Origin of the sequence: Anabaena azotica FACHB-119 (assembly GCF_014697625.1) — a bacterium.
In the GTDB taxonomy this organism is placed as follows: Bacteria; Cyanobacteriota; Cyanobacteriia; order Cyanobacteriales; family Nostocaceae; genus Trichormus; species Trichormus azoticus_A.
Genome location: NZ_JACJSG010000043.1, coordinates 1 through 57671 on the forward strand (window position 1 = coordinate 1; position 57671 = coordinate 57671).

Sequence of the window (57671 nt, forward strand, 5' to 3'; positions counted from 1 at the left end):
CGGTACGCCGGAGGTTATCAAAAACGCCTGTGGAGAACTTGTAAGTCCTGAAGTAATTCCGGCAGAGATCGTTGAAGCAGGAATCACGCGACTTCAAGTCCTGTGAGGTTCAATAACTAGCCTCAGCCAATTTGCTTTCTACATCTGATAGTTGTATACCACCAGAGAAGGTTTTACTATTCATCACAAAGAAAGGTGTACCAGCAACACCCAATGTTTGAGCTAGTTGGATATCTTGAGTAATTGCGGCATCCGCAAGAGGGCGATCGCTGTTAAACTTTTCTAAATCGAGGTCGAGTTTTTTGGCAATATCTAAATACAAAGCTTCACCAAGTTGCTTTTGATTGCTAAACAAAGCATCATGATATTCCCAGAACTTACCTTGCTGATTTGCCGCCCAAGCCGCCCTTGCTGCTGGCAAAGCTTGCTCATGAATGGATATCAAAGGTAAATGCTTGTAAACTAGCTTTACTTCACCCGGATGCTTTGCTAGAATTCCTTTCAAAGTTTTATGCGCCTCAGCACAATAGGGACATTGAAAATCAGAAAATTCTACTAATACAGCCTTTGACTCAGCCGCACTCGTAGTAGGAGAATCACCAATCACAGCTTGAGTGTTTGTTTTTAATTCTTGTAAAAATTCTTCCCTTGCTTGGTTTACTTTTTGTTGCTGTTGCTGCTGATAGGCTTGAACAGATTCGATAATTACTTCCGGGTGTTCGCGCAGAATCTGTATAACTTGTTGTTCTAGTTGAGAACTAGCGCGGCTAGCTGCTTGTGCAGGAAAAGACCAACTGAAAACTAAGCATAGTAAGCTGAATATCACCCAATTACGTAGACGCTGAAATAACTGACCCATAGGAACATATAAGAGTAAACAACATCTCCCTAGTATTCCCTGGAATTTGTGAAATTGACAGACTTGTTGCAAAAATCCAAAATCCCTGGTATTTAAGAATTACATTTTATATTTTTTATATACTTAGGTACTTCCAGATAAAAAATATCCAAAATTTAGGGTGCGTTAGTAGAAGAAACCCCAGCCATACCAAGAAAATACTCATACTAACGCACCCTACTGGCGTGGCAAGCCTAAACTTGTGCATTAGCGAAAAATCTATCATCTTGTTCATCTGCGTTCATCTGCGTTCATCTGCGTTCAAATTTATCCAAACCTATTGCCACATTTTAGCCTTGCCAGTCCACTACTAACTAAATTATTGGGTGTATTTAACAACATAAAAAAGCGGGCTAACCGCTATGACTTGGTTAACCCGTGCAGCTTTGGGAACGCGCAGAGAAATTGTTATTGCAATACTAATTTCACGTTGGCGTTTTGCAGACCGCGCTGTTTTACTTCAGCCAAGGTTTTGTTAACAGCGTATTTTTGGTTGATGGAGTTGATTAACTCGGTTTGGTTGTGCTTTTTAGCAACGCCCCACAGGTCAGCGATGAGGTCGAAGGAACCATCGCTATTGCGAGACCAACCTAAATCGTATTCGCCTTCCAAAACTGCAACGATGTCTGAACGAACGCGCTGACCATTGTAACCACGAACATCAGCTTCAGTTTTTACTGAGATGCCCAGGTCGCGCAAAGAAGCTTTGAGGATTTCGGCATCGGTGATTTTGGTGCGAAGAGTGCTAAAGTGAGACATTTGGGTTTCCTCCAGTGAGAAGATTGAGAAAAAGGACAACGTTTGTTTTCAGGGAAGCCGCGCATATTTGGGAACGGCTTTTTTCTCGTAACTGCTAGCTTTGGGGGCTAGCCTTTCCCCTTGGGTAGCAAGGGAAAGCTTTTAGAACTCCATACGCTGGTATTCAGCAACGGAGGCTGCGGCGGGTCTTGCCCTCTGTCTAGCCCAGTCTCTGAGGGCTGTTACCTGTTCTTGCATCGTGCGAGACAGTGGCAATGTAGCTTTGAGCGCAGCAATAATATCTAGTTGGGTGAACTCGCGGTCTTGGGCAAATGCTTCGTACATTGCCGCAACCAGTGCTTGTTCAATTTCTGCCCCGGAAAATCCGTCAGACATCTTGGCGAGTTGCTCCAAATCAAACCTAGATATCTCTTCCCGACGTTTATTCAGGTGGATCTTGAATATATCACTCCTTTCTTCGGGTGTGGGCAGATCCACAAAGAAAATTTCATCAAAACGACCCTTCCTCAAAAATTCTCCAGGTAAGCGTTCTACGCGGTTGGCTGTCGCCATGACAAAAACTGGAGATTTTTTCTCCTGCATCCATGTGAGGAAAGACCCAAATATTCTGCTGGATGTGCCACCATCGGAGTCACCAGACCCAGCGCTACCAGCAAAAGATTTATCTAATTCGTCAATGAACAGAATCGCAGGTGAGATAGATTCTGCTGTTTTGAGGGCGTTACGCAGATTAGCTTCACTTCGCCCTACCATTGAGCCGTCGTAAACTCGCCCCATATCCAAACGCAACAGGGGTAAACCCCACAGGCGGGATGTTGTTTTGGCGATTAATGACTTACCACAACCAGGAACACCTAAAATTAACATCCCTTTTGGTTGGGGTAGACCATATTCTCTAGCTCTTTCGGTAAACGCATTCGAGCGTTGTTTGAGCCATTTCTTTAATTCTTCTAAGCCACCTACAGCGTCTATGGTTTCATCTTCTTCGATGTATTCTAGGATGCCATTACGCCGGATGAGTTGCTTTTTCTCAGATAGAACTATATCTACTTCTTCTTCTGTCAAACGCCCTGTAGTGACCTGGGCTTTGCGATATACTTTCTCAGCTTCATCTTTAGTTAAGCCTAAAGCTGCTCTGAGCAGTTTTTCCCGCGCTTCTGTGGTTAAGCGTCTACCACGATTTTGGTCTAGGTGTTGAGTTAAAACTTTGTTTAACTCAGACATATCTGGTAATTGGAAATCTAAGACGACTACTTCTTTTTCCAGTTCTATTGGTACTTGCTGCATCGGTGACATCAAAATGATGTTCTTTTGCGTACCTTTGAAGCTGGCGATCGCATCTCTTAATGACCTTGTAGTCGCAGCAGCATCAATAAATGGATGTAAATCTTTAAAAATAAATATACCAGGTTCTTTTTGCCGCATCACCCAATCAATCGCCGCCTCCGGTGAAACGGTATTATGTGGGTTAGCACGGGGTTGACCATACTCCACGATGCCATGAGTTACTGTCCAAACATACACTCGGCGTTGGGGCCTTAACACTTGGGCGATTGTGGAAATTGCCTGCTCTGCCCGCTCTTCCTCGGAGGTCACAAGGTAGATTAGTGGGTATTGAGCTTGGATGAGAATATTGAGCTCTTCTTTCATAAATCGACCTGCTTGAGACCCTAGTACAGTAAAGACATCGTTTTGTTTGTGACAACAACCGAATTATGATTTCCTTATCTAATTCGTACCTAGCAAGGAACCAATTCTTCCTCACCCTTGGGATGGGTTTCCGCTTCAGCCATTTCATCAATAGGAAGATGATCTTGACCGACTAATCCTGGTTGGTTTCCTAAACCAATCAATTCCCCATCACGCAACACCAATGAACTTTCACAAGTGGGACATGAATAGACTCGATGAGTTCTTCCGTAAGCTGAAGCCTCTAACTCCTCAACTAATTCTGAGTTAGTTAAGTAAAAATCAAGGGCGCGTTCAGCTAGGTCTGACATATGTTCGGATTCAATCGCTGAACGAATCTTCAGCTTCTTGTGCAGTTCTGGCGATAGATATAACGTAACCTTTTGCTTAGTTTGCATATAACTTTTCAATGGTCTTACCCGGGTATGTATATTACGTTATCGATTGCCCGCTTGGTTGTCAAGACAGTAAGACGCTTTGACAGCTATTTTGTAATACTTCTTTACAATATAGACGAGTTTGTTAGAAAATAATCTTATTGCTATATGTTATTTAAGAAACTAACGCTAAATGAATTATGCCTGAAATCAAATGGCTGATAAATTGGCTCAGATGATTTACTTTTATGAGTTATCAGTGGCAAAACTTAATAAATTACTAAATTTTTTTTTAGTAAACTTACATAAATTATTAGTATTTATTTACACTTTGTTGCAAAAAACTCTTAGAGTAACGTTAAATGGCAAAGCATATTGTCTTTTTGCTTTGTGCTTAACGCTGTGGGGTTGTAGTACAACCTTGGATATCACTAGTATTGGCTGGAAAACTTACAGTAATTCACGCTATGGCTTTGAGTTTCCCTATCCCAGCAACTGGAACTCATTAACTGCGCCTACAAATGATGATGGCATTGCCTTTGTCTCACCCCGAAATAGCAATGTAGAAATTCGCGGATGGGCAAGTAATCAGTTATCACCATCAATGACTGAAGATAGTGAGACATCGGCTAGCTATAACTTTCAAACTACGCAAGGTTTAAGGGGATTGCTGTTAGTGGAAACGGGAAACACCATGAGTTCGATGAAACTTAAATTAAATCAGAATCAGATAGACTACCACTGGCAAGGAAAAAGCCCAAGTCAAGAATTTTCCAACTACTATCCACTGTTCTATTACATTGCCCAACAGTATCGGGTGGGGAGGAGGTGAGGAACTTAATCAGTTATCAGTTATCAGTTATCAGTTAATTTTTGGGAAAAACACCACAGCAATTGATTCTAGCTTAAGTGGCTCTTCTGGTCTTAACCTCCCACTATACGCTTGATAACTGTTCACTGATAACTGTTCACTGATAACTGACAACTGACACATCCACCAGAATGATGAGTGAGCGGGTACAGAAAACTGGTAGATTTAGCTAACAACGAGTATCAACTGGTGAAAATGAAAGTCCTAGTTATTGGTGGTGATGGGTATTGCGGTTGGGCAACCGCACTATATCTTTCCAGTCGTGGTTATGAAGTTGGAATATTAGATAGTTTGGTGCGTCGGCACTGGGATAATGAACTGGGTATCGAAACTCTGACTCCCATCGCACCAATTCAGCAACGTCTCCAGCGCTGGCAGGATTTAACAGGTAAATCTATTGACCTGTTTGTTGGCGATATTACCAACTATGAATTTCTCCAGAAAGCGTTGCATAAATTTGAGCCGAATGCCATTGTCCATTTTGGTGAACAGCGTTCAGCACCATTTTCGATGATTGACCGTGAACACGCAGTTCTTACCCAGGTGAATAACGTTGTGGGTACGTTGAACTTGCTGTATGCCATGAAGGAAGATTTCCCTGACTGTCACCTAGTAAAATTGGGAACAATGGGGGAATACGGCACACCCAATATTGATATCGAAGAAGGCTATATCACAATTGAACATAATGGGCGTAAGGATACTCTACCTTACCCCAAACAGCCCGGCTCAATGTATCATTTGAGTAAAGTTCATGATAGCCATAACATCCATTTTGCTTGCAGAATTTGGGGGTTACGGGCGACAGACTTGAACCAAGGTGTGGTTTACGGCGTTCTCACCGAAGAAACGGGGATGGACGAACTGTTAATCAACCGCCTGGATTATGATGGTGTGTTTGGTACGGCGTTGAATCGTTTTTGTATTCAAGCGGCTATTGGTCATCCCTTGACTGTTTATGGTAAAGGTGGACAAACAAGGGGTTTCTTGGATATTCGGGATACGGTGCGGTGTGTGGAATTAGCGATCGCCAACCCAGCCCAAGCTGGCGAATTCCGCGTATTCAACCAATTTACCGAACTATTTAGCGTTGGCGACTTGGCATTAATGGTAAAAAAAGCCGGGAATGCTTTAGGGTTGAATGTAGAAATCAACAACCTAGCTAATCCCAGAGTTGAGAAAGAAGAACATTACTTCAACGCTAAAAACACCAAATTGCTTGATTTAGGTCTACAGCCTCACTATCTATCTGATTCTCTGCTGGATTCTTTGCTAAACTTTGCTGTTAAGTATCAAACACGAGTTGATCAAAAGCAAATTTTACCCAAAGTCTCTTGGCATAGAAATTAGTAGGTGTAAGGGTGTAAGGGTGTAAGGGTATAAGGGTATAGGGGTAGAGTTTATCTTTAATTCTGACACCAATGCGATCAGAAACTGCACCCTGTAAATTGTGTAGAGACGTTGCAAGCAACGTCTCTACAGCCTTTTTTAAAACACCAATTGATTACACTACGGGAGAAGGTTTACTCTGTTGTAGATCCCAAAATTCAACAGCAGTTGGGATTATCTGCTTGGATTGAATGATTTTGTATGAGAATTGCCCTATTCACCGAAACTTTTTTACCTAAAGTTGACGGCATTGTGACACGCCTGCGCCACACCGTTGACCATTTACAACGTTTGGGAAATCAAGTGTTAGTGGTTGCCCCTGATGGGGGAATTACGGAACATAAAGGAGCGAAAGTTTACGGGGTTAGTGGCTTTCCCTTGCCTCTGTATCCAGAGTTAAAAATGGCACTTCCTCGCCCAGCCATTGGTTCCGCCCTGGAAGAATTTCGACCAGATATTATTCATGTTGTCAATCCGGCAGTTTTGGGTTTATCAGGTATTTTTTATAGTAAAGTCCAGAAAATTCCTTTAGTTGCTTCTTATCATACCCATTTGCCACAGTATCTCCAGCATTACGGCTTGGGGATGCTAGAGGGGTTGTTGTGGGAACTGTTAAAAGCTGGGCATAACCAAGCTGCTTTGAATCTTTGTACTTCGACGGCGATGATGGAGGAACTATCAGCGCATGGTATTGAACGGGTGGATTTATGGCAGAGGGGAGTTGATACAGAATTATTCCAGCCTGATTTAGCTAGTGTAGAGATGCGATCGCATCTCTCGCAAAATCATCCAGAAAGCCCTCTATTATTGTACGTGGGTCGTCTTTCCGCCGAAAAAGAAATTGAGCGCATTAAACCCATTTTAGAAGCAATTCCCCAAGCGCGATTAGCACTGGTAGGAGACGGGCCTCACCGCCAAGCATTAGAAAAACACTTTGCTCTCACAAATACCAACTTTGTCGGCTATCTGATGGGGGCTGAATTAGGTGCGGCTTTTGCTAGTGCTGATGCTTTTATCTTTCCCTCGCGTACAGAAACATTGGGTTTAGTATTGTTAGAAGCAATGGCGGCTGGCTGTCCTGTAGTAGCTGCTCGTTCTGGTGGTATTCCTGATATTGTCACAGATGGGGTAAATGGCTATCTATTTGACCCGAAAGCCGACATTCAAGATGCGATTAATGCAACTATTCGCCTTTTGGAAAACCAACAAGAACGTGATACAATTCGGCAAAATGCCCGTAAGGAAGCAGAAAGATGGGGATGGGCTGCTGCTACACGTCAGTTACAGGATTATTATCAAAAGGTGATATTTGGGGAAAAGAAGAGGGGTTAGGGACTGGGGACTGGGGACTGGGGAGATGAGGGAGTAACCCACCCCTAACCCCTCCCAGGAGGGGAACAGGGCAGGGTGGTTTCATACAATCAGAGAAAAAAGATTATTGTGTTTCAAAGCCTCTCCCCCCGTGGGGGAGAGGTTTGGAGAGGGGGCAAAATCTCTGCTACAACACCAGAAATCAGAACTTATAAATTTTTCTTTTTTTGTATGAAACACCCTGCCTCCCAGGAGGGGAACAGGGAGATGAGGGAGAAACCCACCCCTAACCCCTCCCAGGAGGGGAACAGCAGAGAAGAATAAATAATGACCAATAACAAATGACTCTTCCTAATGCTGGTAGCGTTTTGGCTTCATTAACAGAACTGACTCAAGTTAATCGGACTCACTCTTTGTTGCGTCGGGTCAAAGACCTTTCTGTTAACGAATTTGTTTGCTTACTAGACTTTATTACTGCTGAATTTCAACAGTTTCTTAGAGCAATTGAACTCATTAATAATGAGGCTCTAGAGAATATGTTGGAAAAAGTATTAGAAGCAATTACACTCAAAATTGGTCAAATCCTCCAAGCAGAATATACTGCTATTTTTTTGGTAGATTATGATAAAGGTCAGTTGTGGTCAAAAGTTCCGCAGGATAATGGGCAGAAGTTTCTAGAAATTCGCACGCCTATTACTGTAGGAATTCCTGGTCATGTTGCTAGCACTGGTCAATGTCTGAATATTTCGGAAACTGCTACTCATCCTCTATTTAGCCCAGAGTTAGAAAAACAAATGGGCTATAAAATTTATAATATTTTATGTATGCCTGTTGTTAGTAGCAAAAATCAGGTTGTGGCGGTAGTACAACTGGCAAATAAAACTGGAAATATTCCATTTAATCAAGATGATGAGGAGTGTTTTCGGGACTTTGTTGCTTCTATTGGCATTATATTAGAAACCTGTCAATCTTTTTATGTGGCAGCGCGTAACCAACGGGGAGCGACTGCGCTTTTACGTGCTACACAAACACTAGGACAAAGTTTAGATTTAGAAGCTACTTTGCAAATAGTGATGGAACAAGCACGTATTTTAATGCAGGCAGACCGCAGTACATTGTTCCTTTATCGTAAAGAGATGGGGGAACTGTGGACTAAGGTAGCAGCAGCAGACATATCGAATTTAATGGAAATTCGGATGCCTGCTAACCGTGGTATTGTTGGCTATGTGGCTTCTACAGGTGAAGCGTTGAATATTCCTGATGCCTATAAAGACCCGCGTTTTGACCCATCAACAGATAGAAAAACAGGTTATTTAACTCGCAATATTTTGTGTTTGCCTGTGTTTAATTCTGCAAATGAATTAATAGGTGTAACTCAGTTAATTAATAAGCAACAAGGAAGTTTTACGGCTTCTGATGAAGAGTTTATGCGGGCTTTTAATATTCAGGCAGGAATTGCTTTAGAAAATGCTCGTTTATTTGAAAATGTATTGTTAGAAAAACAATATCAAAAAGACATTTTGCAAAGCCTGTCAGATGCTGTAATTTCTACAGATATGGCGGGAAGAATTGTCACTATTAATGATGCGGCGTTGGAATTATTGGGTTGTCCTTTGGGAGATGCGAATAATAAGAGTAATAAGCTGCTGTGGGAACAAAATTTAATTGGTCGTCTAGTTTGGGAGATTGTACCAATTGATAATTTGCAGATACGTTTAGAAGATAGTTTGAAAAGTGGTGCTAGACATTATGTACCAGAGCAAAGTTTGACGGTAGGGCTTTATCAACTACCACAATCTGAAGGTCGGGTTGTACATGAAACTCTAGATTACTCTATTTTGACGGTGCGCGATCGCTCCAACCCAGATATTTTTCTCCCTTGGAATTTACCACAAACTCCTCAGTCTAAGTTTATCACCCCGGAGGAGGTACAAATCTTAGAACGCAGTCTGAATCTTACCATCAACCCTCTGACTAACCCAGAAGGCGGCGTGCGCGGTGGTTTGGTGGTTTTGGAAGATATCAGCCAAGAAAAACGCCTGAAAACTACTATGTACCGCTACCTAACACCTCATGTAGCTGAACAAGTTATGGCTTTGGGGGAAGATGCGTTGATGGTGGGTGAACGCAAGGATGTGACGGTTTTATTTTCCGATATCCGAGGCTACACTACACTTACAGAAAATTTAGGTGCGGCTGAGGTTGTATCACTGTTAAATCAGTATTTTGAAACAATGGTTGAGGCTGTTTTTAACTATGAAGGTACTTTAGATAAATTCATTGGTGATGCTTTAATGGCTGTGTTTGGTGCGCCGCTAACATTGACGGAAAATCATGCTTGGCAAGCGTTACAGTCAGCTTTAGATATGCGTCAACGTTTGCAGGAGTTTAATCAAAGGCGTATCATTCAGGCACAACCACAAATTAAGATTGGTATTGGCATTAGTTCTGGGGAAGTGGTTTCTGGTAATATTGGTTCTCACAAACGCATGGATTACACTGTGATCGGGGATGCTGTCAATTTAAGTTCGCGTTTGGAAACTGTGACAAAAGAATACGGCTGTGACATTATTATTAGCGAATCGACTTATCGACTGTGCTGCGATCGCATTTGGGTACGTCAGTTAGATAGAATCAAGGTTAAGGGTAAAAACCAAGCTGTGAATATCTACGAGTTAATTAGCGATCGCACTAGTCCCTTGAATGCTAAGACTCAAGAGTTTCTCTTTCACTATCATACAGGCAGGACTGCTTATTTATCTGGCAATTTTACACAGGCGATCGCCACTTTTGAGTTGGCTAAACATATTCGACCTACAGACCAAGCTGTCAATATTCATTTAGAACGCGCTTATAATTATCAACAAACACCTCCGCCAGAGAATTGGGATGGAGTTTGGGCCATGAAGTAGGTATGAGGAAATGAACGCCGATAAATTGTGATGTTCATTCAATGTGGTCAAGTTACAACCGATTTTTACTAGGTATAACAATCATCGCAAAATAAGGTACTTCCGCCGGATTAACTTCATCTAATGGCACAATCCTTTGCTGCGCCATTGTTGCCCGCTCGATATATAATGCCCGTGATGCTAATCCTAATTGATGTAAGATATCGCGCACTTTAGTAAAGTGGCGACCTAGTTTCATAATGGCGGCTGCATCGGTTGTTAATAACTGGGTGGTGAGTTCTTCGGCGGGGAGGGGTGCGGGTAGGACTGTGAGAATATCGTTGTAGTAGGTGAAGGGTACGCCCAAGGACACGGGACAAGCCATTAGGGAAGATACGCCTGGGACGACTTCTGTTTGGTACTGTTCAGATAGGCGTGTAAATACATACATGAAGGAACCGTAGAAAAAAGGGTCGCCTTCACACAAGACTACTACATCCCGCCCGGCTGCGAGATGCTGGGCAATTGGTTCTACTTCCTTGTCGTAAATTTCCTTGGCTTTTTCTGGTTCCAAGGCGCGGGGGAGGTGAAAGGGGACTTCGATTTGTGTGCCTGTAAAATAACAAGAGGCGATCGCTCGCGCTATACTCTCTTTATCTGTGGCTGATTGATAGGCAATTACAGGTACAGACTGAATTAGCCGCAATGCTTTGATAGTCAATAGTTCCGGGTCTCCTGGCCCCACACCAACCCCGTAGAGACGACCTTTAGCTGACATATTATTCTTCCTCCGTTGCCAGGGCGTTAACTGCGGCGGCGGCGATCGCACTTCCACCCCGCCGACCGTGTAAAGTCATAAATGGTACATTCCGGCTATCTGCTGCCAATACTGCTTTTGATTCTGCAGCCCCCACAAACCCCACAGGAAAGCCTAAAATTACCGCAGGTTTGGGGCATCCCGCATCTAACATTTCCAACAGCCGAAACAGGGCCGTAGGTGCGTTACCAATGGCGACCACTGCCCCTCTTATGTGGGGTTTCCACAATTCCAAAGCCGCCGCCGACCGCGTATTCCCCAACTTCTGCGCTAGTTCTGGCACTTGGGGTTCATTCAAAGTACAGATAACTTCGTTGTTGGCAGGTAAACGCCGCCTTGTCACCCCATCGGCTACCATGCGACAATCACATAAAATTGGTGCGCCTGCTGCTAATGCTGCCCTTCCTGCCTGCGCCGCCGTTGTAGAATATCCTAAATCTGTGACAATATCCGTCATCCCACAAGCATGGATGAGGCGGACAGCAACTTTAGCGATATCTGGCGGTAGGATATCTAGGTTTGCTTCCGACCGGATAATAGCAAAGGAGTGGCGGTAGATTTCATTAGCATTGCGGATATAATCAGACATGGGATTTGGGCGAGATAATAACTGTTTTAATTGGGTATATCCATATCGATGAGCGAATTTCCCCAAGCATTCGTCAGGATTTAGTTGTTGGCTTTTATACAACTTCAATATTCTTTCTATGAGTGTAGGCAATTCAGCCACAGCCACATCTTGGTAGAGTTGATGACCGAATTTATCCTTGCTGTCACCGCCACCCACGAAAACTTGATACCTTTCCCCAGTCCCATAATTAACACCAAGTAAGGTAATATCACCCTTGTTGTGCTGGGCGCAGGATTTCTCACAGCCGCTAAAGTGGATATTTACTGGCTGTTCTAAGGTGACAAGAGATTGTAAATAATCTGCTAACGCCAGCGCATGACCTTTAGTATCGGTAGCCGCCGCCGCACAACCTTGATTTCCTGAACAAGCTACCAAGCCACTTTGAATATTTGCGGGTGAGAAATCTAATCCTAACCCAAGAATTTGATTCTGAACATCAGTAAGTTGTGCTTGGGCAATGTCTGTTAACAGCAAATTCTGCCAAGGTGTTAACCTGATTCCACTGCCATATTTGCTAGATAATTGCGCTAACCCTCTTAACTGTTTGGTGTCTAGGCGACCAAGGGGTAAGACAATACCAATGTAGTATAAGCCTTGTTGCCGTTGGGGATGGATGCCGATGTGGTGATAGTTGGTTGACCTCTCCCCCAACCCCTCTCCTACAAGGAGAGGGGAGTAATGATTTTCTTTCTCCCCCTTCCTTGGTAGTGAGTAATGATTTTCTTTCTCCCCCTTCCCTTGTAGGGAAGGGGGTAGGGGGGTTAGGTTCTTTCTCTCCAGTGCAAAAGGTAAGCGTTTTTCAGCTTCTTGAAGATAACTGTTTAAACCTATGCTATTTATCACCTCTCGCAGCCGGGGCTGGCGTTGACTGCTAATATCACTATGAGCTAAATAAACATCCGCTAAGGCTGCTAAGACTGGTAAACATGCGGTTGGGGATAATAAAATTCCGGTGTCAACGGGTGGGGTTCCCTTTGCGCCCATACTCAGACAGAGGCGGAAGTAAACGCTACCATCTACTAAAATGGCAATAAAGGTGATATCGTTGGGGCGATCGCTTACCGATAATCCACCACCATCAAAACACACGCTAAATTTTGCCGATAGTCCCGCTAAGGCAGAATGTTCGTTAATGTAATTGTCCCAGGTTTTCACGAAGGGGCGGGTATCAATTAATTCATGTTTGTCAATCCCCGCCGTGGGGCTGGTCATAATGTTACGGATTTGGTCTACGCCTGTATTGCTAGCACCTAAGCCCAAATCTTGCAATTGTTTCAGGACTGGAGAATCTATATTTCCTCGGATTTCCCGGATTTGAATGTTAGCACGATTTGTCACATCAATATAACCGCCGCCGTACTGGTCAGCTATATCTGCGATCGCCTGACATTGTTTACTATCAATCATGCCACCTGGGATTCTGATCCGAGATAAAATTCCATCTTGGGCAGGTGTGGCATAAAATAAGCCTGGACAAGGTGTAAAAGCCGACAACAAGACGAGAACTCCTTCCCCGTGCGACGCAGGGAGTAGATTGTATACTCTTGGAATTGGCATTCTGACTCGGAAAGTCAAAGGAATAGTTCTTTGCCTTTACATTACAGTTGCGGCACAGCCCCGGAATCTCACCGGAGTTTCCCAATACCAAGCCTTTGTAATTTAGCATGAGTAGCTAGTCATAATCTTGACTGCTTCATAAACCTTGAGCGCACCAGGATGATTGAACTGACCAAGAAAATCACTTGTCCACAGGACTAGACAAAAAGAAATTTATCAGCTATATTAAGAAATATGTGAAAAACAAGGCTCAGTAGCTCAGTTGGTTAGAGCACGGGACTCATAAGCCTGGGGTCGTCTGTTCAAGTCAGACCTGAGCCACTAAAAAAATTCAACTACAATAAGGGTTTCAGTTTCCACTGTAGAGAAAGTTTGGGTAGACTTGAGATACAGTGGGCGAAACCTGCAAATAAGACATATTGGTGGCTTATCGACAGATATGGCTCAAAAGGCTACCATATCAAACTGTATATTGACCAAGACTGTATGTTATGGCTAGTGTTGAACGCGACGAAACTAGAGAGCATCGGATTGAAACAGAAATTATTGTCGATGCTGAAGATAAAGAAGATAGAGCGATGGGGTGGTACTACTACCTTGATGATATGATAGATTTTCCTTTTATGGCTAAGTGGAAGAAGAAATCACGCAAAACTTCAACCATTGAAGAAAAGCCTGTGGAAGTATTGGGTATGGCTGCAGAGGATGATTGTTTGAGAGATATGTATGTGGATGTTGCTTATATCGGCGGAAAGGAAGATGATATACATACTGCCAAGCTTTCGGATATAGAGCCAATTGATGTGGATGAGGACACCCAAGAAGCGATCGCCGATTGGTTATATTGGTTAGGCAGAGGATACAAGTTTTAAGATATCACTCTTAACTTTTAACAGGAGACATGAGCAAGTCCACCTAAGCGGAAAGCGCGTAAATTCAAGAGTTGGAAACCCGCGTAGGCGGGTTTTGTCCTTGTAGCTGCGACTTCAGTCGCTTGTGGGAAGATATGAATACTAGTTATTCTCTGCCCTATTAAATACGCCATAACGTGCTTTCCCTTTTTGTTTAGCAAGATACATAGCCTGATCTGCATTTCTTAATAAGCCTTCTGGTTCATCATAACTATCGCTATTTAATGCAATACCAATGCAGGCTGTAGTCAATATTTGTTGTCCGTTCAGGGTTAGGGGTAATCCTAAAGTGTCCTGAATGCGTTTAGCGACGTTGATAGCGTCGTTAACATCGCGAATGTCTTCTAACAAGACGGCAAATTCATCACCACCAAACCGCCCTACAGTATCTCCACTGCGTACACATGATTCTAACCTGTGAGCGATCGCTACTAAAAAATCATCGCCCATACCATGTCCAAAGCGATCGTTAATTTCCTGAAAACCATCTAAATCCAAAAATAACACTGCAAAACGATATTCACTGCGGCGTTTGCTACGTTCAATTGCTAGTTTGAGACGATCTAAAAATAAAACTTGATTGGGTAAGCCTGTCAACCCATCATAAAAAGCATTGTGGAGTAATTGCACTTCCCCTTGCTTACGTCGAGTCACGTCTTGAAAAACTAGCACAGCGCCTGTAATATTCCCGACATGATCACGAATAGGTGCAATATTATCTCCTATAGGTATTTCTCTACCATCCCTAGAAATTAGCGTACAATTCTCTGGTAAACTGACAATCTCACCAGTCTGTATTACTTGTGTAGCTAAATTACTCACTACTTCGTCCATATCCTGGTCAACCAGATTGACAACTTCTGCTAAATCTTTACCAAAAGCTTCTTGCTGCATCCAACCAGTCAGCCTTTCCGCCATCGGGTTCATCATACGAATATGACCAGTTGTAAAGGTAACAACCACTGCACAGCCCATGCTGTTAATAATTGCTGACATTTTTTCTTTTTCTTCCTGTTCTTTTTTATTAAATTGATACTGACTAAAAGCCATTTCTACAGCCAAATGTAAGTCTTGTTCTGAAAACGGCTTCAAAAGATAGCTACATAATTCATGTTTTCGATTCTTAGGTAAATTTAAATAATCTGAATAATCAGTTAGATATAAAACGTGTATATGGAAATCATTCTGAATAATATTGGCAAGATGCCAATCATGATTTTTCTGAGATAAGGGAATATCAAATAATACTAAATTTGGGTGGATGTCGGCTACCTTTTTAATTGCTGATTCACTAGAATTTGTAATATCCAAGACATTATAACCTAATGATTCTAAAGTATTTTTAATATTTAACCCTTGGGCTGTTTCATCCTCAACAACTAGGATTTTGGGGGACACCATGATAAATTTACCCATGTGCTAAGGTTCAGATTAAGTCGATGCTATCAACTTAATCTGAAAGTTATTAACTCTATGATAGTCAATCTCTACAATATCGGTATGGTAGCTCGATTGAGATACTTATTCATAATAAATATACTCACAGCAACCCTGAGTATATTTTTGTTTAAGTTAACAAGTAATTAAATACCAATATAATTATTAATTTAAATATTAATAGGAAAAAAGCATTATATTTTGTATTTGATATGTCCAAAAATAGAATTAATCAGCACATTAATATGTATAGAAAATACCTATGCGGCAATCAGTTAAATGTTATATTTAGATAGTATAAAAACTTTGCGTCTTTGTGCTTAGGTGAGTGGGCTGAGAAAAACAGAAATGAATAATCTCACAAATGTTGAGAAAAATCCGGGTAATGGATAGTCTTAGAGGCTATTTATAAAGCGCTGTAGAGATGTTGCACGCAACGTCTCTACATTGTTTATTCGGCGCAACTTCATGGAGAATTGGTATTACGGCTATGTCAGGATTTGAGCGTTGGCGAAATGAGGAATTAGCCGTAACGCACCAGCAAATACGGTGCGTTAAAGCAGCGCTTAACGCAACCGAAAATTTCAGGTTTACTTTATAAATCATCTCCTTAGAGGGTGGTTTCATAGGAAAAAAGAAAAATTTATCGTAAATAAAAGGGTTTAAGACCCCTACGTCTATACGTAGTATCAGTTTCAGTCGGGGTTTAAATCCCCGACTGTTCGCGTAGCGTGCCGTAGGCAAAATGTCTTTAATGCGCGAATTTTGAATGCGCGAATTTTGAATTGTTAACAGTCTTGATTTTTCGTTTTGTAGCAGAGATTTTGACCCCTCTCCAAACCTCTCACGCCAGTTTGCTCAAGTCGGGAAACCCGCCCACGCAACTGGCTCCCCCACGGGGGGGAGAGGCTTTGAAACACAATAATCTTTTTTCTCTGATTGTATGAAACCACCCTGCTAAAACTACATTTCCCCAGTCGCCCAGAAATTATAGTTAGTATTGCTTTGAGTAGATGAACTTTTAGTGCTGAGTGTGTGATTACCGGAGAATATGAAGTAATATTCACTTCTGAAGCCGTAGCCGTACAATCTTCTTATTGATGGCAAATAACACAATAGTAGCATGATTTATCGCCGCCCAAAGCTTGCAGTTTCTTGGTTATCTTGGAGTATCTTTCTTTTACTCAACAGTATGGGTGTTCCAGCAGTGAATGCTCAAGCTGTTGAGCAGACGCAACAATCCAATCCTAACCCCAGTTTGCCGGAAAGACTGCCCCAGCCTCAAGATATCCAACCATCTGTACCTACTCCTTTACCTTCTACTCAACCACCACAGCAACTACCACCACCATCTGAGTTACTCGAACCTCCTTCACCGGATATTAACCCACAGCAGCCAGTACCGACAGATACACCCCAAACTATTACTGTGGAAAGGTTTGAGGTAGTCGGTAGTACGGTGTTCAGTCAGGAAGAGTTAGCTAAGGTGACGGCTGAGTTTACTAAAAGACCGATCACTCTAGCAGAACTGTTTCAGGCTCGATCTAGAATTACCGAACTATATATTAGTAAGGGTTACATTACTTCTGGTGCTTATATTCCACCGCAAACTATTCAATCTGGTGTGATTAAAATTCAGGTGGTGGAAGGTAAGTTAGAAGATATTCAAATTACTGGGAATCAGCGACTTAATCCTAATTATGTGCGTAGTCGCTTGGCGATCGCTACTCAACCACCCCTCAACCGCGAGAAGTTGCTAGAAGCACTACAATTACTGCAACTCAATCCTTTAATTGAAAATCTCTCCGCCGAATTATCAGCAGGTTCTCGTCCAGGTACAAGCATACTACAAGTAGAAATCGCCGAAGCAAAAACCCGCAATGTTCAATTGGCGCTAGATAATGGGCGATCGCCTGGAGTGGGCAGTTTTCGTCGCCGGATTCAAGTTAGTGAGGCAAACTTGCTAGGTTTGGGTGATAGCATCAGTGCAGGTTACAGCAATACTGAGGGCAGCAACAGTTTTGATATCAGCTACACTTTACCAGTTAATGCCCGTAACGGCTCTATCAGTTTTAACTTTGGCACTTCTTCTAGCCGTGTCATAGAGAAACCTTTTGATGATTTTGGTATTGAGTCTTCTTCTCGTTACTACGAAATTAGCTATCGTCAACCATTAATTCAATCTCCTACCCAAGAATTAGTCATTGGTTTGACAGCTTCTCGCCGAGAGAGTGAAATATCTTCCTCACTCTTTGAACAGCTTGATGTCCCTCTCAATGTACTTTCCCCTGGTGCGGATGAAAACGGGCGGACAAGGATATCTGCATTACGATTCTTTCAAGAATGGACTAGCCGTAACAGTCGAGAAGTTTTCGCATTGCGATCGCAGTTTAATCTCGGTATAGGTGCATTTAATGCTACTGTTAATGCTGAAGATCCCGATAGCCGCTTTTTTTCTTGGCAAGGACAAGCCCAATGGGCGCGTCTTTTAGCAAAAGACACCTTATTAATTATGAAAGTAAATACACAGCTAGCATCCACAAAGCTTTTATCTTTGGAACAATTTGGTTTGGGTGGTCTAGATAGCGTCAGAGGCTATCGACAAGATTATCTGTTAACAGATAATGGTGTTTTTGCTTCAGCCCAGGTGCAAATACCGATTCTGCGCTTACCTCAAACGAGTGGACTATTGCAAGTCGTTCCCTTTGTCGATTGGGGAGTAGCCTGGAATACTCAGAGAGAAAATCCCGACCCTAACGCCCTTGCAGCCGTTGGTCTGGGTTTGCGCTGGTCAAGTGGCGATCGCTTTACGGCTCAACTTGACTGGGGCATTCCTCTTGTATCCGTTGATTCACAGGCTAAAACATGGCAAGAAAATGGCATATATTTTTCTCTAATTTATAATTATCCTTTTTAAGGTTAGTTTGATTTAATCTCATCCCTACCATATGTACTCTTACTTGTTACCAGTGAAATCAAAATATTTTAGTAATAGAAACTACTGATTTTTATATTTAATCGGGTATTTTTACTTAAAACAGACAGCAAATAACAGTTAATTTTAGTTAATCGCCAGCAATACTTAACAAAAATATCCGCATATATATCATGTGTAATATCAAGCGATTAAATTTATTCTATATGATAAAGAAAATATTAAAATAAAAATATAAGGCATAAAGCCTTTCTCCACTTGGGGAAAGCCATGAATAAGTAGGAACAAGCAAATAAACTAAACTAAAACAGTTTTAGTCAAGAAGCTAAAAACTTCTTCTCCTCCGGGTGCGCCACTTTGCCATTTCGGCTTTTGTCTTCTCTACGAGAGGCTACGCATTGGGGTTAGCCTCTCGTAGAGAAGATGAAAAGTGGACACACCTCCTACCTTGCCCCCTTGAGGGTTGGGGGGTTTGCCTCCTGCCTTAACCAATGACAATTACTCATGTCCAGCTACTTAGTGGTTATTCTCAATCTATGGAACTCGCATTATTTAGACAAGCATCGTTCTGAATTCGCAAGAACGGCTTTCATAAATGATGAAATATCAACAGTCTATTTCAAATAAATATTCAAATAGATAAGGATTTGAGAAATAATAATGCCAGGCAATGAGTGGGAAAAAATCCGCCACATTCTAGTTGTCCAAGACTTGCAAGGACAGCGCACAATACCATTGCAAGAGGCTACTTATTCTATTGGACGGCATAGCAGTAATGCTATTGTTCTTCATGGTCGGTCAGTATCAAGGCAACACGCTATTCTATTGCGGGTAACTGTTCCAGGCACTGACCAATGTAGCTTTCGGATAATTGATGGCAACTTCAAAGGACAAGGAAGCACGAATGGCTTACTTGTGAATGGCACTAGATGTTATTCCCGTAATCTCCAGCATGGAGATGTGATTATCTTTGGTAGCAATCAAGCTCAGGCTAAATATTACTCTGTTTCCCACATTTCCGAACAAGCTTTTTTTGCATCTGCTGAAGTTGAAGATTTGTCAGGATATTTATCTGACAAATCCCAACCTGCTAATCCTTTGCAAACTATAGTACTCGATACTGATTTTGAAGGTGCTAGTGAGACTGCCCTAGCGCGTTTAGCATCGTTTCCAGAATTGATTCCCAACCCTATCATTGAAACCGATTTGGAGGGAAAAGTCACCTATCTTAATCCCGCCGCAGCCATAAAGTTTCCCGATTTGCGGAAGCTTGGGCGACAGCATCCGATTTTAAAAGAAATTCTCAATGTCACGGGAAATACTCAGATTAACCCTTTTGTCCGGGAAGTGACAGTTGGTCAAGCAGTTTTTGAGCAATCAGTGCATCATTTACCAGAAAGTGATTTAATTAGAACTTATATTATTAGAGATATTACGGAGCAAAAAAAAGCAGAAATCGAACTGCGCCAGCGCGATCGCTTGTTGCAAGCAGTAGCCGAAGCTACTAATTGCTTGGTAGTAGAAATGAATTATGAAACCGCTATTTCCAAGGCTCTAGCTGTGGTGGGTGAAGCAGCGAGGGCTGATCGGGCTTATCTATTTAAAAATCACGCTTACAACAGTACAGGGGCGGCTGTAAGCTTACAATTTGAATGGTATCGTCCTCATCTGGCTGCTGTTCGCCCACACTGGCAGAATCAACTTTATGAGTCTGTGGCATTATCACGTTGGTATAATATTTTATTCAATGGACAGTCAATTAATGAATTGACGCGAGAATTGCCTGAAGCCGAACGCGAACTGCTCAAGCGAGACAGTGTGCAATCGCTGTTGTTAGTACCCTTACGTTTAGAAGGTCAATTTTGGGGGTTCCTGGGTTTAGCAGATTGCACACAGGAGCGTTATTGGTCAAAGCATGAAGAATCGACGCTGTTGACAATGGCGGCTAGTATCAGTGGTGCTTGGCAACGCCGACAAGTAGAAGAAAAAATTCGCTACCAAGCACTGCATGATTTACTGACGGGATTACCTAATCGCTTACTATTTAACGAGTTACTGGCTAAAGCGATCGCTAATGCGTTGCGTCGGCAAGAGAGTTTAGCAGTAATGTTTCTTGACTTGGATCGATTTAAGGTGATTAATGATACCCTTGGTCATACATTAGGCGATCGCTTATTACAACTGGTGGCGCGAAGATTGCGAGGTTGTCTGCGAAGCGGCGATACTGTTTCGCGTTGGGGAGGTGATGAATTTACCATCCTGCTACCGCGCATTAAATATCTAGAAGAAGTCACCCAAGCAGCTTGTAGGATTCTAAAAACCTTAGAAGAGGTTTTCTATTTGGATGGGCATGAATTTTATGTCAGTGCGAGTTTAGGCATTTCCCTGTTAGATGAACATAGTCCTGATGCAGAAGCTCTGATTAAACACGCCGATGCCGCCTTGTATCATGCCAAAGATGGAGGCAGAAATAATTATAAATACTATACTACCAGCTTAAGCGGCAAAACTCCCGAACTACTGAATTTAGAAAAGAGTTTGCGTCATGCGCTAGAAAAGCAAGAGTTAACAGTGTATTATCAGCCCCGCGTCAATATCCTTACCGGACAAATTACGGGGATGGAAGCACTGTTACGCTGGCAACATCCAGAGATGGGGGTAGTATCACCCAGTGTATTTATTCCCATTGCGGAGGAAACTGGATTAATCATCTCCATTGGTGAATGGGTATTAAGAACAGCTTGTATGCAGAATCGAGCTTGGCAACAAGCGGGACTACCTGCGTTGAAAATGGCTGTGAATCTTTCTCCCAAACAGTTCCGCCAACCTAATTTATTGGAAGTTGTCTCCCAAATTTTAGCCGAGACAGGATTAGCGCCAGAGTTTTTAGAGTTAGAAATTACAGAAACAACGGCGATCGAGGATCTTCAGTTTACCAGGACTGTGTTAGAAAAATTGCAGCAGATGGGGATTGATATTGCTATTGATGACTTTGGTACTGGTCATTCTTCCCTCTCACGATTACAACTTTTACCACTCCACAATCTAAAAATTGATGGGTCTTTCATCAAATCATTGACTACGGATGTGAAAGTAGCACATATTGTCAAGGCAATAGTAACTTTGGGCAGGAGTTTAGGTTTAAGACTGACTGCGGAAGGGGTGGAAAAACCAGAAGAATTTGATTTTTTAAAATCTATTAACTGTGAGGATGTCCAAGGTTATTTGTTCTACAAACCTCTTTCGGCTGAGAAAGCTACAGAAATCCTGCAAGAAGATAGGGGATAGGGGACAGGGGATAGGGGACAGGGGACAGGGGACAGCCGTAGTGGACTGTCTAGACTAAATTTGTGCATTAGCAAACTCTTGCGGGATGGGCATCTTGCCCGTCCAGTGCAGGCAAGATGCCTACACCACAAGAAAATTTTTTGCAACATTTTAGCCTAGACACGCCACTACAGTTTTATATTACCCTTTGTTGAAGCGATCGCCCAAAATTACATCCTCTCTAACACCTCAATACCCAAAAACCACAGTCCCTGCTTCAAAGTTCTTGCTGTCAAGTCACATAAAACTAAGCGGGAAGTCCGCAGTGGTTCCTCTGCATTTAATACAGGAACTCCTTTGTTGCGATCGTAAAAAACATTGAATTTCTTACTTAACTCGTAGAGATATTCACATAAACGGTTTGGAAGTAAATCTTCCTCTACAGTGCTAATAATTTCACCTAGTTGCAGTAAGTGTTTAGCTAAGGCAAATTCCGTTTCATGCTGCAATATGACTTTGGCATTATCTCCCAACTGAGTAAAGTCAATTCCACCCTTGCGGCTAATACCTTGAATCCGGGCATAAGCATACAACATATAGGGGGCAGTATTGCCTTTTAAATCCAGCATTTTATCGTAACTAAAAATATAGTTACTGGTGCGGTTTTGGCTTAAGTCAGCATATTTGACTGCACTAATACCAACTACCTGGGCAACTTTATCGATAAATTCTGCTGTTTCTTCCCGTTGTTCTTCTTTCAATCTAACTTCTAAATCTGCACGAGCGCGAGCAACTGCTTCATCTAATAAATCCCGTAATCTGACAGTATCACCAGCACGGGTTTTAAATTTCTTCCCATCTTCCCCTAACACCAAACCAAAGGGAACGTGAACCAGTTCCACACCATCTGGAATCCAACGAGCTTTATGTGCTACTTTAAAAATTTGGTCAAAATGGTTAGCTTGTCCCGCATCGGTGACATAAATGATGCGTTTGGCTTCATCTTTTTGAATCCGATAACGAAGTGCGGCTAAATCTGTTGTGGCGTAGTTATAACCACCATCAGATTTCTGTACAATTAGGGGTAAAGGTTCGCCTTCTCTATTTTTGAAACCATCTAAGAAAACACATTTTGCCCCTTCATTTTCTACCAGTAAACCAGATTTTTCTAAATCTTCTACTACTTGTGGTAGTGAAGAGTTGTAGTAAGATTCTCCACGTTCAATTAATGATTGGATATCCAATAAATCATAAATTTTCTTAAACTCTTGTCGAGAAGCTTCACAAAGAACAGCCCATGCGTGTCGTGCGTGGATATCTCCAGACTGTAGTTCTACTACTGCTTTACGGGATCTTTCTCGGAAATCGGCATCATTGTCAAATTTCTTTTTAGCCTCTCTATAGAACTCAACCAAGTCTCCTATATTTACAGAGTCAGGATTAAGTAAATATTGCCCTAGAGGACTTTCAAAATAATCAGTATTTGACAGAGTGGGATAAACTTCACGAAGATGAGTAATTAACATTCCGAATTGCGTACCCCAATCACCTACATGATTTAAACGCAAGACATCATGTCCGCGAAATTCTAAAATCCGGGCGATGGAATCACCGATAATAGTAGAACGCAAATGTCCGACGTGCATTTCCTTTGCAATATTCGGACTGGAAAAATCAACGATTTCCCGTTGTGGGTGTTTGGCTGTGGGGACTCCTAAGCCGGAGTCTGCGTGAATAGCGTTAAGTTGTGCTTCTAGGTAGGCTGTTTTCAGCTTCAGGTTAATAAAACCGGGGCCTGCAATTTCGGGAGTTTCGCAGATTTGGGAGACATCCAGTTTCTCAACAATAGCAGAAGCGATCGCTCTTGGTTGCTGTCCCAACTTTTTACTCAACGACAAAGCCACGTTGGCTTGATAGTCACCAAACTTAGGATTGCTAGCAGGAACTAAAATTGGATCTACTTTGGCGTACTCATCGCCAAAAGCAGCCACTAAAGCCTGCTCAAGTTTTACTCTTAGTTGTTCTTGTGTAGCGTTCATATATAGATATTATCTGTCACAGGCGAAACGTAGCTGTTGAGTTGGAGATATTTCAGGAAGGCTTGATTATTTTAACTCTAAAATATAACTAGCTAATCTAACTGAGGACTTTCATGGTACAGTACAACCCCTTAAGCTGTCTTCCATCCTCGGCAGAACTTCCCGACTCCGATGATACCCCAGTGGATAACGAATTACAAAACCTGATTCCTAATTTACTTGATGCTATTTTAGCTTTAGCCTGGAGTCAACGCACAGATTGGTTTTTTGGCGTTGATATGGGTATTTATTATGCACCCAGCAACCCGCCATTAGTCCCCGATGGGTTTCTCAGCGTCGGTGTAGAACGTTTCATTGGCGAAGAGGGACGTTTAAGTTATGTGCTGTGGGAAGAAGATGGTATTGTTCCCATTTTCGCCTTAGAGGTTGTTTCCAAAACCTACGGTGGTGAATACGAAAAGAAAAAAATCGATTACGCCAAATTGGGCATTTTATATTATGCAATTTATGTACCCAGTCGGAGATATCGGAGTAAACGTGAACCTTTAGAAGTTTACCGTTTAGAAAATAGTGAATACATCTTACAACCAGGTGCGCGGGTGTGGATGCCAGAAATTGGTTTAGCACTAGGACGAGAACGCGGTTCTTATTTGGGACGCAAGCGGGAGTGGTTATATTGGTATGACGAAGCAGGAAGGAAATTACCTACACCGGAGGAGTTAGTAAACCAGGAAAGAGAACGCGCACAGCAAGAAACACAACGTGCTGAACGACTAGCGCAAAAGTTGCGGGAGTTGGGTATTAATCCCGATGAGGTTTAGAATATTGGGTGGTGATTTTAACTACTGATGATAGCGGAAACTGATATGGCAATATCTGGAAATGCTATTGGGTAAATTGTTCCGTCCATGATTGTGGACTTTGAACTATATTCGCCATCTTCGGGGTATCGAAAGACTACAAGCTGTCTTTTCTTTAAGTTCACCACCCAATATTCAGCAGTGTTGACTTCAGCGTAGATTCTACTTTTTATCTCTAAATCTTTTTCTAAACTGGAATTTGCATACTCAATCAGCCAAAAGATATTCTCTGGATATGGGTGATGGGTTAAATATTCACGTCCTAGCCTTTGCACAATAGCAATATCCGGTTCTGGTTCGGACGCATTAGGTAAAATTATCGGTTTATCTAGACGAACCATTGCCAATTCGCCCAATAAATTTATCAGATATTCCCCAGCTTCACTACTAAAATATGCGTGGGGTTCTCCTTCCGGCGACATCTCAACAATTTCCCCCCTCAATAGTTCTACACGTCGGTTATCTAAAATCCCCGCCGCTATCATTTGATGATATTCGTCTATTGTCCATTTTGCTGTTGTTAGCATAGCTAGCGATCGCTTTTATTTCGCTCTCGTTATTTTATAACAGAACTAACGCAACTGACACTTGGGGTAGGGTGCGTCAGATGTGGAAAATCCTTTAATATGTACGAAATTATTGGGTCTGACGCACCCTACAGTTAGTCTGATTATGACTATAGTATTAATTTACGATCGCTTTTTTACAACCTCGTTTATTCAAGGACTTGTAGAGCAAAACCAACTTCTTCTATTGATATACAATATTGATAGGGAGGTAATTAACCGATGGCTACCGTCGATGAATATAGAGAACATATAAAGAACCTATTAACCGCACGCGCCAAACTTGTGTGGGATAAACGTATTCAAGCAGAAACTATCTTTGATACTGAACGTGACCATTATCAATTAGTCTACGTTGGTTGGCAAGAATCCAAGCGAGTTTATGGTACAGTTCTTCACGTCGATATTATTAATGGTAAAATCTGGGTTCAGCAGGATGGTACGGAAGTAGGTATTGCCAATGAATTAGTAGAATTGGGAGTACCTAAAGAAGATATTGTTTTAGGTTTCGACCCGCCAAAAATGCGTCACTACACTGGTTTTGCAGTGGAATAGTATGTAATTTAAAAAAATTATTGTTCAATAAGAGCTTTAAAAGAACTATTAAGGTTTTTATATTTATATAGGAATTAGTTTTGAATTTTGAAAAAATCTAAGTCCTTGTAAATATCATGGTTTTGGTGGGCAATGCCCACCCTACGATTAAGCTTGTTATATCTATAGCTTGATTGAGAAATCAGTTTATTTATTTACTGGGTTTAATTCGGCGATAAACTTTTCATAAAACTGCTGATGGGAACCATGATAATTATCTTCATCCTTCCTCGTTAGATACCCTTTCTTGCCAGTATGAGGATTTGGCACATAACTATAAATATAAGATTTTCTCAACTGTGGATTTTCAGACCAACCAATATTAAAAGCAGCATACTTGGGAAAAAATTCCATACTGCTATACTTATCAATATGGTCATGAATCCACCATGCTAACCCTGTCCAATCAGCCGTTTTATCATAGTAATTAATGAAGGAGTTGACAACAATACAAGCTGTTGCACCCATATAACCGTTAGCGTCCCGAACATCCCAAATATGTCCGGCGTAGTTAGATTCATTCTTGGCACAGTTGTATTGATTTTTATTCTCTGCGCCCTTTGCATTGACCGCAGACGAGCGAAAAGCGGAACGAATGCTGATTCTGCCCAAAGCGTCTTGAATTGGCTCTAGGACTTGCTGACACAGGTTTTTGCCAGCAGCGATCGCTAAATCAGGATCATCTGGTATGTTGGGTATACTTTCAATTTGCGAAATCTCCGAGTATAGAAAATCTCGCATAAAAAAGTTTTTGGAAAGACGCACTCTACCCAATTCTTCCAACGCCTTAACAGTTTGCGGACTTCTCATGGTTTCCACAGTCAAAACTATGGCTATTGTTCCCCAATTGTTCAGGATGAAATATATTACTTGGGAAACAATTATTTAAGGCGATCGCTCAGTTAGATTTAAGTCACAATTTGGTATTGTAGGAGAAGAGCGTGAAAATTGCGATCAGCTACGCTGGGCGGAACGCCATCGCTAAAACATTCATCACATCATTAGGACTGTTAGCTCTATTAACCCCCACTCAAGCCTTTGCCCAAGTCATACCACAACCTTGGGTGTCTGTTGGTGGCAAAGATGGCGATGTCACCTATGCTGTAGGTGCTAGGGCTTTAAATTTTGGCGTAGAGTTAGGCGTAGGGACAGATGGTGCTACAGGTGTGGATGTGTTGAGATTTGTCCGTTTGCCTGTCATTTCGCCTTATGTGGGTTTGGGCTATTATTCAGAGGATAAAGGAGTAGCTTTTTCTGGTGGAGTGCAGGTAGGCGCTACTGATAACGTTTTCGTTGGCGCTGGTTATAATTCTGTGCGCGGTATTAATGGACAGTTGGGTATTCGATTTTAACAGTTATCAGTTATCAGGTTATGTTCACTGTCCACTGTTAACTGTTCACTGATATAAACCCCCGATTTTTGGGAAAAGTCGGGGGTGTGATTTTTCTGGAAATTTACGCCGCAGGATAGCCAGCAGCAGCTAACGCATCCTTGATAGATGTTTCTGACGCTTGCGTTTCTACGTTAACCTGCTTAGTCTGAGGATCAGCCTGAACGATCGCATCAGCATCAACTGTCTTGACTGCATTCGTAATATTATTGGCACAAGCAGAACAAGCCATGTTGGGAACTGTGAGTTGGATTGTCATAGATTTACGATGTGAATGGAGAAAACTATCAAGAGGCTAATGCCTGCAACTATCCTAAACTCTCTACTCAGGTGGAGAGTCTAGCAGATTTTACAAGATTTTTATTAAATTGCCCATTTCGTTGATAACTGTGCAATAAAAACACAAGTCATTGAGAAGACCGCACTATGTCAGGACTTACGCACCAAGGTTATCTGTTGAGACAGGGTGTAGGGGGGTAAGGGTGTAAGGGTGTAAGGGTTTTAAAGATTTACACCCCTATACCCCTACACCCTTGCCCAAACCCTTGATTTTTCGTTTTTATGCGTAAGTCGTATATGTGACTAATAACTATGGACTAATGACTATGGACTAATGACAAAATAAAAAGCCCCTAGACAATTCCAGGGGTGTTAAGTATGCCATCAACTCTATTCCTAAACATAGAGAATGCCATTAACTGAACTTTAGCGCATCCGCATAAATGCAAAAATTGCATAACTTTAATGATTTTTTTGCAACTACGTGTGATCTCGGTCACGAGAAATGTATGCTGGAGATGCTTTTAAGTCCAAACTCCAGGGCTAAATCAGGCGTAAACTCAAGAAAACCTTGGTTACGCAAATTTCAAAACTAAAATAGCTACATTAGCTCAAGTTGATGTAGATTCGGGTTTGAATATTTCCGTTGCGGCTTCAGTTGGTAAAGCGTTGTTTATACCAGGAGGTAAAGATGTAAACCCATCTACTGTATCCTTAATTAAACCAGCAACGGGTACAGCAATGAGCAAGCCTAATAAACCACCAACGTAAGTTCCTACTAGCAAAGAAGTTAACACCCAGATTGGTCTTAACCCTGTGAAACTACCCAGAAGCCGGGGTGCGATCGCCTGATCAATCACTTGGTCAATCACCACAGCCACTGCTAAAATCTTCACAGCTAACCAAATGTCATGTGTCGCTACAATCAAAGTAATCACAATCAAGCTAACAACATCACCAAAAGGAATTAAACTCAAAAAGCCAATTACCAAACCAAAGAGTAAGCCAAATTGCACTTTAAAGGCTAAAAATAGTAAAGTTTGCGAAGTTCCCATCAATAAAGCTAAAGTTCCTTGACCAATCAAATAATTCTGAAAGTTTTTTTGAATAGATTGATTGATTTTCTCTGACAAAGACCAAGGTAACTTTTTGAATATACTTTCCCAAATCCTCGGCCCATCTAATAACAAATAGAAAGTTATAACAACTGTAACTATCGCTTCAGAAATACTATCTATCGTTTCTATAATAACGCTAAAAATCTTGTGAGAAAAATACTCCAACTCATCTGGTAATTTATCCATTATCCTATTTAACAATTGACCAATATTCAACTTAAAATTTTGACCAAGCGCCCAATCATTCAAATTTTGAAGCTTTGTTTGGCTAGAATCAATCCATTGCGGAAGCACCTTAACGATTTCATTAAATTGTTCTAAAGCTATTGGTAATAAAGTAATAGCTAAAGCAATTAAAATAACTGAAGTAAAAATAAAAACAATTGCTACTGCATAGCTACGCTTAACCCCCCGTTCTTGGAGCGATGACACAGGATAATTTAAAATAAAAGCAAACAATGTTGCTAGGACAAAGATTGTGACTAACGGTTTAAAATAACTAAAAAATTGAATAATTAGCCAACCATTCAAAAAAATCAGTGGCAACAATAAAGTTATAATTAACCATTTAAGTAGTTGATTTAGTGAAATATCCATCATTAAGTTCAGTTGTTGTCCTTTGATATATTTTACTTGCTTTGTCTGAAAAACTTATCATTTCTATTTTGCACTTCTTCCCCTGCTCCCCAAAGTGATTGTATATTTGTTTAGTTGGAAATTTCCTAACCTCCGCTTGCTGTCACTTGTTTACGCAAACAATTTGTCAGACAATGAAACTGTAGGTAAACCATAAGGAATAGTTGATAACCTATCAAAAGTGAGATTTTGCACAATCTCTTCCTAACCAAGATTATTTAATTAGGGATGCTGTAATAATGACCTGCTTATTTAACAAACCGCGCAAAGTTATATACCAACTTATTTCGTCTTTGTTGCCTAGTATTCATCAGATTTGTGTATCTTGTTTACTACTAGGTTTTCTGTTAACCAGTGCAGATACGGCATTAGCAGCACAAGCATCTACCGATTTACTTAAACAACAAGTAACAGAAATTACAGTATCTTTAGGTAACTCAGCTAATGAACTCAAGTTTGAACCAAATAATTTGCAATTAACAGCAGGTAAACGTTATCTACTACGCCTCAACAACCCCAGCCAATTAAAACATTATTTTACCGCCAAAGACTTTGCAGATGGGATTTGGACGCAAAAGGTTGAAGCAGGAAAAGTAGAAATCAAAGGCGCAATTCATGAACTAGAACTCAAGCCTGGCGGTGAAGCGGAATGGGTGTTCGTAACCCTCAAGCCAGGGAAATATAGTTTACGCTGTCCTATACCAGGACATACTGAAGCCGGGATGACAGGGGAAATTGTCGTTAGTCAGTTGACAGTTGACAGTTGACAGTTGACAGTTGTTCCTTTCCCCCTTCCCCTTTCCCCTTTCCCCAATCCCAAGCAACAAAAATAAGTTAACGTAAGTAATAGATATTATTTCTCAATTGATCAGAAGTAACCTGCAATTTTAGCGGCAAGGCGCAAGTAATTATTGATTTCCCATGAACATTCTCACCAACTTGCTTTCTCAAACACCTAAGCCAACACCTGTAAAAAAACAACGCCGGGGGATTGAAATTAAGTCACCGCGCGAAATTGACATTATGCGACAGTCAGCAAAAATTGTCGCCACTGTACTCAAAGAAATTTCTGAGTTAGTAAAACCAGGAATGACTACTGCTGACTTGGATGCTTATGCAGAAAAGCGTATCCGCGAAATGGGTGCAGCACCAAGTTTTAAGGGTTATCACGGTTTTACTGGTTCTATTTGCTCCAGTATTAATAACGAAGTTGTACATGGTATCCCCAGTTCCAAGAAAGTGATTCGGACTGGTGATGTATTAAAAGTAGATACAGGTGCTTATTTTCAAGGCTTTCATGGTGATTCCTGCATTACCATCGCTGTTGGTGAAGTGACTCCAGAAGCTGCTAAACTGATTCGTGTAGCGGAAGAAGCTTTGTATAAAGGGATTGAACAAGTCAAAGCGGGTGCTTATCTACTTGATTTGGCGGGAGCGATCGAGGATCATGTAAAAGCTAATGGCTTTACTGTGGTGGAAGAATTTACAGGTCATGGTGTGGGACGTAACCTTCATGAAGAACCTTCTGTATTTAACTACCGCACTAGAGAAATGCCTAATGTCAAACTGCGTGCAGGAATGACATTGGCAATTGAACCCATTTTAAATGCAGGTTCTAAACATACCAGAACTTTATCCGATCGCTGGACGGCTGTGACTGTAGATAATTCTCTCTCAGCACAGTTTGAACACACCGTTTTAGTCACAGAAACTGGTTATGAGATTTTGACCGAACGCAATCAGGTATAATGTTTGTAGTTGACAGTTGACAGTTGACAGTTACCCACAACTCACCACTCCCTTGGCTTCTAATATCGCCGCAACCTGTAATATCAAAGCTTCATTATATGGTGCGGCGATTAATTGCACTCCTAAAGGTAAATTGTTGGGACGCTGTATTGGTAAAGATAATACAGGTAAGCCGATGAAAGATAAGGGTTGGGTAAATAATCCCAAATGGGGACGGACGAGAATTTCCTCCCCATCTAAAATCATTGTCTGTTGTCCAATTAGCGGGGCGGGGATGGGTGTTGTCGGTGCTAAGATTATATCAACATTTTGAAATACTTCACTGATGCGATCGCGATACCATCGGCGAAAGCGTTGTGCTTGGATATACCAACTACTCGGTATTAATGCCCCTGCCAAAAAGCGATCGCGTGTTGCGGGGTCAAAATCTTGCGGACGGGTTCTTAATTTATCTAAATGTAAATTTGCCCCTTCACTGGCTGTAATTACAAATGCGGCTGCTCTAGCGCGGTGGGCTTCTGGTAAAGTAACGTAATTAGTCACATTTAAAGCATCAGCTACTTGCTGCACGGCGGCTAATGCTTCCAGTGTTGCGCCTTTTTGGAAATAATCATCGGCAACAGCAATTCTAATATGAGAGATATCTTGATGTAGTTGGGGTAAAGTTAGGTTTACAGGTCGTTTGGTGCAGATAGGATCGCGATCGTCCTCACCTTGCAGAATATCAAATATTGTAGCAATATCCGCAACCGAACGAGCAAAAGGGCCGATATGGTCAAAACTACTAGAAAATAAAGCCACCCCAGCACGAGATAAACGTCCGTAAGTCGGCTTAAAACCATATACACCACACAACGCCGCCGGGACACGAATAGAACCGTTAGTATCCGAACCCAGAGTCAAAGGAACCAAACCAGCCGCCACCGCCGCCGCCGACCCCCCAGAAGAACCCCCAGCCACAAGCTGTAAGTCATGGGGGTTACGAGTCACACCGTAATGAGAATTTTCTGTCACAAACCCATAGGCGTACTCATCCATATTGAGAGTACCTACCAGCACTGCACCAGCTTGTTTCAATTTCGCCACTGCTGTCGCATCTGCACTTGCTGGCGGATTTTCTGCATTAATTTTCGCACCCGCCAGAGTCGTTAAACCAGCCACATCAAATAAATTTTTCACAGCAAAAGGGACACCAGCCAGCAACCCTGGTTCATTCCCTGCGGCTATTTCCCTATCGATACGTGCTGCATCAGCCAAAGCCGTTTCCTCAGTTACAGCCGTAAAACAATTAAGTTCCGCATCCTGTGCTGCTATTCGCGCCAAAGCAGCTTGCGTCACCTCCAAAGCGGTAACTTCACCTTTGCGTATAGCCTTAGCGATAGAGACAGCATCATTCATGGTTCAAAAGTAGGTGCAGGTTGGACTTCTTCTGGTATGGAGAATGAATTAACTACTTGTGCGATCGCCTTAATTCTCTCAAAATTTGCCACCACCCCATCCCGATACTCATCCTTTATCGGCAAATTCAACAACAAAGCCACCTGTTCCACATACACACCCAAATCTTGTTCCATCTCCGTGCCTCCGTGCCTCCGTGGTTATTCTACCCCTAAAGGCAACTCAAACAACCCATCTTCCCCAGCCTCAAAAGCAATTACCTGATACACAGCATCAACATTTAACTCCCCATAAATATGCGGAAATAATTCCCCATCAGCCATCTCATAACGAATTTCCGCTTTCACTTTATCAGCGTCTATAAAAAGTAATACTAATTCCGTTTGATTGCGAAAAAACCTATTAGCAACTTTAGTGATTTGCGTCGCTTTAGAACAATGAATAAATCCTTCATTATCCAATGATTTTGCACGGTAGATCCCAATATTTTTAGCTTCTTCCCACTGTTGACGCTTAGTGATATGGATAATACTGTTCATATTTATCGAATATTTTGATGAGTATCATCTTTATGCGATACTGTTTCTATAGATTTGTCTGGATAAAATTCAAGATTTAGATGATTTATCTTATCACTATTAGGATATATAAATAATCGAATATTTAATTTTCCCTTCTGCCAGCCTTTTCCACCAACTTTAAGAAGCTGACATTCTTTCACAGCATTTAGCCTAATTTCATTGAATGGTATCAAACTATCACCAGTAGATATACTATGAAATAAACTACCAACTGAACCGTTAGTAAATGAAGTTTTATTGACGCAAATCTCTTGCCGCCATTTACTTATGATTTGTCTTAGAATTACCTCTCTTAGCCTAGTTACTGTAAAAGTGTCTTTGTCAAGCAAGACAACATCCTCTCCACAGTCTAAAGGAATGAATTGATTTTTCATTTTAATACCCTTCTTAACAACTCACCAATAGATTATATTGTGCATAGATTATCTTTTTTTTAAGTAAAAATACTGAATAAATCCTGTTCTGATAATTTGAGTATATATTAAGCGATCGCCTCAAAATATCTTCTATAAAATTTCACGCAAAGACGCAAAGGCGCAAACAAAACTCTCTCTGCGCCTCTGCGCCTTTGCGTGAGCTTAAAGAACACAAACATCAGGCGCACACAAACCATTAAACTCCAACGTCATCACCTCCAAACTCTGCAAATCCACACGCCGAATTACATGATTATTCGTATCACTAATAAACAAATAATCACCCATCGCACTCAACCCCGAAGGCTCAAAAAAACAAGCGTTTTTCCCTTGCCCATCTTGTAACCCAGTCGCACCTCCCAGCACAGTTTGACAATTACCACTACGAGGATTAACTAACTTAATCTTGTGATTATATGTATCCGCCACCCACAAATAATTTTGAAAATATTCCACACCCAAACAATGCTGTAAACGGACATTTTCACCTTGTCCATCCACATCACCAAACCCAAACAAATCACCACTACCACAAATAGTTCTAACTTGCTGAGTTTCTACCAAACCCACACCACGAATAGAACTAATTTCACTATCAGCAATATATAATTCATGGCCATTAGTAGCAATGCCACTAGGTTGAGCAAAAGCTGATTCTGTTAGCGAACCATCAAAACAACCTTCTGCACCAGTACCAGCATATGTTTTAATAATGCCACTTGCTAAATCCATTTGCCAAATTTGATGCGCCCCCGCCATTGCAATATATAAAGTATTTCCCACCTTCACCAAATCCCAAGGCGAATTTAAAGCAGTTTCTAAACCAACACCTTCATGTGGGCAAATATGATGACTTTGTTCACCTGTTCCTGCAATTGTTGCTACTATTTGCTGCTGGAAATCAACTCGCCGCAAAGCATGATTTTCAGTATCAGCAACGTAAAGAATTTGCTTCTCTTCATCAAACGCCATACCTTGGGGTGCGGAAAATTGCGCTTCCTCAAAAGCACCATCAGTTAAACCAGATTTACCACTACCAATTAAATGTAAAATCTCCCCGTCGAAGTTACTAACAACTATGCGGTGATGTCCAGAGTCAGCAATGAATAACCCGGCTGGGGTAGCTAGAACTTTACCGGGGAAAGCTAGAGGTGTAATTAATGGTTGACGTTGTTTTTCTAAAGTCAGGCTAATTTCTTGAAAATTAATTGTGCCTTGGTTTTGATGTTCTTGAATAATTTGTGTAATTAATTCATCTAAAGTATCTCGATTTCCTTCACCAGAAACGTAGCCGACTACATAACCTTTTGGATCGATAATCATTAATGTAGGCCAAGCACGCACAGCATACTCTTGCCATACCCGAAAACCCTGATCTACAATTACAGGGTGTTCGATGTCGTAACGCAATATCGCCTGACGGATATTTTCAGTTTCTTTTTCGTTGTCGAATTTGCCAGAATGGACACCAATAACTGTCAAGCTATCCTTATATTTCTGTTCTAAATATTTCAAATCTGGTAAAACATGAAGACAATTGATACAACAATAAGTCCAAAAATCTAAAATCACGACTCTACCCTTAAGTTGCTTAATAGATAAGGGATAGTCAGTGTTCAGCCAAGGATAATTTTGCGGTAGTTCTGGCGCTCTTACACGAGGAGTCATAAATATTCAGTAGTGGCGTGGTAAGACTAAAATGTGGCAATAGATTTGGAAAAAATTGAACGCAGATGAACGCAGATAAACGCAGATGATTAAGATTTATATTTTTAGCTAATGCACTATTTTAGTCTAGACAGGCTACTACTAAAGGAATTTTATTTTTACTGCCTATTCCCTATCACCTGTTACCTGTCCCCTGTCACCTACTATAAAATCAAACTCTGATTGAATCAGCCAACGTCTACCATCATGAATTAACAATGTCAGTTTGTTAGCGGTAAACTCAAAATGTAGCTGACGCTGGGCAAACTCCGGCCAAGCAGCTTGAAAGTTTTGTTTTGTTAAGTCTCGAAACGCTACCGTCATATGTGGTGCAAAAGGTCGCGTCTTGCCAACTTGGTCTACAATTTGCAAGTTGGTTTCCATCTGGGAAGCTAAATTTGCTTGCAAACTCAACAACTCTGGACTTCTCACCACATTGATATAGATAACACGAGGCGCAAAAGCAGCAAAGCCATTAAGTGTAACTGGTATTGGCTGCTGTTGGCTGGCGAACTCTCTTAAGGATGTTTCTAGAGTTGATAGGTTATTATTTGCCCATGCAAAAGGCGGTTGCAGGGTAATATGTGGCGGCGACTTTTGCGCGTGACTACTAGCATAATTATCTGCAAAGTACTGCTTGATTTGGTTAGCGTAGTCTTGTATGTCTTGCGGCGGTAGCAAGGCGACGAAAAAACGGCTGATGGAATGATTCAAAATTTAAAAGGGGAACTAGTTAAATTAATTGGTACTCCACCTTGTAAAACATATCATTTCCAGAGGTTACAAGTACAATGCCGACTTTTGTCAAGATAGAAGAGGGAAAGGTTGATAAGTCTACCTTTGATCAATACGTACCTGCCCATCAAGCTTATGTAAAAGATTTAATTGCCAAAGGACACAAAGCCAAAACAGGTTATTGGGCGCAACTCGGCGGCGGGATGTTGGTATTTGAAGCCGCTTCAATGACAGAAGCTGAGGCCATTGTCGCGGCTGATCCCTTGGTAAAGAACGGTTGCGTTAAATATAAGCTTTACGAATGGAAAATTGTGGTCGAATAACTCACAGTTACGCAAAAGTGATGTTATACTAAATTTAGACCTGGATCTATGCGGCTGCAACGCCTAAACCTTGTCAGGACCGGAAGGTAGCAGCAACACGGGATGCTTGTGGTAGGCGTAGTCTCCGGGTCGCCCTATTTTTAGGAGCTATCAGCAGCAATGCCTGGTTTTGGAGATATTGTTCAGAAAGCTTTTTACCTTGGTGTCGGGTTAGCTTCTTACGCAGGTGAGAAAGCAGTTTCTGCTAGTGGTAAACTAAGCGAATTTAAACTAAGTGAACTGCGATCGCAAATCCAAAAACTGGCAGATGAAATGGTTGCCAAGGGTGAAATGACCACAGAAGAAGCCCGTCGCTTCGTGGAAGACATGATGAAGCAAGCCCAGCAGCCACCAGCCCCAGCTGAGTCTCCAGAAAAGTCACCAGCTTCCGAACCTCGTCGCATTGAAATCTTAGAGGAAAACGAAGAACCAACGGTGAAAGAAGCATCAACAGAAAATGTCGATAAGCTCCGCCAACAAGTGCTAGAACTGCAAGAAGAGTTAAAAAGATTGCAAAAAGAGTAAAGAGTGCCGAGTGCAAACTTTTTATTTGTCAATAATAGTTTACTAGCTTCACGGGTTATCTTGATTTACCATAGAGCTATCAACTTTTTACCTCCAGCCTCAGCAGTTAGTATAGGTTAAGCTTGCTGTGCTACTACCGAGTCAAGAATCTATAATATATGGGAACTAGGGTGTACTTTAGTGACTCCAGGTAAGTAGCACTATACGTCCTATTTTAACTAAGCTAGGGCGTTAAGTTTATGGATCAATGGCAAAAAGATTTGATAGAAATGGTAGAAACCGTGGCCGATGAAGTAGAACGTTTCTTCCAGGGAATGGGTGAAATGGTAGATGCCTTTTTTGAGCTAACAGAAGAATTTACTGAACAAGTACAGAACACTTTTGGTACTGACGTTGAGCAGTATTTACAGGATATCACTGAGCCAATTCTGGATATATACTGGGAACTGGAAGATGTTGTCGCAGATGTTGATCCTGGGTTTCCTTATTCAGTTGAAGCGACGACAGAACAAAATCCAGCTTGTATAGGTTGTAGCAATTATCACGGTCATGTGTATGGTGGTAATTTGTTAGTCTGTGGTATGCACCCTCATGGATGGGATGATGGGAATTGTCCTGATTGGGAGAAGGAGTAGTATTGTAGGGGACAGGTTATAGGTAACAGGTTACAGGTAACAATGTAAGGAGTAGTAGTGTAGGGGACAGGTTACAGGTAACAGTGTTAAGTGATGGGTGGTGAATGTTAAGTTATTAGTGATGGGTCTTGACATTTATTTGGACTAATAATTTATGAGTAATTCTTCACCGGAAATTGTATCTCAGCCTGACCAGGAACCTAAGTATGGCGAACGCAACATTGCGGAAGGACAACTAATTACTTTTCCTAATCCGCGTGTAGGTAGGCGATACGATATTAATATTACTTTGCCGGAATTTACCTGTAAGTGTCCGTTTTCCGGTTATCCTGACTTTGCCACAATTCATATTACCTATGTGCCTGATGAGCGTGTCGTAGAATTGAAGGCTCTGAAGCTATATATTAACAGTTATCGCGATCGCTACATTTCTCACGAAGAATCAGCTAACCAAATTCTCGACGATTTTGTTGCAGCTTGTGATCCCTTAGATGTCACCGTCAAAGCTGATTTTAGCCCTCGTGGAAACGTTCATACCGTCGTGGAAGTGCGACATATCAAGTAAGAGGGACTGGGGACTGGGGAAAGGGGAAGGGGGAAAGGGGAAAGAAACTAATGATAACTGATAACTGATAACTGATAACTGTCCCCTGTCCCCTGACAAATCTCTATCTTTATTTTGTTTTAAATTATTTAACTGTTTTTCTCAATCGAATATATATGATTATATAACTATAGAGAGATTTAATTGTCTAAAGGAGTCTCATGGTTAATTCGCTGACAACTCCAGAACCGCAAACGCTAAAGCCGGGTGTGAAAGCGCCAATGCAGGAGACGTTACTCACCCCTCGGTTTTACACTACCGACTTTGATGCAGTGGCGAATTTAGATATTTCCGCCAATGAGACTGAGATTAGGGCAATTGTTGAAGAATTGCGTGCTGACTACAACCGCCATCATTTTGTCCGTGATGAGGAATTTAAACAGTCTTGGGATCATATTACAGGGGAAAAGCGCCGCGCCTTCATTGACTTTTTAGAACGTTCTTGTACCTCGGAGTTTTCGGGATTTCTCCTATTTAAGGAATTATCCCGCCGTATCAAGTCCCGAAATCCTCTGTTAGGGGAAGCTTTTGAATTTCTGGCGCGGGATGAGGCGCGTCATGCAGGATTTTTGAATAAATCAATGTCCGATATGCGGCTATCCTTGGACTTAAATTATCTGACCAAAAATCGCACATATACCTTTTTCCCGCCAGAGTGGGTTATTTACACAGTCTACCTATCGGAAAAAATAGGTTATTGGCGCTATATTTTGGTGCATCAGCATATGCAGGAACATCCTGAATATCAATTTTATCCGCTATTTCGCAAGTTTGAAAGCTGGTGTCAGGATGAAAACCGACATGGGGATTTCTTTAAGGCATTATTGCGATCGCAATCTTCATTGTGGAAAAATTGGCAAGCGCGGTTATGGGTACGCTTCTTCCTGTTGACTGTGTTCGCTACCCATACTATGACAGTATTTGAACGCGCTTCATTTTACGAATCGATTGGGATTCATCCGCGCAAATACAACAACAGAGTCATTCAAGAGACAAATAACACCTCAGCCAGAGCATTTCCTGTCATCTTGAATACCAACCACCCGGAATTTTTCTGGCGCTTAGAACAGTGTTCAGTCAATAACCTGAAACTAGCAGCCATTAAAAACAACAAACTCCCCAACTTTATCAAATTTTTTCAAAGAATACCGCCTGCGATCGCCATCTTCTGGAATATGCTGAGACTTTACCTCATCAAACCCATCGACACCGAAGCCACACGCGGAACGGTTCTTTAGGGGTTTAGGGGTTTAGGGGTTTAGGGGTTTAGGGGGATAGGGGTTTAGGGGAAAGAATGAAGATAATTTTCTCCCTACACCCTCACACCCTCACACCCTCACACCCTTACACCCTTATACCCTTATACCCTTATACCCTCACACCCTCACACTATTGAGTCAAGACTAACTCTGGTTGTGAGGTTTCTGGTTCTTCTGGTAAGCCGTACATCGACCGATAGAGTCTGTCGTATTCCTTGGCTGATTTGTCCCAGCTAAAGTCCTGACTCATTCCCCGCTTTTGTAGTTCTGTCCATTGGGGTTTGTAGCGGAAGCCTTCCCAAGCGCGAATCATGCAGGTAAATAAGTCTAGCGGTTCGTAGCGGTCGAAGCAATAGCCTGTACCTGCGCCATTGGTGGGGTCGTGGTGGGATACGGTGTCAACTAAGCCTCCGGTGCGGCGGACGATGGGGATGGAACCATAGCGTAGAGCCATCATTTGACTGATACCGCATGGTTCAAAGCGGCTAGGCATTAAGAAAGCATCAGAACCGGCGTAGATGCGGCGGGATAGGGCATCATTATACAACAGGTAAGTTGCCATGCGTCCGGGGTAGCGGGATGCTAATTGCCACATCTGGGTTTCGTAATTGCGATCGCCTGTTCCTAACAAGACAAACTGGGCATCAGTATAAGCCATGAAGCGATCGAGCATTTGGATAACTAAATCCAAACCTTTTTGTTCAACTAACCTTGTCACCATGCCAATCAAAAAGGCATTGCGGTTAACTTCTAACCCCATTTCGTCTTGCAAAGCGACTTTGTTGGCTTTGCGTTTATCTAAAGTATCAACCGTGAAGGTTTGGGCAATATACTTATCTGTTGCTGGGTCGTAAACTTCCGTATCTATACCGTTGACAATTCCCGATAGTTTCCCACTGATAAAGGATAACAAACCTTCGATTTTTTCCCCGTAAGCAGGGGTTTTGATTTGCTCGGCGTAGGTGGGGGACACTGTATTCACCCTGTCGGCAAACTGCACGGCTGCGGCCATTGTATTGTGTCCCTGCATATACCAAGGACACCAAGTAATTTTTTCTAAATACCAACGCCAAGGGCCTTGATAAGCCAAATTGTGAATTGTGAAGACTGTAGTAATATCTGGTGATTGGTGCATCCACACAGGAATCATCCCTGTGTGCCAATCGTGACAGTGAATAATATCTGGCTTCCAGTAATTCCAGCAGAACTCAGCCGCACCATTGGCAAAGAAAGTGAAGCGCCAGTCTTCATCATCTCCCCCATAAATCTTTCGGGGGTCGAAAGCTGGATGTCCAAATAAATACAAGGGAACGTCAGTACCAGGGAGAACCGTTTCGTAGACTGCAAAGTCCTGAAACATGGCATATCCCCGCCACACTGGCTCTTGGGGAATTTCCATTTTATCTGGCAAAAAGCCGTAATAGGGCAAGAAAATCCGCACATCATGCCCCATTTTTTTCAAGACTTTGGGTAATGCGCCGACAACATCACCCATCCCCCCTACTTTGGCAATGGGTGCTGCTTCTGCTGCTACAAATAGAATCCGCATGGTATTTTTTGTTTCCCCAATTCTGATCAAAAATTCTTAATTCGTAACTAATTATAGGTTACATCTTTTACTATTTTTTAACGTTATTGAGTTCGTAGTGTTCGCGTAGCGTCTCGTAGAGAGGACTTTAGTCCTCTCTTCATTCGCGTGGCTTGTCGTATACAGATGCTACACATGATTGAGTTCGTAGTGTTCGCGTAGCGTCTCGTAGAGAGGACTTTAGTCCTCTCTTCATTCGCGTAGCGTGTCGTATACAGACGCTACACGCAAACTACAAACCTTAATTTGGGTAATTCCAGATAAAAATATGCGAAATGTTGTAGCGTGTCAAGACTAAAATATGGTAACAAATTCGGAAAAAATTGAACGCAGATAAACGCAGATGATTAAGATGAGCGATTTTTCGCTAATGCACTTTAGCCTTACCAAGCTAGTAGGGTGTGTCAGTAGGAGAAACGCTAGCTATAATCACGAATATTTATTAATGATGTAGTCTGGGAAGTTTGGTATTTAAAAAGGACTAAAGTCCTTACTACAAACTATGGGGAATTTCTAAATTTTATATCTTGCACTTTCTACATAAGCAGGTGGTGGGCATTGCCCACCCTACTAAATCTTAACCTGATCAATAATTCGTAATTTTGTGATTTTTATATCAATAATTACGAATTACTAAAGTTGCTTAAGAACCGCGTTGGATCTCTGCAAAGATAGCTTCTAAAATTGCTTGCGCTCCCTGTTCCCGCAGGCGTTCGGCTAATTGTTTACCAATTGCTTCTGCATCACTAGCAGCGCCGGAAATGGTGTCTTTAACTAAGTTCTGTCCGTCTACGCTGGCAACTACACCTGTGAGGATTAATTCCTCACCGTTAATTTCTGTATCTACACCGATGGGTACTTGACAACCGCCTTCTAAACTGCGGAGAAAAGAGCGTTCTGCTAAACAGCGATCGCGTGTTTCCGGGTGTTCAATCGCCTTCAGCAATGATATCAGTTCTGTATCATTAGCACGGCATTCTATCCCCAAAGCGCCTTGTCCAACGGCGTGGAGAGACACTTCCTTGGGGAGGACTTGGTGAATGCGATCGCCCATTCCCAAACGCTGTAACCCAGCCGCCGCTAAAATTAGAGCATCATACTCACCAGCATCTAATTTAGCTAACCTTGTATTCAAATTTCCCCGCACATCCTTAAATGTCAAGTGGGGGAATTTGTGGCGTAACTGCGCCAAGCGTCGCAGTGATGATGTCCCAACTACTGCGCCTTCTGGGAGAGTATCAATTTGCTTATCCTGAAACTTTTCATGCACCACCAACGCATCGGCGGGGTTTTCCCGTTCTGTAATGGCGGCTAGTGCTAAACCTTCGGGTAAGTTAGTCGGCAAATCTTTCAGGGAATGAACAGCAAAATCAATCTCCTCATTCAGCATTCCCACTTCCAGTTCTTTGGTGAAGAGTCCTTTATCGCCGATTTTGGCTAGTGCTACATCAAGGATTTTGTCGCCTTGGGTAGACATGGTGTGGACTTCAAAATTGATATCTGGGAAACTATTTTGTAATTGTTCTCTAACCCAGTATGTCTGAACTAGAGCGAGTTGACTTTTGCGAGAACCAATACGGATTGTGCGTTTAGCACTGGAAACAACTGAAGTCATAAAACAATATGTCAAACCAGGCGATAATTTCACTCTCATCTAGACTACCGCAGTGGGTGACTATCTGATTGGTTCGGTAGGATGCAAATTAACTTTATTTTGGTCTTTCTTTACACTCTTTTACATTATTTATAATTACTCAACATATTCTGAGTTAGAGGTGAGAGTTTAGAGGCGAGGATTTTATATCAATTCACAATTCGCAATTAATAGTAGGGCGCTGCACTGCCCACCAAAACCATAATACGGTGGGCAATGCAGCGCCCTACGTAGATATAAATATATTTCTTGAATTTTAAATTATCCTACCGATCTGGTTTCAGATATTCTTGTAATTGTTGAGTACGTTGTTTTGTTAGTCTTTCTAAGCAAATGACATAAACACTAGGTGCAATGCTTCCCCCTTCATAAGCGCTTCTCTCAAACTCACAGCTACTATCACGAAACTTAATCCATGCTTGCTGTGCAGCAATTAATTTTTGTTGTCTAGGACGTTCTAACTTTGGTAAAAGTTGTTTATACACCTGATTTAATTTTTTATCAGCACTCTCATAAGACAATTGGGAACAGCGATTAATTTCAAGTTGAGTTTGTGGAAGATTGCAATTGACCTTTTGCGCTACAACTATTGGCTTTGCCATTGTGGTGGCGGGAACAAACAAAATGCAGCAAGCGAGGAGAGGGAAGAGGGAACAGGTTACAGGGGACAGGTTGAGAGAGATTTTCATGGGTAAGGGAGATGAGGAAGTGGGGGGAGATGAGGGAGTAACCCACCCCTAGCCCCTCCCAGGAGGGGAACAGGGAGATGAGGGAGATCAACTATGGACTATGGACTATGGACTAATGACTAATGCAAAAAAATGTTACAATAATTAATTCTTCTCTAGGTTATGTGATTTTAGTTAACGATCACAAAGAAATTAGCTCAGAATGAGTAGAATAACAAATACAGAAACAAACTACCTATTTATGGATTAGCTACCCCAAAACTATAGACTCTATTTTAAGTCCTCAGCTATTTTAGAATTGTGCTGCTGAGGCATACCAGTCGAAATCAAGCAATCAAGTCCACATTACATCAATTAAACAAAGAAGCTCCCACTAATCATAATGCCTGTGATTGAGAAAAAAAGAACTCGCGATTTACCCCAAATCAACGAAAGGATTCGCTTCCCAAAAATTCGAGTCATCGATACTGACGGTTCCCAGCTAGGAATTTTGTCACCACAGGAAGCCCTGCAACTAGCAGAAGAAAAAGAATTGGATCTAGTACTGCTCAGTGACAAGGCTGACCCGCCAGTATGTCGGATCATGGATTACGGGAAATACAAGTTTGAGCAGGAAAAGAAGGCAAGGGAAGCCCGGAAGAAGCAGCATACTGCTGACGTTAAGGAAGTGAAGATGCGTTACAAAATTGAAGAACACGACTACAATGTGCGTGTTAAGCAAGCCGAACGCTTCCTCAAAGATGGGGATAAGGTCAAAGCAACTGTGATGTTCCGGGGCCGGGAAATTCAACACAGCGACTTAGCAGAAGATTTACTAAAACGAATGGCGACGGATTTAGAACCGTTTGGTGAAGTCCAACAAGCACCGAAAAAAGAAGGGCGAAATATGATGATGCTCATCTCGCCTAAGAAGTAATCATCTAAGCATCTTTGTAGTTGGGTCATACACTACTGAGAATAATAAAACGGCTTCACCGTCGTTGAATTTAATTACAACTTGATAGTCCTGAACGCTGAGTGGGAAAAATAATACTCAGTTGTTCAGGACTTTTGCCATTTGGGGGAGATGAGGGGAAAAGGGGAAAGGGGAAAGGGGAAAGGGGAAAGGGGAAAGGAAAGCCTTTAGCCTCTGGTTCTCTATTCCTCCGCCCCTCTGCTCCTCTGCCCCTCTGCTCCTCTGCCCTCCTGCCTCCTGCTATACCAGAAAGTAAACATGGAATTGAAACATTACTCGTTGGCGGCAAATCCAAGTTGGCTGGCACAACTTTTAAAATGGGTGAATCTACGACCAGAGGAAGGCGAACGGACTTGGATGATGTTTGCCTTCTACACGTTTGTCTCTGTGGGGTTGCGATGGGCGGAGGATAGTACAGTTGCACTATTTTTAGATGAGTATGGTGCTGGGCCGTTACCGTGGATGTATATTGCTAGCGCGGTTATGGGTATGGCGCTGGTGTTTGTCTATTCCTGGCTACAGAAGGTGTTTCCTTTGCGTTGGGTGGTGGTGGCGATCGCACCTTGTATGGTCGCGCCACTGATGTTACTAGTAGTATTACGCTGGGGAATCAATCTCCCCTACTTTTCGGTCGTGGTGGTGTTTTTGCTGCGGCTGTGGGTGGATTCTTTGTATGTAGTCAACGACTTAAATACCTCTATTGTTGCCAATCAATTATTCAATATTCGGGAAATTAAGCGTACCTACCCACTCATCAGTAGTGGTTTATTAATAGCGGATGTGATCAGTGGCTTTAGTTTGCCTTGGTTATTAAGCTTCGCCAGACTCAACCGCGTGATTATGATTGCCTGTGGGGTGATCGTTATGGCTTCGGCGATTCTCTGCTATTTAACTTATCAGTACCGCAGTTCTTTTCCTGATTTGCCACAGCGCCTGATGCCTCAAGAACAAGCTTCTCGGCATCGGCGTATTCAAGCACCACTCAAGCGATATACATTACAGTTATTTGCCTTTGTCGGTCTTTTACAAGTTATTGGTTTATTAGTAGATTTTCAATACCTGCAAGAACTCAAAACTAACTTGGGCGATCGCGAACTAGCCAGCTTTTTGGGTATATTTGGCGGTATTATCGGCTTGTGTGAATTAGGCACTCAGTGGTTTTTCTCCAGCCGACTGATTGAACGCTTTGGGGTTTTCTTTACAGCTGCCCTTTTACCTGCGGCTGTGGGCTTTGTTATGCCTGGGCTAATTGGTTTACTCTATTCCATACCCGCCATCCAATCATCGGCTTTTTTCTGGGGATTGGTAGGGTTGAAGTTCTGTGATGAGTTGCTGCGTTATACCTTCGTTGTCAGTAGTAGCCCGGTCTTATACCAACCGATCCCCGAACGCATTCGTAGTCGGATGCAGGCGTTATCAGGGGGAACGGCGGAAGCGATCGCCACTGGTGCGGCAGGTATCATAATTCTCATTACGATGTATATTTGCGGCTTGTTTGTACCGCCAACCATGCAGAAGTGGGTGTTTGTCGGCGAAACAATGGTAGTAGCTGTAGCTTGCTTGAAGGTAGTATGGTTGTTGCGATCGCGCTACGTTGATTTATTAGTCTTGAGTGCCGAACGCGGCGAACTGAGTGCGGCTAATGTGGGTTTGCGTGCCTTCCAGCAAGGGGTAGTCAAAGCTTTAGAGGAAAAGGGCAATACCGCCGATAAACACTCCTGTATTGAACTTTTAGCCCAAATTGACCCCCAAGGGGCGGCCGATGTTTTAGCACCAATTTTATTTAAGCTACCGTCAGATTTACAACGACATAGTTTAGAGGTGATGCTGACCACTGCACCCACTCCGGCCCATTTGTCGGAAGTGCGTTGGCTGTTAGAACGTCATCCAGATAATATTGATCCCGAAGTTTTTGCCTTAGCATTGCGTTACGTTTGGCTGGCTGATCCCAACCCCAACTTAAGCCAAATCGAAGAATACCTCCACCAACGCCACCATTCCTTAACCCGCGCCACGGCTGCGGCTTTACTGTTGCGTCAGGGAACACCTTTGCAAAAAATCGCCGCCACGAAAACCTTACGCCGGATGTTAACCCATAAGCAAGAACGAGAGCGAGTCAATGGGGTGAAGGCGCTGCGAGAAGTGGTGTATTTACAGGCGTTACGCATTCATATCCCCAACTTGTTACAGGATGAATCTTTACGGGTGCGTTGTGCTGTCTTGGAAATGATTGCGTCTACGCGCATGGAAGAATATTATTCAGCCTTGTTGACAGCACTTTACTACAAGTCAACCCGCGCTACTGCCATGCGGGCTTTAGTGAAGATGGAGAATGAAGCATTAAATATTCTGTTGCAGATAGCGACAAATGCCCATAAACCAGAAGTCTTGCGGATGTATGCTTGGCGCACAATAGCACAAATTTGTACAACAGAAGCAGTAGAAACTTTATGGTTGCAATTGGAATCTTCTTGGGGTACTACTAGACATCATATTCTCCGCAGCTTGTTGAAGATTCAGAAGCAATCAGAAATGTGTAATTTAGTAGATAAGTTTCAGCAGAGTCGGGTAGAAAATCTGATTGAGCAGGAATTACGATTTTTGGGGGAAATTTATGGTGCTTATCTAGATTTACAACCACAATCAATTTTAGAAAATAATCAGACAAATCAAAGAGTGAAAATTTTGCGTGATTTGCTACAGCGTGCTTTGACTGAGATGGAATGGGATATCCGCGAACGGATATTATTATTATTAAAATTACTATATTCCCCAGAACAGATGCAGGCTGCTGCTTTTAATCTCCGGTCTGAGTCGGTGGTGAATTTAGCCAAGGGATTAGAGATATTAGAACATACGGTGAATTTGCCAACAAAATCTTTGTTGTTGAATATTTTAGATAAGCGATCGCACCAAGAAAAGCTTTCTTATCTGTTAGAGGCCAAATTTACAGAATATCAACAGATGTCTGTTAGCGAAAGGTTGCAGAAGATGCTGAGTTTAGCACCTTTTCTTTCTGATTGGTGCTTGGCTTGCTGTTTCCATTTTGCCCAAGCTAGCCGCATTCGCCTGACAATTAACGAAATTTTGTTAGCATTGCGCCATCCTACTGGGTTTGTCAGAGAAGCAGCGATCGCTTATTTAAGTGTAGTTTCCCATCGTGTTCTTTTAGAATTATTGCCCAAATTACAAAAAGATACCCACCCATTAGTAGCCATGCAAATTCAGGAATTGATCAAGAAATATCAATTTACGCCTAAAGCTAATTAACTTGTTTGACTTTTCCTAGCTGCGTGAAGCGAATTTCGATGCGTCGCCTTGTTACGTCTTCTTGACGAGCGATCGCCGCCAGTTCGCCGTTTGGTAAAATCAACTGTGCCGCCGAATAGGCTCGAAAGGACAACTTCGGTAATTTACCCTGTTGTTTCTGTACATCACGTAGTACCTTGACTACCGCCAAAGCCCGCATTAACCCTAAATCAGCGTTAGAACCAGCTCGTAAATTGGCGATCGCTAGTTTACCACTAACCACCTTTTCTAAATTATCGTCTAGATTACTGACTACGTTACCATTGGGTTGCCCGTCAGTATGACCTATTACTTCAACGACGTTAATGTTGTACTGTTTGGTTCTGGTTTCTATCTCTGGAACTATTTTAGTCAGAATGTAATTAAGCATTTTTGGCGGTATTTCTGCGCTACCGGAAGCAAATCGATAAGCACCCTCATCTTGAATAATAATAATTGGCGGTACATCGTTATTCTGCTTTTTTTGGGATAATGATGATGTTATTATAGTTAAAAATAACAACAAAATTACTATCAAGAAAGCATTAGACATTAAATCTGTAAATGCCTGCCAAACATTCAGTTCTTCTTGATAGCTTGTATGCCTTGAGGTGCGACCCATAATATTTTAATATATTTTTGTAAACTCTAAATCTGATATTTTATCACCTATCTTAAAAGGGAATACTATCAGGATCACTTTGATTGTTTGTGCTAACTGGTAAGTTATTAGTAGATTTAAGCTTAGTTAATTCGTTCATGCTTTCAATTAGGCGATCGCCTATTTTTTCATGCTGAATAATCAAAACTCTATTACTATTATGTAATACTTGGATTTGGTTAATTAAAGAAGTCAAATTATCTTGCAAATTTACTGATAAACCTTCAATATGACCTACTAAATTTGTCAAGCCTTGCGTATTATTATTTAATTGTTGACATAGAATTGACAAATTTTGATTGTTTGAATCATTGTGTTGCTGGACAGAATCTAATAATTCCTTGATAGAAATCACCACCGTATTCAAATTTTCAGCTTGAGTTACAACTTTTTGCTCTAATTTATCCAACTTATTAATTGCCTTTGAGTAACTATTAGCCCCTTGCTTAAGTTGAGGTATAATGTCTTGTAAAGCAGTTTGGTTTGCTTGATGTAAATTAAATACTGCCAAAGAACTTTGATTAATGTTATGAATATCTGCTGCTAATTTTGTTAACTCCTGAGTGCAAGATTGCAATTCGTCAAGAATTGTAGCAAAAGACTCGATTGTAGTAGCCAAAATAGCTGTTGACTGGGAAAATCTTGATTGTGTAGTAGCTAAATCTGCTGTAGCTGCTGATAGTTTCTGAGGGAATTGGCTTTTGGCAAAAATATCAGCAGACTCCTTAAATATATGAGCTTTTGCATTGAGTTCACCAATGGTATGTTCAAATTTACTCGCAGCAGTAGATATAGTACCAGCCGCATTATAAAAGCTTTGATATACTTGCTTGGCTAATTCAGTTGCTTCTCTATTTCCTGCTTCAATTTGTTTAGCTACCCTACCCATTGATTGTTCTACCGCATCGCGCACTGTAGAACCAAATCTAGTTAAAAATTCATCTTGCTGGGATACCATTCTTTTAACTATTCTATCGAGGCGAGTATCACCTTTAATTTGTGGTTGATAGATGTTATCTAGGTAATCTTCTAAACAACTAAATAGTCGATATTTAGCAAAACTGGTATTTTTAACCCAATTCCATACTGTTAATGTAGTGCTAAAAAATAATCCTGTTAAACTGGTGACGAAGGCAATACTCATACCTTCTAAGGGTTTATTTAACTCAGTTACTAATTCATTAACATTACTAGCATTTGTTTGATTTATGGCTTGACTAAGCTGTGATAAATTACCTGTAATACCAAGAAAAGTCCCGAACAAACCAAAAGCTAAAAGTAAATTGGGAAGAATGCGACACCAGTAATCAATTTGCTCACAGGTAAGCCCATAAATTTTTTCTTGGCTGTAAACTTGGTCAATTAATGCTGCTGTATTTACATGGTCTAATTGATTACTAGCTTGGTGAAACCTCCGTTCTAATTCTTCTAATATTTTTGGTTGTCTTCCTGATGACTGTTTATTAATTAACCTCCGCACAGCTTTTTCTAGGTTCTCCAAATGTTGATACAGGAAGAAACGTAAAAAAAATGTTGCTATAGATGGTAAAATTACAAGAACAATCGTTGTCAGAATTAAGGGTAATGGTAGAGGTGGCATATAGAGTCTAGGTAGGCTAATTAATGGTATTAAATCAGTTATCAGTTATCAGTTATCAGTTATCAGTTATCAGTTATCAGTTATCAGTTATCAGTTATCAGTTATCAGGCGTATGGTGGGTTATTTAGACTCGCCACCAAAGCCTTCCACTAATTGGTTTAGTGTTTCACATTCGTATTTAAATAGGGGCGGGTTTAACGAACATATCTGTTTTTACCATGAATTACTCAACGAACCCGCCCCTACAACTGTTCACTGTTCACTGTTAAAGAGGATATTTAGCATAGATTATTTGTTTTTCTCGCTCATATTCCGCATCATTAATAATTCCATCTTCTAAATCTTGTTTTAACTGTGTTAATTCTAAGCGTCTTCTGGCTCTATTATCATTGCTCTCAACAGGTTCAATAATTATCTCTTGATTAAGAGTTTTTGTTGCACTTGATGTATCTCTAATGGCTGACAAAGTTGGTTGAGGGAATGTTTGAAATTGCTCTTTCATTTTGCGGCGAAAGCGATTAATTATTCCCTCTTTAGCTGTGGGGTCTGTGCTTGCGGGAGTTCCCACGACTGTAAATTTATAAGGGTAGTTGGGACTATCTTCTGGTAACTCATCTACTACTTGCACAAATTGGCGTAATTTTGGTAGATATTTGTTTTCCCAAAGTTCAGGTTGTGCAGTTATCACAGCAATTTCCTGGTCTAGCAGTTGTTGTAAGGCTTCAGCCATTTCGTTGTGGTTTGCGAGTTCTTCCAAGGCTTGGTTCCACTCTGGACTTAAAGTAGCTGTGTTGTGCTGATCCCAGGAAGAATCGTAATATTGGAACTGCAATTGCTGATTTTGTGGGTTTTCTCTCAGCAAGCCAAACGCCAAACAGGGATAAAAGGTATCTTCTAATTTTTCTAGTGCGATCGCATCCGGTGGGATAATATCTGGATAGGTCTGCTGATAATCGTTATGGAGAAAAGATGTCGCCAAATGTTGTTCACGTAAATATGGGTTTCTCATCTTCTCTAAACTACTAATTAGTCGTAGAGGAAAACCAGCATACTCATTGACAATTAAAATTTCCTCATTGGCTTGCGTGGCTTTTAAGACGCTTGGTTCAATCCCTAATTCTTGAGATAATAAACTTTTAAATTGGCGTACTTCTAATTCATCAGTATCTTTAAAACCGATTAACTTACTACTTTTAGCTGGGTCTTCCCGGAAATAAGGGTCACTTAAATTTAGCCTCAGCAGTGCTTCGGCTTCCTGCATAATTTGTGCTAAACGAGTTGAACGCGCCGCTAAAGGATACTTCTGCATAAAACGCTTAATTACGGAGTTAGCAATATTGGTCACACGAGAAGCAAATAAACTATCAACTTTGAGGTCGATTTCTTTTTGTAGTTGGTCTAGAGTTGCTCTGTCTCCGATAAAACTGGCTAAAGATTGTCCTCTTCCTGTGAGTTCTGTAATTTCCGAACTTGCTAACACTAACTGTCTACGAAAATCCTCTTCAGGTAACATAGTTTGATAACAGCGATCAATATCTTCAACATCAAATATTGCTTCACCGCTCATTTCATCAAAATTTAATTGTCTTAAATCGCTATCTTGCTTTTCGTAGAAGATTTGTAAATTTTCGATTATTCTGCCAAACGCACTTACTTGTGTTGTTCTTTCTTGAACGTGTTTTTGTAGCTCATTTACAATCTTCAGAGCTTCCTGATGGACAATAAAATCAAAGTTATGCTTAATAATTTTTCTGGCTTCTTGAACTAATCTCTTAAGTTCTGTCTGTATTTCACTGTTTTTATCCTTAAATAAACGGAAACTCAGTTGCTTTTCAATATCCTCAACTACTTGCTCATTATCAAACCATTTCTTCTCGATATCCTCTAACCGTTTCATCCCCGCAAAATTGGTAATTAATTCTTGCAAATCCCGTTGATAGTTATTCAATTCATGTTGTAGAGCATCTAAATAATCCCGACTGCTTCTAATGGAAAAACTAGGTTCACTGGGAGTAAGTAATTGACTGAGATAATCATCAATATCAGTCTTGAGTTCTTTGACGATATGAGGACAAGCTTGCAATAATTTTGTTAGCCAAATTCCCCGGATGCTTTCTGTTTCTCCGGGTTGCACTTTGCGAAATTGCTCTTTAAATTCTCTCAATAGCTGTTGTCGAATATTATTCCTATCTTCTTTATTTTTGCAATCGCTGATTACCCTGTCTAATTTATTTGTCCAGCCACTAATATTAGTGATAAAATTTTTATTAGCATCTTCTACTGATGCCGATATTCTCTCAGTTAAACCATCCCTTTTCGCTAAGTCATTATGCCAGCGATATTGAATGAGAAATTGTTCCAGTAACTTGAGAGGATCTGGACTTTGACCTTTACCGTCTAACCAAAATTTTACAAGTGCTGAACTCACACGAGTTAAAGCAATTTCTACGATAGTATCACGGGGGAAATAAATTGCTGCCAATCCAAATGTGAGATAGCGCTGTCCATTAGGACGTGGGTGTTTATCCCATTGAATCATGTGTTGCAAGAAATTATCCCTGTGTCCTTTCATTACAGGCGACAATTCACCAGAAAAATCTAGAGCTATTTTATGAGCAATTACATTGCATAATTTACCTTGCTCAAGAATTTGATATTCTCCCCCTGTTTGATGAGAAACTAAATAAGTGTAATCAAATGGGGGACGCTTTTCTCGAACATATACTAAATTTTGAATGTCGTAACAGACTTCAAATTTTGTCCCTGGGCTACTATAATAATTTAATTCTTTAAGAGCAGCATAAGTATTAGCGCTCATGTTAGGAGTATTGCCATATAATTCAGGACTAATTACTAAATAGCTGACAATTTGAGCGCCTTGTTCACTATAGAGATGTCTGAGGCTGTAAGCAACATCTAAAAACATCCCGCTACCTGTACCACCACATAAAGAACCAATGACAAAAATGTTTAAACCGGGTTCGACGGTGATACCTCTACTTAACATTAATGCTTCATGTCCTCTTGTCAGCCTTTCTGCGGTTTCAATAGCTGTTTTTATCTTTTGATAGTTGTGGAAAAAGGCTAGTCTCCCTACAGGTCTAATTCCTTTTGCGCCTTCTTCTACTGCTTTAATATTGCGTAGTAATTGCGGAGGAAACCATCTACCAATGTGGTCATATGGGCCATAACGGCTATATTCTGGACGTTTTTCTAGTCCGTCTACAAACATTGTCACTTCATTGGAAGACATGGTAGCGCTGACTTTTTCTGCTTCTCGAAAGCGCAGGTCAACACCATGATAGGTACTACCTGTACGAATACCAGCGACTTGTGTTGCAGCTTTGTCAGTATCAATATGCACGAAGCTGACAATTGGGAGATTAGTTAAATCACCATAGCGGTCAACAATTAAGCGGCGAATTCGCATCAAAACATCGCGTCCTGTACCACCTAAACCAATGCAAATTGTGCGATTAATTCCGCGATATCTCTGTTCATTAGCAATTGCTTGAGTCATATAATTATCTCTTAAATGTTGTTATTTTTTTACTTGAATAATTATCTCGTAATCACCTTTACGAGTATCTGGACAATTTAAACGAAAACGAGAATTAGATATGCGAGTACGTGAATTAATTTCTTTACCTTGGTAATAGATAGGGGCTGAATTAGTTGGGACTAAATAAAGGCTTTCCCCTCTACGTTCTAAATATGCTCTGATTTCTACACCGGGACAATCAATGGAATCTACACAAGTAGCATCATATTCACCAATAGCAATGCGTTTCTTATTAGGTAGTCGGCATTTTTTATCTTCTGGTGTGGCTGTGGCTTCAAAGTCTACGATTAAATCCCATGTTTTTCTGAGTCGGAAAACTTTCCAAGCGGTTCCCAAAACAGCCAAGACAAATATGAATAAAACTAAGGTGGGTAGCCATAATTGTTGACGTAAATAGGGATTAACTAAACAAACTTCTTTGTTATTTGGTGCTGGTGTACAAAATTCTTGTACTGTGGGCGCAATATCGACTACAGTGAGTTTATATTGTTTATTGTCTTGGGTGGTAATTGAGCGCGATCGCACCTGCAATGGTAAAGCTGATATCCAAGCTTGTCGCTCTTGACTTTCTGGAGATTGGGCGATGCGAAAAGGACTATCAGCAGGGGTTTCTATCCACACCTGGGAAGTTATCCCCGGTTTTTTGAATAAAGGCGCATCAGTCAGCCAAACAACTGACTGGGGTTTAATTGCTTGCTTTTGTTGTAAACGTTCTTGATTAATTTGCGCCAAACCTTGATAAATAGTTAATTCAGCCCTTTGAATATCTGTACCATAGCGGTTTGGATCTGGGTTGAAAGGTATTTTGGCTAAAACTTTGTCAATGTCTGCTTTACTTCCACTACTAAAATTAACGGGTGTCCCCAATGGATGTACACCCAATTTCACATCACGTAAATCTACATCTTTAGCAAAAGGAACAACGTAAACTAAATCTCCTGGTTTGAGACTATCTTCCACTATCTGACGTAAGCGGATACGACCTTCATCATTCAAGCCTACACTTTCGGTCATATCAATTGCCAAGACGATATCACGTCCGCGACCAACGGCAACCAAATTTAAACCAAGTTTTTGTGTAGCACTAAGCGGTTGTCCGGGGGTAATTGGTGTAGATGTCACAACTAAAGGAACCTATCAGATAATGTATTAAGACTGCATAGATACCTGAAAAATGTAATTTTAATTAGTTTGGTTTGTATAAAAGTGCTAAAATATATTGAGCATAAGTTATACTTTCATTCCCAATTATTTATTCATTACGTAACTATACTTAATTTCATAGATAATAATTTTACGTTTTAATTAGATGGTAATGATAGTAATTAATATAACATGAATTTTACTGGTATAACATAAATGATATAACGCCTCCCACAATTTAAGAAATTCTCAAATGAAAGCTAACAAAATTAGGATAAATATCCATAAAATAGTGATGTTCGACATATATCCCACCACCCTGTTCTAAAAAGCTAATGAATGGTTCGTAAGGATGAGGAAGATTGCTTTCAGGGACGGCGTTGCTTTCCCTGAGAAAACACCAACACAGGTAATTATATATTCCTTGAATCACATAAGTTCTACCGCGCCAAGGTTGTATGCGATCGCAATTGCGTAACTCTTCCAACCATTGCATTATGGAAGGGGGAAGTTCCATATCGGGGTGAATTTGGGTAGCTAGGTTTCCAAAAATATGCTGCTGGTCACTCTGCAAAAACTTAACCCATTCTCTCACCCGCGATAGGAATTGTGACATCAGTTCTGTGAGAGTTTCGTCTTGTTTCCCCTGTCCTAACTGTTCCCATTGGATATTTTGAAGACGAGCGAAACCAAGGTCTAAGTTATAAAATGAGTAGGAATCAATGTCCATAGCAGGGGATAGGGGACAGGGTACAGGTTTTATATCTTAATCTGGCGACGGCTATGGACTTAGCATACTACGGCAACCAGAAATTAGGCAGGATGGATTTACTCAATCCCCGGACTGTTTGGTTGAGCGATCGCGCCACTTGGATATGTGCTTCGTCTGCTTCTACAGGTAAAATCTCAGTAGGCTTACCTCTACCCAAATGGGACACAACTAAATTCGCCGCCTCCAAACCTGTCACATAAGCTTTTTCCTGCGACCAAGAACCGTGACGGTTAACAATCCAATCTCCACTCATAAATACATTAGAAAAACTAGTCTTAGCTGGTAACATATAAGGATAACTACCAGGTGCAAAATGAGTGACTGCTTGTGGTAAACGAACCACGCTACTATCAATTACTTTTGCTTCTCTAAATTCTGGGACGCAGGTTGTTAAATAACGTTGAACGTTAGAGATAATTTCTTGATCACTCCAATTTAAAAACTGATTAGCGTGATAAAAATCAGCTTCAATTACCGTCCCTGGTTCATTTTTATATTCATCATGTAAAGCATTCAAATCAAAGAATGTCCATCCTGTAGTAGCATCAAAACCAAAACAAGCATTAGAAGGACGAGGAATATTAATTTTGCGGTCAAACCAAATTCGGGTCGCTAAAACATCAATTGCCCCTAAATTGTACAAATTCCGAAATTCAGCACGGCTTTGTAAACTAGGACTATTAGCAACAATTTTTTTCATCCCAGTGATACCAACTGCAAAAATTACAGCATCAGCATCAAACACTTCATTACCACAAACTACACCTGTCGCTTGATTATTACTATCAATAATTAAATCGGTAACGCGATGTTTTGGTAATATCTTCGCCCCAGCTTTTTCCATACGTTCCACCCAGGGACGAAATATTTTTTCCCCTACAGTTCCGCGACTCCAAACTACATCAAAATCTGCTTGATGAGCCAAAATAAAAAAGTAAAGCATTCCTAATGTAGCGGCGGCGGAACATTGTTCACCAGGAGCAAATAAACCCACCAATAACATAGGTTCAAAAGCATCTTTATAAAGACGCGCCGACACACCAAAATCTTTGAACAATTCCCGCGCAGTGACACTATCATAACGTCGCCAAGCTGCATCAGAATTATCAAAGTCCACCACAGCGTAAAGTAGAGGTAAGGCGCTGAGACGGTCAATTAAGGGCAGACGTTGAAATTGAGTGTAGATAAAAGTTCCTAAAGGCGTGGGGAGTCTGGGTAAGTCTTGAAAAATGGGTGACTCTACTTCCAACCCCGCAGGCGAATATTGGGCGGAACGAGTCCAGGTAGTAAAGGGATGAATATTTAACTCGTTAATTAGGGCGAAGATATTTCTGTAAGGATACCAAAAACCATGTATCCCAGCTTCTACAGATTTCCCCGCCGTGGTTTGCCAACCAGCCACCAGTCCGCCTGGATAAGGGCCTGCTTCTAGAAGCGTCACATCATAACCTTGCTTTGCTAGATGGTAAGTTGCACCTAACCCCGCCCAACCAGCACCTACAACTACTACCCGTTTTTGTTGTGACCCTTCTGTCATTTTTGCCTCAGTTATCAGTTATCAGTTATCAGTTATCAGTTATCAGTTATCAGTTATCAGTTATCAGTTATCAGTTATCAGTTATCAGTTATCAGTTATCAGTTATCAGTTATCAGTTATCAGGTTATATTCACTGTTTACTGATAACTGACAAACTCTGCCTTACTTAACAAACTCTGTTAAGAACTTGAAGGCTTTGAGGATATAAGTGGCACATTCTTTGGGGGAGGTATTATAAAACGATCGCCATGCACTAGCTTTGTCTTCATCATAGCGATCGCCGCGTTCGGGATGGTTTTCTAACCAAGCCAAGCGTACAGCATGACCGATTAACACATCTAATACTATATATTCTTCGATTTGCAATTTGGGGTTTCTGGAAGCGATCGCCGCAAGTTCCATTAATGCTTCAATGTTAACTTGACGATATTCTGGCGCTTCGATTTTATTTAATAGATGTTCAATTCGTAAGGCAAAATTCTTTTCGCCGGGGGTCATTTCTGATAGCATTACCTCACTATCTAAACGATTGCGTCGTTCTAGTTTGTCACCGATAATTAATCCTTTGCAATGCTGCATAATTAGCCAAACTTGCTGGAAGAAATTTTTGGGGACGCGGTTTAATGCGCCTTCGGCTTGGCGGAAGCGTCGCCAACCACCAAGGGGAATTTCCATCTCTTCGTTAATTTCAGGTAACACCCACTCAATGTCAGTTTCTTTTTGTTTAACATGGAGTGATTCTTGCTGACGTAATAGCTTACTCATCCCTGGATAAGCTGTTAATACCTGATTTAACCTTGACTTGACTTCAAAAGGTGCAAGTTCCATCAAACGTTCATAGGCTTCATCTTGGGTAACATGCAATTCTTGGGCGAGTTCGCTGGTAATTAAGAGAATGAGATAACCTACTCTCAGGGTGAGTAGTCCTTGGAATGATTCAGGTTGGGATCTGATGAGATTACCGAGATAGATGAGGACTTCTTGAGTGAGGACGCGATCGCGGATATCTTCACGGCAGAAATTATTAA

Annotated in this window: 49 protein-coding genes, 1 tRNA gene, 1 other RNA gene, 1 pseudogene and 1 riboswitch (1 of these 53 running past the window's edge); of the genes and pseudogenes, 23 read left to right on the forward strand and 29 right to left on the reverse strand. The window is 41.4% G+C overall.

All coding sequences use genetic code 11. From position 1 onward, the window contains the following. Positions 1 to 109: 109 nt before the first annotated feature. The 4 genes from H6G83_RS25770 to H6G83_RS25785 form a co-directional block, all read right to left on the reverse strand. A complete protein-coding gene (locus tag H6G83_RS25770) occupies positions 110 to 859 on the reverse strand; it encodes a DsbA family protein (protein ID WP_190477296.1) in 750 nt (249 codons plus the stop codon). Between the two features lie 447 nt (positions 860 to 1306). Continuing rightward, complete coding sequence (locus H6G83_RS25775) at positions 1307 to 1657, reverse strand: DUF1257 domain-containing protein (protein ID WP_015136553.1); 351 nt, start codon at positions 1655 to 1657, stop codon at positions 1307 to 1309. A 141-nt stretch (positions 1658 to 1798) separates the two neighbouring features. Further along, positions 1799 to 3307, reverse strand: coding sequence for a stress-responsive protein Ycf46 (ycf46, locus tag H6G83_RS25780; protein ID WP_190477298.1), 1509 nt, complete (start codon positions 3305 to 3307; stop codon positions 1799 to 1801). Positions 3308 to 3396: 89 nt separating this feature from the next. Then, the gene (locus H6G83_RS25785) at positions 3397 to 3744 is read right to left on the reverse strand and encodes a hypothetical protein (protein WP_190477301.1); all 348 of its coding nucleotides are present in this window, start codon (positions 3742 to 3744) and stop codon (positions 3397 to 3399) included. A 193-nt stretch (positions 3745 to 3937) separates the two neighbouring features. On the opposite strand from H6G83_RS25785, the gene H6G83_RS25790 reads away from it, so the two are divergent. The 4 genes from H6G83_RS25790 (at position 3938) to H6G83_RS25805 (ending at position 10206) form a co-directional block, all read left to right on the forward strand. Further along, positions 3938 to 4555 carry a hypothetical protein gene (locus H6G83_RS25790; RefSeq protein WP_242044810.1) on the forward strand — a complete coding sequence of 206 codons (618 nt, stop codon included), beginning with the start codon at positions 3938 to 3940 and terminating at the stop codon, positions 4553 to 4555. 234 nt (positions 4556 to 4789) lie between these two features. Beyond that, positions 4790 to 5944, forward strand: a complete 1155-nt coding sequence (locus H6G83_RS25795) for an NAD-dependent epimerase/dehydratase family protein (protein WP_190477414.1) — start codon at positions 4790 to 4792, stop codon at positions 5942 to 5944. A gap of 240 nt (positions 5945 to 6184) precedes the next feature. Further along, complete coding sequence (locus H6G83_RS25800) at positions 6185 to 7315, forward strand: glycosyltransferase family 4 protein (protein ID WP_190477303.1); 1131 nt, start codon at positions 6185 to 6187, stop codon at positions 7313 to 7315. Between the two features lie 320 nt (positions 7316 to 7635). Then, positions 7636 to 10206: a GAF domain-containing protein gene (locus H6G83_RS25805; protein WP_190477305.1), complete on the forward strand. Its 2571-nt coding sequence runs from the start codon at positions 7636 to 7638 to the stop codon at positions 10204 to 10206. A gap of 52 nt (positions 10207 to 10258) precedes the next feature. On the opposite strand, the gene H6G83_RS25810 is transcribed toward H6G83_RS25805, so the two are convergent. The 3 genes and pseudogenes from H6G83_RS25810 to cobG all read right to left on the reverse strand — a co-directional run. After that, entirely contained in the window at positions 10259 to 10963 is a 705-nt protein-coding gene (locus H6G83_RS25810; protein WP_190477307.1) for a precorrin-2 C(20)-methyltransferase, read from the reverse strand. Between the two features lies 1 nt (position 10964). Beyond that, positions 10965 to 11591, reverse strand: a complete 627-nt coding sequence (locus tag H6G83_RS35540; RefSeq protein WP_242044811.1) for a precorrin-8X methylmutase — start codon at positions 11589 to 11591, stop codon at positions 10965 to 10967. Positions 11592 to 11615: 24 nt separating this feature from the next. After that, positions 11616 to 13190: pseudogene (gene cobG / locus H6G83_RS25815) on the reverse strand (precorrin-3B synthase); the annotation flags it as partial. Beyond that, positions 13177 to 13282, reverse strand: a riboswitch (adenosylcobalamin-variant (AdoCbl-variant) riboswitch). Its footprint overlaps the pseudogene before it by 14 nt. Positions 13283 to 13437: 155 nt before the next feature. On the opposite strand from cobG, the gene H6G83_RS25820 reads away from it, so the two are divergent. Together H6G83_RS25820 and H6G83_RS25825 are read left to right on the forward strand one after the other, a co-directional pair. Next, a tRNA-Met gene (locus tag H6G83_RS25820) sits at positions 13438 to 13511 on the forward strand. 170 nt (positions 13512 to 13681) lie between these two features. After that, positions 13682 to 14062 carry a calcium-binding protein gene (locus tag H6G83_RS25825; protein ID WP_190477311.1) on the forward strand — a complete coding sequence of 127 codons (381 nt, stop codon included), beginning with the start codon at positions 13682 to 13684 and terminating at the stop codon, positions 14060 to 14062. 141 nt (positions 14063 to 14203) lie between these two features. Here H6G83_RS25825 and H6G83_RS25830 read toward each other — a convergent pair whose 3' ends face one another. Continuing rightward, complete coding sequence (locus H6G83_RS25830) at positions 14204 to 15502, reverse strand: diguanylate cyclase domain-containing protein (protein ID WP_190477416.1); 1299 nt, start codon at positions 15500 to 15502, stop codon at positions 14204 to 14206. A 1159-nt stretch (positions 15503 to 16661) separates the two neighbouring features. Between H6G83_RS25830 and H6G83_RS25835 the strand changes: the two genes are divergently transcribed. Both H6G83_RS25835 and H6G83_RS25840 read left to right on the forward strand, forming a co-directional pair. After that, complete coding sequence (locus tag H6G83_RS25835) at positions 16662 to 18455, forward strand: ShlB/FhaC/HecB family hemolysin secretion/activation protein (RefSeq protein WP_190477313.1); 1794 nt, start codon at positions 16662 to 16664, stop codon at positions 18453 to 18455. 678 nt (positions 18456 to 19133) lie between these two features. Beyond that, the gene (locus H6G83_RS25840; RefSeq protein ID WP_190477315.1) at positions 19134 to 21761 is read left to right on the forward strand and encodes an EAL domain-containing protein; all 2628 of its coding nucleotides are present in this window, start codon (positions 19134 to 19136) and stop codon (positions 21759 to 21761) included. Positions 21762 to 21970: 209 nt separating this feature from the next. Here the strand turns inward: H6G83_RS25840 and argS are convergent, their stop codons facing one another. Continuing rightward, complete coding sequence (gene argS / locus H6G83_RS25845; protein WP_190477317.1) at positions 21971 to 23779, reverse strand: arginine--tRNA ligase; 1809 nt, start codon at positions 23777 to 23779, stop codon at positions 21971 to 21973. A gap of 113 nt (positions 23780 to 23892) precedes the next feature. Between argS and H6G83_RS25850 the strand changes: the two genes are divergently transcribed. Continuing rightward, on the forward strand, positions 23893 to 24600 hold the full coding sequence (locus H6G83_RS25850; protein WP_190477318.1) for a Uma2 family endonuclease: 708 nt from the start codon (positions 23893 to 23895) through the stop codon (positions 24598 to 24600). A 17-nt stretch (positions 24601 to 24617) separates the two neighbouring features. Here H6G83_RS25850 and H6G83_RS25855 read toward each other — a convergent pair whose 3' ends face one another. Continuing rightward, positions 24618 to 25166 carry a Uma2 family endonuclease gene (locus tag H6G83_RS25855; RefSeq protein WP_190477320.1) on the reverse strand — a complete coding sequence of 183 codons (549 nt, stop codon included), beginning with the start codon at positions 25164 to 25166 and terminating at the stop codon, positions 24618 to 24620. Positions 25167 to 25311: 145 nt separating this feature from the next. Here H6G83_RS25855 and H6G83_RS35010 point away from each other — a divergent pair, with 145 nt between their 5' ends. Beyond that, positions 25312 to 25461, forward strand: a complete 150-nt coding sequence (locus H6G83_RS35010) for a PDDEXK family nuclease (protein ID WP_206759005.1) — start codon at positions 25312 to 25314, stop codon at positions 25459 to 25461. Then, the gene (locus H6G83_RS25860) at positions 25428 to 25760 is read left to right on the forward strand and encodes a XisI protein (protein ID WP_190477322.1); all 333 of its coding nucleotides are present in this window, start codon (positions 25428 to 25430) and stop codon (positions 25758 to 25760) included. Before H6G83_RS35010 ends, H6G83_RS25860 begins: the two co-directional genes overlap by 34 nt. A gap of 186 nt (positions 25761 to 25946) precedes the next feature. Here H6G83_RS25860 and H6G83_RS25865 read toward each other — a convergent pair whose 3' ends face one another. Next, positions 25947 to 26609: a peptidase M15 gene (locus tag H6G83_RS25865; protein ID WP_190477324.1), complete on the reverse strand. Its 663-nt coding sequence runs from the start codon at positions 26607 to 26609 to the stop codon at positions 25947 to 25949. Between the two features lie 131 nt (positions 26610 to 26740). Between H6G83_RS25865 and H6G83_RS25870 the strand changes: the two genes are divergently transcribed. Further along, complete coding sequence (locus H6G83_RS25870) at positions 26741 to 27151, forward strand: hypothetical protein (protein WP_313937031.1); 411 nt, start codon at positions 26741 to 26743, stop codon at positions 27149 to 27151. A 103-nt stretch (positions 27152 to 27254) separates the two neighbouring features. Here the strand turns inward: H6G83_RS25870 and H6G83_RS25875 are convergent, their stop codons facing one another. Then, on the reverse strand, positions 27255 to 27449 hold the full coding sequence (locus H6G83_RS25875) for a heavy-metal-associated domain-containing protein (RefSeq protein WP_190477325.1): 195 nt from the start codon (positions 27447 to 27449) through the stop codon (positions 27255 to 27257). Positions 27450 to 28080: 631 nt separating this feature from the next. Further along, the gene (locus tag H6G83_RS25880) at positions 28081 to 29184 is read right to left on the reverse strand and encodes an AI-2E family transporter (RefSeq protein WP_190477327.1); all 1104 of its coding nucleotides are present in this window, start codon (positions 29182 to 29184) and stop codon (positions 28081 to 28083) included. A gap of 278 nt (positions 29185 to 29462) precedes the next feature. Between H6G83_RS25880 and H6G83_RS25885 the strand changes: the two genes are divergently transcribed. Together H6G83_RS25885 and map are read left to right on the forward strand one after the other, a co-directional pair. After that, positions 29463 to 29990: a cupredoxin domain-containing protein gene (locus H6G83_RS25885; protein WP_190477329.1), complete on the forward strand. Its 528-nt coding sequence runs from the start codon at positions 29463 to 29465 to the stop codon at positions 29988 to 29990. A gap of 154 nt (positions 29991 to 30144) precedes the next feature. Then, a complete protein-coding gene (map, locus tag H6G83_RS25890; protein ID WP_190477330.1) occupies positions 30145 to 30972 on the forward strand; it encodes a type I methionyl aminopeptidase in 828 nt (275 codons plus the stop codon). A gap of 30 nt (positions 30973 to 31002) precedes the next feature. Here map and H6G83_RS25895 read toward each other — a convergent pair whose 3' ends face one another. From H6G83_RS25895 to H6G83_RS25920, 6 genes are all read right to left on the reverse strand, one after another. Further along, complete coding sequence (locus H6G83_RS25895) at positions 31003 to 32370, reverse strand: AtzE family amidohydrolase (protein ID WP_190477332.1); 1368 nt, start codon at positions 32368 to 32370, stop codon at positions 31003 to 31005. Then, entirely contained in the window at positions 32367 to 32546 is a 180-nt protein-coding gene (locus H6G83_RS25900; RefSeq protein ID WP_190477334.1) for a DUF4089 domain-containing protein, read from the reverse strand. The genes H6G83_RS25895 and H6G83_RS25900 overlap by 4 nt, the downstream gene beginning before the upstream one ends. 24 nt (positions 32547 to 32570) lie before the next feature. Continuing rightward, entirely contained in the window at positions 32571 to 32909 is a 339-nt protein-coding gene (locus H6G83_RS25905; protein ID WP_190477336.1) for a DUF952 domain-containing protein, read from the reverse strand. Positions 32910 to 32911: 2 nt separating this feature from the next. Beyond that, complete coding sequence (locus H6G83_RS25910; RefSeq protein ID WP_190477339.1) at positions 32912 to 33325, reverse strand: KGK domain-containing protein; 414 nt, start codon at positions 33323 to 33325, stop codon at positions 32912 to 32914. 204 nt (positions 33326 to 33529) lie between these two features. After that, positions 33530 to 35035: a thioredoxin-like domain-containing protein gene (locus H6G83_RS25915; protein WP_190477341.1), complete on the reverse strand. Its 1506-nt coding sequence runs from the start codon at positions 35033 to 35035 to the stop codon at positions 33530 to 33532. A gap of 165 nt (positions 35036 to 35200) precedes the next feature. Beyond that, complete coding sequence (locus tag H6G83_RS25920; protein WP_199328599.1) at positions 35201 to 35788, reverse strand: 2'-5' RNA ligase family protein; 588 nt, start codon at positions 35786 to 35788, stop codon at positions 35201 to 35203. Between the two features lie 77 nt (positions 35789 to 35865). Between H6G83_RS25920 and H6G83_RS25925 the strand changes: the two genes are divergently transcribed. The 6 genes from H6G83_RS25925 to acsF all read left to right on the forward strand — a co-directional run bounded on the left by H6G83_RS25925 (position 35866) and on the right by acsF (position 39173). Beyond that, positions 35866 to 36132, forward strand: coding sequence for a YciI family protein (locus H6G83_RS25925; RefSeq protein ID WP_190477343.1), 267 nt, complete (start codon positions 35866 to 35868; stop codon positions 36130 to 36132). Between the two features lie 37 nt (positions 36133 to 36169). Continuing rightward, positions 36170 to 36266: signal recognition particle sRNA small type (gene ffs / locus H6G83_RS25930), an RNA gene on the forward strand. A 25-nt stretch (positions 36267 to 36291) separates the two neighbouring features. Next, entirely contained in the window at positions 36292 to 36696 is a 405-nt protein-coding gene (locus H6G83_RS25935; RefSeq protein ID WP_190477345.1) for a phasin family protein, read from the forward strand. 239 nt (positions 36697 to 36935) lie between these two features. Next, entirely contained in the window at positions 36936 to 37331 is a 396-nt protein-coding gene (locus H6G83_RS25940) for a hypothetical protein (protein WP_190477347.1), read from the forward strand. A 154-nt stretch (positions 37332 to 37485) separates the two neighbouring features. After that, positions 37486 to 37896, forward strand: coding sequence for a preQ(1) synthase (queF, locus tag H6G83_RS25945; RefSeq protein WP_190477349.1), 411 nt, complete (start codon positions 37486 to 37488; stop codon positions 37894 to 37896). Between the two features lie 200 nt (positions 37897 to 38096). Beyond that, positions 38097 to 39173, forward strand: coding sequence for a magnesium-protoporphyrin IX monomethyl ester (oxidative) cyclase (acsF, locus tag H6G83_RS25950; protein ID WP_190477352.1), 1077 nt, complete (start codon positions 38097 to 38099; stop codon positions 39171 to 39173). Positions 39174 to 39324: 151 nt separating this feature from the next. Here acsF and glgA read toward each other — a convergent pair whose 3' ends face one another. The 3 genes from glgA to H6G83_RS25965 form a co-directional block, all read right to left on the reverse strand. Then, complete coding sequence (glgA, locus tag H6G83_RS25955) at positions 39325 to 40743, reverse strand: glycogen synthase GlgA (protein ID WP_190477354.1); 1419 nt, start codon at positions 40741 to 40743, stop codon at positions 39325 to 39327. Between the two features lie 682 nt (positions 40744 to 41425). Further along, a complete protein-coding gene (gene hemC, locus H6G83_RS25960; protein ID WP_190477356.1) occupies positions 41426 to 42397 on the reverse strand; it encodes a hydroxymethylbilane synthase in 972 nt (323 codons plus the stop codon). Positions 42398 to 42702: 305 nt separating this feature from the next. Next, on the reverse strand, positions 42703 to 43038 hold the full coding sequence (locus H6G83_RS25965; RefSeq protein ID WP_390822819.1) for a lysozyme inhibitor LprI family protein: 336 nt from the start codon (positions 43036 to 43038) through the stop codon (positions 42703 to 42705). On the opposite strand from H6G83_RS25965, the gene H6G83_RS35545 reads away from it, so the two are divergent. The 3 genes from H6G83_RS35545 to H6G83_RS25975 all read left to right on the forward strand — a co-directional run bounded on the left by H6G83_RS35545 (position 43004) and on the right by H6G83_RS25975 (position 47350). Beyond that, positions 43004 to 43177: a hypothetical protein gene (locus H6G83_RS35545; RefSeq protein WP_242044817.1), complete on the forward strand. Its 174-nt coding sequence runs from the start codon at positions 43004 to 43006 to the stop codon at positions 43175 to 43177. The genes H6G83_RS25965 and H6G83_RS35545 overlap by 35 nt on opposite strands. 330 nt (positions 43178 to 43507) lie before the next feature. Next, on the forward strand, positions 43508 to 44041 hold the full coding sequence (infC, locus tag H6G83_RS25970; protein ID WP_190477360.1) for a translation initiation factor IF-3: 534 nt from the start codon (positions 43508 to 43510) through the stop codon (positions 44039 to 44041). Between the two features lie 297 nt (positions 44042 to 44338). Beyond that, a complete protein-coding gene (locus H6G83_RS25975) occupies positions 44339 to 47350 on the forward strand; it encodes an MFS transporter (RefSeq protein WP_190477361.1) in 3012 nt (1003 codons plus the stop codon). On the opposite strand, the gene H6G83_RS25980 is transcribed toward H6G83_RS25975, so the two are convergent. The 7 genes from H6G83_RS25980 to H6G83_RS26010 form a co-directional block, all read right to left on the reverse strand. Then, positions 47343 to 47990 carry a flagellar motor protein gene (locus tag H6G83_RS25980; RefSeq protein WP_190477363.1) on the reverse strand — a complete coding sequence of 216 codons (648 nt, stop codon included), beginning with the start codon at positions 47988 to 47990 and terminating at the stop codon, positions 47343 to 47345. The genes H6G83_RS25975 and H6G83_RS25980 overlap by 8 nt on opposite strands. 52 nt (positions 47991 to 48042) lie before the next feature. Beyond that, on the reverse strand, positions 48043 to 49629 hold the full coding sequence (locus tag H6G83_RS25985) for a hypothetical protein (RefSeq protein WP_190477366.1): 1587 nt from the start codon (positions 49627 to 49629) through the stop codon (positions 48043 to 48045). 265 nt (positions 49630 to 49894) lie between these two features. Continuing rightward, complete coding sequence (locus H6G83_RS25990) at positions 49895 to 53149, reverse strand: tubulin-like doman-containing protein (protein WP_190477368.1); 3255 nt, start codon at positions 53147 to 53149, stop codon at positions 49895 to 49897. Positions 53150 to 53170: 21 nt separating this feature from the next. Next, positions 53171 to 54313, reverse strand: coding sequence for a VWA domain-containing protein (locus H6G83_RS25995; protein ID WP_190477370.1), 1143 nt, complete (start codon positions 54311 to 54313; stop codon positions 53171 to 53173). A gap of 259 nt (positions 54314 to 54572) precedes the next feature. Continuing rightward, positions 54573 to 55064 (reverse strand): hypothetical protein, encoded by a 492-nt coding sequence (locus tag H6G83_RS26000; protein WP_190477372.1) that lies wholly within the window; start codon positions 55062 to 55064, stop codon positions 54573 to 54575. A gap of 67 nt (positions 55065 to 55131) precedes the next feature. Next, positions 55132 to 56643, reverse strand: a complete 1512-nt coding sequence (locus H6G83_RS26005; RefSeq protein ID WP_190477374.1) for a hydroxysqualene dehydroxylase — start codon at positions 56641 to 56643, stop codon at positions 55132 to 55134. A gap of 162 nt (positions 56644 to 56805) precedes the next feature. Next, positions 56806 to 57671, reverse strand: partial view of a glycoside hydrolase family 15 protein gene (locus H6G83_RS26010; RefSeq protein ID WP_190477376.1) — the 3' end only. 2332 nt of this gene lie beyond the right edge of the window; 866 of the gene's 3198 nt are visible here — the last part of the coding sequence; its start codon lies beyond the right edge, outside the window; its stop codon occupies positions 56806 to 56808.

Coding starts and splice junctions, on each gene's coding strand:
- H6G83_RS25895 (WP_190477332.1), bottom strand. CDS start 32,370: ATGAATGATGCTGTCTCTATCGCTAAGGCTATACGCAAAGGTGAAGTT.
- H6G83_RS25850 (WP_190477318.1), top strand. CDS start 23,893: ATGGTACAGTACAACCCCTTAAGCTGTCTTCCATCCTCGGCAGAACTT.
- hemC (WP_190477356.1), bottom strand. CDS start 42,397: ATGACTTCAGTTGTTTCCAGTGCTAAACGCACAATCCGTATTGGTTCT.
- map (WP_190477330.1), top strand. CDS start 30,145: ATGAACATTCTCACCAACTTGCTTTCTCAAACACCTAAGCCAACACCT.
- H6G83_RS25835 (WP_190477313.1), top strand. CDS start 16,662: ATGATTTATCGCCGCCCAAAGCTTGCAGTTTCTTGGTTATCTTGGAGT.
- H6G83_RS25805 (WP_190477305.1), top strand. CDS start 7,636: ATGACTCTTCCTAATGCTGGTAGCGTTTTGGCTTCATTAACAGAACTG.
- H6G83_RS26005 (WP_190477374.1), bottom strand. CDS start 56,643: ATGACAGAAGGGTCACAACAAAAACGGGTAGTAGTTGTAGGTGCTGGT.
- acsF (WP_190477352.1), top strand. CDS start 38,097: ATGGTTAATTCGCTGACAACTCCAGAACCGCAAACGCTAAAGCCGGGT.
- H6G83_RS25860 (WP_190477322.1), top strand. CDS start 25,428: ATGGCTACCGTCGATGAATATAGAGAACATATAAAGAACCTATTAACC.
- H6G83_RS25965 (WP_390822819.1), bottom strand. CDS start 43,038: ATGGCAAAGCCAATAGTTGTAGCGCAAAAGGTCAATTGCAATCTTCCA.
- queF (WP_190477349.1), top strand. CDS start 37,486: ATGAGTAATTCTTCACCGGAAATTGTATCTCAGCCTGACCAGGAACCT.
- H6G83_RS25785 (WP_190477301.1), bottom strand. CDS start 3,744: ATGCAAACTAAGCAAAAGGTTACGTTATATCTATCGCCAGAACTGCAC.
- H6G83_RS35010 (WP_206759005.1), top strand. CDS start 25,312: ATGACTATAGTATTAATTTACGATCGCTTTTTTACAACCTCGTTTATT.
- H6G83_RS25915 (WP_190477341.1), bottom strand. CDS start 35,035: ATGACTCCTCGTGTAAGAGCGCCAGAACTACCGCAAAATTATCCTTGG.
- H6G83_RS25855 (WP_190477320.1), bottom strand. CDS start 25,166: ATGCTAACAACAGCAAAATGGACAATAGACGAATATCATCAAATGATA.
- H6G83_RS35540 (WP_242044811.1), bottom strand. CDS start 11,591: ATGTCTGATTATATCCGCAATGCTAATGAAATCTACCGCCACTCCTTT.
- H6G83_RS25775 (WP_015136553.1), bottom strand. CDS start 1,657: ATGTCTCACTTTAGCACTCTTCGCACCAAAATCACCGATGCCGAAATC.
- H6G83_RS25795 (WP_190477414.1), top strand. CDS start 4,790: ATGAAAGTCCTAGTTATTGGTGGTGATGGGTATTGCGGTTGGGCAACC.
- H6G83_RS25940 (WP_190477347.1), top strand. CDS start 36,936: ATGGATCAATGGCAAAAAGATTTGATAGAAATGGTAGAAACCGTGGCC.
- glgA (WP_190477354.1), bottom strand. CDS start 40,743: ATGCGGATTCTATTTGTAGCAGCAGAAGCAGCACCCATTGCCAAAGTA.
- argS (WP_190477317.1), bottom strand. CDS start 23,779: ATGAACGCTACACAAGAACAACTAAGAGTAAAACTTGAGCAGGCTTTA.
- H6G83_RS25865 (WP_190477324.1), bottom strand. CDS start 26,609: ATGAGAAGTCCGCAAACTGTTAAGGCGTTGGAAGAATTGGGTAGAGTG.
- H6G83_RS25980 (WP_190477363.1), bottom strand. CDS start 47,990: ATGGGTCGCACCTCAAGGCATACAAGCTATCAAGAAGAACTGAATGTT.
- H6G83_RS25825 (WP_190477311.1), top strand. CDS start 13,682: ATGGCTAGTGTTGAACGCGACGAAACTAGAGAGCATCGGATTGAAACA.
- ycf46 (WP_190477298.1), bottom strand. CDS start 3,307: ATGAAAGAAGAGCTCAATATTCTCATCCAAGCTCAATACCCACTAATC.
- H6G83_RS25910 (WP_190477339.1), bottom strand. CDS start 33,325: ATGAAAAATCAATTCATTCCTTTAGACTGTGGAGAGGATGTTGTCTTG.
- H6G83_RS25840 (WP_190477315.1), top strand. CDS start 19,134: ATGCCAGGCAATGAGTGGGAAAAAATCCGCCACATTCTAGTTGTCCAA.
- H6G83_RS25925 (WP_190477343.1), top strand. CDS start 35,866: ATGCCGACTTTTGTCAAGATAGAAGAGGGAAAGGTTGATAAGTCTACC.
- H6G83_RS25875 (WP_190477325.1), bottom strand. CDS start 27,449: ATGACAATCCAACTCACAGTTCCCAACATGGCTTGTTCTGCTTGTGCC.
- H6G83_RS25905 (WP_190477336.1), bottom strand. CDS start 32,909: ATGAACAGTATTATCCATATCACTAAGCGTCAACAGTGGGAAGAAGCT.
- H6G83_RS25975 (WP_190477361.1), top strand. CDS start 44,339: ATGGAATTGAAACATTACTCGTTGGCGGCAAATCCAAGTTGGCTGGCA.
- H6G83_RS26000 (WP_190477372.1), bottom strand. CDS start 55,064: ATGGACATTGATTCCTACTCATTTTATAACTTAGACCTTGGTTTCGCT.
- H6G83_RS25830 (WP_190477416.1), bottom strand. CDS start 15,502: ATGGTGTCCCCCAAAATCCTAGTTGTTGAGGATGAAACAGCCCAAGGG.
- H6G83_RS25810 (WP_190477307.1), bottom strand. CDS start 10,963: ATGTCAGCTAAAGGTCGTCTCTACGGGGTTGGTGTGGGGCCAGGAGAC.
- H6G83_RS25885 (WP_190477329.1), top strand. CDS start 29,463: ATGACCTGCTTATTTAACAAACCGCGCAAAGTTATATACCAACTTATT.
- H6G83_RS25770 (WP_190477296.1), bottom strand. CDS start 859: ATGGGTCAGTTATTTCAGCGTCTACGTAATTGGGTGATATTCAGCTTA.
- H6G83_RS25880 (WP_190477327.1), bottom strand. CDS start 29,184: ATGGATATTTCACTAAATCAACTACTTAAATGGTTAATTATAACTTTA.
- H6G83_RS25935 (WP_190477345.1), top strand. CDS start 36,292: ATGCCTGGTTTTGGAGATATTGTTCAGAAAGCTTTTTACCTTGGTGTC.
- H6G83_RS25790 (WP_242044810.1), top strand. CDS start 3,938: ATGGCTGATAAATTGGCTCAGATGATTTACTTTTATGAGTTATCAGTG.
- H6G83_RS25900 (WP_190477334.1), bottom strand. CDS start 32,546: ATGGAACAAGATTTGGGTGTGTATGTGGAACAGGTGGCTTTGTTGTTG.
- H6G83_RS25800 (WP_190477303.1), top strand. CDS start 6,185: ATGAGAATTGCCCTATTCACCGAAACTTTTTTACCTAAAGTTGACGGC.
- infC (WP_190477360.1), top strand. CDS start 43,508: ATGCCTGTGATTGAGAAAAAAAGAACTCGCGATTTACCCCAAATCAAC.
- H6G83_RS25990 (WP_190477368.1), bottom strand. CDS start 53,149: ATGACTCAAGCAATTGCTAATGAACAGAGATATCGCGGAATTAATCGC.
- H6G83_RS25985 (WP_190477366.1), bottom strand. CDS start 49,629: ATGCCACCTCTACCATTACCCTTAATTCTGACAACGATTGTTCTTGTA.